At 70.0% G+C, this 42,548-nt stretch carries 42 protein-coding genes (1 of these 42 cut by a window edge); 22 read left to right on the forward strand and 20 right to left on the reverse strand.

Annotated features, from left to right (window positions below):
* On the reverse strand, positions 1–701 hold the 5' portion of the coding sequence (locus tag ASF57_RS03595) for an ABC transporter substrate-binding protein (RefSeq protein WP_056180233.1). The gene continues 313 nt to the left of window position 1, outside the view; only the first 701 of its 1,014 coding nucleotides appear in the window; it begins with the start codon at positions 699–701; its stop codon lies off the left edge, out of view.
* Between the two features lie 104 nt (positions 702–805).
* Between ASF57_RS03595 and nikR the strand changes: the two genes are divergently transcribed.
* A complete protein-coding gene (gene nikR / locus ASF57_RS03600; protein ID WP_056479961.1) occupies positions 806–1,303 on the forward strand; it encodes a nickel-responsive transcriptional regulator NikR in 498 nt (165 codons plus the stop codon).
* A 7-nt stretch (positions 1,304–1,310) separates the two neighbouring features.
* Here nikR and ASF57_RS03605 read toward each other — a convergent pair whose 3' ends face one another.
* Together ASF57_RS03605 and sseA are read right to left on the reverse strand one after the other, a co-directional pair.
* Positions 1,311–2,165, reverse strand: a complete 855-nt coding sequence (locus tag ASF57_RS03605) for an urease accessory protein UreD (protein ID WP_156375929.1) — start codon at positions 2,163–2,165, stop codon at positions 1,311–1,313.
* Between the two features lie 10 nt (positions 2,166–2,175).
* The gene (gene sseA, locus ASF57_RS03610) at positions 2,176–3,024 is read right to left on the reverse strand and encodes a 3-mercaptopyruvate sulfurtransferase (protein ID WP_056479964.1); all 849 of its coding nucleotides are present in this window, start codon (positions 3,022–3,024) and stop codon (positions 2,176–2,178) included.
* 205 nt (positions 3,025–3,229) lie between these two features.
* Between sseA and ASF57_RS03615 the strand changes: the two genes are divergently transcribed.
* From ASF57_RS03615 to ASF57_RS03630, 4 genes are all read left to right on the forward strand, one after another.
* Positions 3,230–3,562, forward strand: coding sequence for a hypothetical protein (locus tag ASF57_RS03615; protein ID WP_056479967.1), 333 nt, complete (start codon positions 3,230–3,232; stop codon positions 3,560–3,562).
* Positions 3,563–3,697: 135 nt separating this feature from the next.
* The gene (locus tag ASF57_RS03620) at positions 3,698–3,952 is read left to right on the forward strand and encodes a hypothetical protein (RefSeq protein WP_056479970.1); all 255 of its coding nucleotides are present in this window, start codon (positions 3,698–3,700) and stop codon (positions 3,950–3,952) included.
* A gap of 16 nt (positions 3,953–3,968) precedes the next feature.
* Entirely contained in the window at positions 3,969–4,352 is a 384-nt protein-coding gene (locus tag ASF57_RS03625; RefSeq protein ID WP_056479973.1) for a hypothetical protein, read from the forward strand.
* 201 nt (positions 4,353–4,553) lie between these two features.
* Entirely contained in the window at positions 4,554–5,420 is an 867-nt protein-coding gene (locus ASF57_RS03630; protein WP_082503648.1) for a prephenate dehydrogenase/arogenate dehydrogenase family protein, read from the forward strand.
* Positions 5,421–5,428: 8 nt separating this feature from the next.
* Here ASF57_RS03630 and ASF57_RS03635 read toward each other — a convergent pair whose 3' ends face one another.
* Together ASF57_RS03635 and ASF57_RS03640 are read right to left on the reverse strand one after the other, a co-directional pair.
* Entirely contained in the window at positions 5,429–6,619 is a 1,191-nt protein-coding gene (locus ASF57_RS03635) for a GNAT family N-acetyltransferase (RefSeq protein ID WP_156375931.1), read from the reverse strand.
* Positions 6,616–8,046, reverse strand: a complete 1,431-nt coding sequence (locus ASF57_RS03640; RefSeq protein WP_056479980.1) for an oligosaccharide flippase family protein — start codon at positions 8,044–8,046, stop codon at positions 6,616–6,618. The genes ASF57_RS03635 and ASF57_RS03640 overlap by 4 nt, the downstream gene beginning before the upstream one ends.
* Before the next feature lie 444 nt (positions 8,047–8,490).
* Here ASF57_RS03640 and ASF57_RS03645 point away from each other — a divergent pair, with 444 nt between their 5' ends.
* The 5 genes from ASF57_RS03645 (at position 8,491) to ASF57_RS03660 (ending at position 11,669) form a co-directional block, all read left to right on the forward strand.
* Positions 8,491–9,990 carry a DEAD/DEAH box helicase gene (locus ASF57_RS03645; protein WP_056479986.1) on the forward strand — a complete coding sequence of 500 codons (1,500 nt, stop codon included), beginning with the start codon at positions 8,491–8,493 and terminating at the stop codon, positions 9,988–9,990.
* Positions 9,991–10,165: 175 nt separating this feature from the next.
* On the forward strand, positions 10,166–10,351 hold the full coding sequence (locus ASF57_RS03650; protein ID WP_056180205.1) for a DUF1508 domain-containing protein: 186 nt from the start codon (positions 10,166–10,168) through the stop codon (positions 10,349–10,351).
* A 163-nt stretch (positions 10,352–10,514) separates the two neighbouring features.
* Positions 10,515–10,811, forward strand: a complete 297-nt coding sequence (locus ASF57_RS03655) for a hypothetical protein (protein ID WP_056180201.1) — start codon at positions 10,515–10,517, stop codon at positions 10,809–10,811.
* 185 nt (positions 10,812–10,996) lie between these two features.
* Positions 10,997–11,128 (forward strand): hypothetical protein, encoded by a 132-nt coding sequence (locus ASF57_RS27200; protein WP_280138730.1) that lies wholly within the window; start codon positions 10,997–10,999, stop codon positions 11,126–11,128.
* A 145-nt stretch (positions 11,129–11,273) separates the two neighbouring features.
* Positions 11,274–11,669 carry an acyl-CoA thioesterase gene (locus ASF57_RS03660; RefSeq protein ID WP_056180198.1) on the forward strand — a complete coding sequence of 132 codons (396 nt, stop codon included), beginning with the start codon at positions 11,274–11,276 and terminating at the stop codon, positions 11,667–11,669.
* A gap of 28 nt (positions 11,670–11,697) precedes the next feature.
* Here ASF57_RS03660 and ASF57_RS03665 read toward each other — a convergent pair whose 3' ends face one another.
* On the reverse strand, positions 11,698–12,846 hold the full coding sequence (locus ASF57_RS03665) for a putative zinc-binding peptidase (RefSeq protein ID WP_056180195.1): 1,149 nt from the start codon (positions 12,844–12,846) through the stop codon (positions 11,698–11,700).
* 472 nt (positions 12,847–13,318) lie between these two features.
* Between ASF57_RS03665 and ASF57_RS03670 the strand changes: the two genes are divergently transcribed.
* Genes ASF57_RS03670 through ASF57_RS03680 form a run of 3 tightly spaced genes read left to right on the forward strand, consistent with a single transcriptional unit; the run spans position 13,319 to position 20,033 of the window.
* Positions 13,319–16,603 (forward strand): transglutaminase family protein, encoded by a 3,285-nt coding sequence (locus ASF57_RS03670; protein ID WP_082503649.1) that lies wholly within the window; start codon positions 13,319–13,321, stop codon positions 16,601–16,603.
* Positions 16,600–19,119: a circularly permuted type 2 ATP-grasp protein gene (locus ASF57_RS03675; protein WP_056479992.1), complete on the forward strand. Its 2,520-nt coding sequence runs from the start codon at positions 16,600–16,602 to the stop codon at positions 19,117–19,119. The genes ASF57_RS03670 and ASF57_RS03675 overlap by 4 nt, the downstream gene beginning before the upstream one ends.
* Positions 19,116–20,033: a transglutaminase family protein gene (locus ASF57_RS03680; RefSeq protein ID WP_056479995.1), complete on the forward strand. Its 918-nt coding sequence runs from the start codon at positions 19,116–19,118 to the stop codon at positions 20,031–20,033. The genes ASF57_RS03675 and ASF57_RS03680 overlap by 4 nt, the downstream gene beginning before the upstream one ends.
* A gap of 40 nt (positions 20,034–20,073) precedes the next feature.
* Here ASF57_RS03680 and mntR read toward each other — a convergent pair whose 3' ends face one another.
* Both mntR and ASF57_RS03690 read right to left on the reverse strand, forming a co-directional pair.
* The gene (gene mntR, locus ASF57_RS03685) at positions 20,074–20,526 is read right to left on the reverse strand and encodes a manganese-binding transcriptional regulator MntR (protein ID WP_056180515.1); all 453 of its coding nucleotides are present in this window, start codon (positions 20,524–20,526) and stop codon (positions 20,074–20,076) included.
* A gap of 106 nt (positions 20,527–20,632) precedes the next feature.
* Positions 20,633–21,520: a LysR family transcriptional regulator gene (locus ASF57_RS03690; RefSeq protein ID WP_244476787.1), complete on the reverse strand. Its 888-nt coding sequence runs from the start codon at positions 21,518–21,520 to the stop codon at positions 20,633–20,635.
* A gap of 210 nt (positions 21,521–21,730) precedes the next feature.
* Here ASF57_RS03690 and ASF57_RS03695 point away from each other — a divergent pair, with 210 nt between their 5' ends.
* The 6 genes from ASF57_RS03695 (at position 21,731) to lpdA (ending at position 28,198) form a co-directional block, all read left to right on the forward strand.
* Positions 21,731–22,042 carry a septum formation initiator family protein gene (locus ASF57_RS03695; protein WP_055953008.1) on the forward strand — a complete coding sequence of 104 codons (312 nt, stop codon included), beginning with the start codon at positions 21,731–21,733 and terminating at the stop codon, positions 22,040–22,042.
* Between the two features lie 146 nt (positions 22,043–22,188).
* The gene (gene pdhA / locus ASF57_RS03700) at positions 22,189–23,295 is read left to right on the forward strand and encodes a pyruvate dehydrogenase (acetyl-transferring) E1 component subunit alpha (RefSeq protein ID WP_056479999.1); all 1,107 of its coding nucleotides are present in this window, start codon (positions 22,189–22,191) and stop codon (positions 23,293–23,295) included.
* 100 nt (positions 23,296–23,395) lie between these two features.
* On the forward strand, positions 23,396–24,838 hold the full coding sequence (locus ASF57_RS03705; protein WP_056480256.1) for a pyruvate dehydrogenase complex E1 component subunit beta: 1,443 nt from the start codon (positions 23,396–23,398) through the stop codon (positions 24,836–24,838).
* 59 nt (positions 24,839–24,897) lie between these two features.
* On the forward strand, positions 24,898–25,179 hold the full coding sequence (locus tag ASF57_RS03710; RefSeq protein WP_056180508.1) for a DUF5076 domain-containing protein: 282 nt from the start codon (positions 24,898–24,900) through the stop codon (positions 25,177–25,179).
* 56 nt (positions 25,180–25,235) lie between these two features.
* On the forward strand, positions 25,236–26,672 hold the full coding sequence (locus tag ASF57_RS03715) for a pyruvate dehydrogenase complex dihydrolipoamide acetyltransferase (RefSeq protein WP_056480002.1): 1,437 nt from the start codon (positions 25,236–25,238) through the stop codon (positions 26,670–26,672).
* An 86-nt stretch (positions 26,673–26,758) separates the two neighbouring features.
* Positions 26,759–28,198, forward strand: a complete 1,440-nt coding sequence (lpdA, locus tag ASF57_RS03720) for a dihydrolipoyl dehydrogenase (RefSeq protein ID WP_056480005.1) — start codon at positions 26,759–26,761, stop codon at positions 28,196–28,198.
* Positions 28,199–28,287: 89 nt separating this feature from the next.
* On the opposite strand, the gene ASF57_RS25355 is transcribed toward lpdA, so the two are convergent.
* From ASF57_RS25355 to paoA, 4 genes are all read right to left on the reverse strand, one after another.
* Complete coding sequence (locus tag ASF57_RS25355; protein WP_156375932.1) at positions 28,288–28,521, reverse strand: hypothetical protein; 234 nt, start codon at positions 28,519–28,521, stop codon at positions 28,288–28,290.
* A 211-nt stretch (positions 28,522–28,732) separates the two neighbouring features.
* Positions 28,733–30,952 (reverse strand): aldehyde oxidoreductase molybdenum-binding subunit PaoC, encoded by a 2,220-nt coding sequence (gene paoC, locus ASF57_RS03725; RefSeq protein ID WP_056480008.1) that lies wholly within the window; start codon positions 30,950–30,952, stop codon positions 28,733–28,735.
* A 4-nt stretch (positions 30,953–30,956) separates the two neighbouring features.
* Entirely contained in the window at positions 30,957–31,907 is a 951-nt protein-coding gene (locus tag ASF57_RS03730) for a xanthine dehydrogenase family protein subunit M (RefSeq protein WP_056480011.1), read from the reverse strand.
* Positions 31,904–32,530, reverse strand: a complete 627-nt coding sequence (gene paoA, locus ASF57_RS03735; RefSeq protein ID WP_056480014.1) for an aldehyde dehydrogenase iron-sulfur subunit PaoA — start codon at positions 32,528–32,530, stop codon at positions 31,904–31,906. The genes ASF57_RS03730 and paoA overlap by 4 nt, the downstream gene beginning before the upstream one ends.
* A gap of 548 nt (positions 32,531–33,078) precedes the next feature.
* On the opposite strand from paoA, the gene ASF57_RS03740 reads away from it, so the two are divergent.
* Positions 33,079–33,543: a hypothetical protein gene (locus tag ASF57_RS03740; protein WP_056480017.1), complete on the forward strand. Its 465-nt coding sequence runs from the start codon at positions 33,079–33,081 to the stop codon at positions 33,541–33,543.
* A 15-nt stretch (positions 33,544–33,558) separates the two neighbouring features.
* Here ASF57_RS03740 and ASF57_RS26700 read toward each other — a convergent pair whose 3' ends face one another.
* The 4 genes from ASF57_RS26700 to ASF57_RS03760 form a co-directional block, all read right to left on the reverse strand.
* On the reverse strand, positions 33,559–33,855 hold the full coding sequence (locus ASF57_RS26700; protein ID WP_056480020.1) for a hypothetical protein: 297 nt from the start codon (positions 33,853–33,855) through the stop codon (positions 33,559–33,561).
* A gap of 54 nt (positions 33,856–33,909) precedes the next feature.
* The gene (locus ASF57_RS03750) at positions 33,910–34,920 is read right to left on the reverse strand and encodes an inorganic phosphate transporter (RefSeq protein ID WP_056180155.1); all 1,011 of its coding nucleotides are present in this window, start codon (positions 34,918–34,920) and stop codon (positions 33,910–33,912) included.
* A gap of 8 nt (positions 34,921–34,928) precedes the next feature.
* Entirely contained in the window at positions 34,929–35,585 is a 657-nt protein-coding gene (locus ASF57_RS03755; protein ID WP_056480259.1) for a DUF47 domain-containing protein, read from the reverse strand.
* 98 nt (positions 35,586–35,683) lie between these two features.
* On the reverse strand, positions 35,684–36,124 hold the full coding sequence (locus tag ASF57_RS03760; RefSeq protein WP_056180150.1) for an Lrp/AsnC family transcriptional regulator: 441 nt from the start codon (positions 36,122–36,124) through the stop codon (positions 35,684–35,686).
* A 225-nt stretch (positions 36,125–36,349) separates the two neighbouring features.
* On the opposite strand from ASF57_RS03760, the gene ASF57_RS03765 reads away from it, so the two are divergent.
* Positions 36,350–37,606 carry a D-amino acid dehydrogenase gene (locus tag ASF57_RS03765; protein ID WP_056480024.1) on the forward strand — a complete coding sequence of 419 codons (1,257 nt, stop codon included), beginning with the start codon at positions 36,350–36,352 and terminating at the stop codon, positions 37,604–37,606.
* Between the two features lie 7 nt (positions 37,607–37,613).
* Here ASF57_RS03765 and ASF57_RS03770 read toward each other — a convergent pair whose 3' ends face one another.
* The 3 genes from ASF57_RS03770 to ASF57_RS03780 form a co-directional block, all read right to left on the reverse strand.
* On the reverse strand, positions 37,614–38,543 hold the full coding sequence (locus ASF57_RS03770; protein WP_156375933.1) for an AEC family transporter: 930 nt from the start codon (positions 38,541–38,543) through the stop codon (positions 37,614–37,616).
* A gap of 156 nt (positions 38,544–38,699) precedes the next feature.
* Entirely contained in the window at positions 38,700–39,533 is an 834-nt protein-coding gene (fghA, locus tag ASF57_RS03775; protein ID WP_056480027.1) for an S-formylglutathione hydrolase, read from the reverse strand.
* A 119-nt stretch (positions 39,534–39,652) separates the two neighbouring features.
* Positions 39,653–40,789, reverse strand: a complete 1,137-nt coding sequence (locus tag ASF57_RS03780; RefSeq protein WP_056180501.1) for an S-(hydroxymethyl)glutathione dehydrogenase/class III alcohol dehydrogenase — start codon at positions 40,787–40,789, stop codon at positions 39,653–39,655.
* Positions 40,790–41,001: 212 nt separating this feature from the next.
* Here ASF57_RS03780 and ASF57_RS03785 point away from each other — a divergent pair, with 212 nt between their 5' ends.
* On the forward strand, positions 41,002–41,619 hold the full coding sequence (locus tag ASF57_RS03785) for a DUF938 domain-containing protein (protein ID WP_056480265.1): 618 nt from the start codon (positions 41,002–41,004) through the stop codon (positions 41,617–41,619).
* 487 nt (positions 41,620–42,106) lie between these two features.
* On the opposite strand, the gene ASF57_RS03790 is transcribed toward ASF57_RS03785, so the two are convergent.
* Positions 42,107–42,373 (reverse strand): hypothetical protein, encoded by a 267-nt coding sequence (locus tag ASF57_RS03790; protein WP_056180498.1) that lies wholly within the window; start codon positions 42,371–42,373, stop codon positions 42,107–42,109.
* Positions 42,374–42,548 lie beyond the last annotated feature (175 nt).

Below are 42,548 nucleotides of genomic sequence, written 5' to 3' on the forward strand. Positions count from 1 at the left end.
GCGCGGCGGGCGGCGAGGCTCGCGGGCGTCACCGTGACCACGTCGTAGATCAGGCCGGGCTCGTCGGCGGAGGTGTAGAGCGGCCGGGCCCCGGCGGCGCCCTTCATCGCCTGTCCGGCGATGGGCTGCCAGGCGCCGATGGCCGACACGTCCCCGGAGGCGAGGACCTGGGGCGTCTCGTTGGTCTTGACGTTGACGAAGGTGACGTCGGTCTCCTTCAGGCCGATCTTGTTCAGCCCGTTGATGAGGAGCAGCTGCTCGACCAGGCCGACTTCGAGACCGACCTTCTTGCCCTTCAGCTCGGCCAGCCCCTTCACGCCCGGCTTGCCGACGATCATGTCGTTGCCGTTCGAGTAGTCGGTCAGCATGATCATGACGTTTCGGGCGCCATTGCCGCCCATCACGAGGGCATCGCCGTTGGTGCAGGTCACGGCGTCGAGCTTGCCCGCCGAGAAGGCATCCATGGAGGCGGAGTAGTCGAACCACTCGAACGTGACGTCGAGGCCGGCCTGCTTGAGCCAACCCTTTTCGATGGCGACCTGCCAGGCGACCCAGCCGGGCCAGTCGCTGTAGCCGATGCGCAGGGGCTCGGCGGCGTAGGCGGGTGTGACCGGGCCGGGCAGCACTGCGAGCAGGCCCAGGGCCATGAGGCCGCCGGCGACGTTCCTGCGGGTGGCGGCGAGAACCGAGGACAGGCGCATCTGTGATCTCCAAGACGCGTAATACGATCATTGGAAATCGTAATACCGACGGGATTTCACGCATACAAAAGCCGTGCCAGAATGGGCGAGTGGGAGGAAATCAGATGTCCGACAACGCGACCGCGACGACCGGCCCGGAGGAGGCCGAGGGGACGCGCAAGCGGCCGGTGAGCCGGATCAGCCTGTCGCTGTCCGAGGACCTGCTCTGCGAACTCGACACCATGGTGGGCGAGCGCGGCTTCGCCAGCCGCTCCCAGGCGGTGGCGACGATCCTGCACCGCTCCCTGGTGGAGCACCGGCACGAGGTCGGCGACCGCGTCATGGTGGGCACCATCACGCTCTGCTACGACAACCTCGCCCATGGGCTGCAGCAGCGGCTGGCCGAATTGCAGCGCCGCTTCATCGCCGAGGTGATCTCCTCGCTGCACGTGCACCTGATGCACAACCAGACCCTGGAGGTCGTGCTGGTGCAGGGTCCGGCCGACACGCTCCAGACCATCGCGGACGCGATGATCACCGAGCGCGGCGTCATCTCGGGGCGGCTCGAACTCGTGGCGGCTTTGATCCCGCCGATCCACCCGTTCCCCGGGGCGCCGGCGTGACGGCCCCTTAACTCTGCCAGACCCGGGGCAGGGGTCGTTCGCGATAGGCGGTGAGGACGCGCTGGGCGACGCTCCGCAGGGCGTCCGGATCGCGGCCGAGGAGGCGCAGGACGAGGTGGCCGTTCCAGGCGCTGGCCGCTGCCGCGACCCCCTCCGCCCCCGCCGCGTCGAGAAGAGCGCGGGCCTCGTCCAGCCGGCCCTCCGCCGCGGGCGAGACGTCGAGCATCGTCGCCATGGCGCGGGCACCGTTGCCAATGGCCGCCCGGGCGAGCTGGTCCGACACCGCGCCGTCGAGGCGCAGGGAATCGGCATAGACGAGGCGCCCGTCGCGGCGGATGCGCCAGGTGTCGGAGAGGTGGCCGCGCGTGATCGACTCGTTGCGGGCGGTGCGTCCGAAGGTGACGGCCTCGAAGGCGAGGAGATGCGCATCCGGCGCCAGATCGGCCTCGAAGCGGCGCGCCAGGGCGGACCGGTCGAACAGGATCGTCTCCTGCGGGAGGTGCGCGAGACGGGCGCCGGCCCCGAGCGTGACCCGCGTCTCGAACCGGCTCACCGGGCCGTCGGAGCGGTAGACCTTCTCGGCGGCGGTCGTGGTCAGGGTCAGGTCGGCGCCCGCCTCGGCCTCGATGGTGACCCGAAACGCATCACCGCAGGCGATGCCGCCGGCGGTGTTGAGCAGCACCGCCTCGCACGGCCCCTTCGGCCGGCGCGGCAGGCGCAGACGCAAGGGGCCGCCCTCGCCGATGTCGAGGATGCGGGTGTCGTGCCCGTCCACGCAGGCGACGCGCAGGTGAATCCGCCCCTGCGAGCGTTGCCGCTCCGGCGCGGCGACCGGGCACGCCGGAGGGTCCGGGTTCAGCAAGGCGGAGGCTTCAGGCCGGGCCGGTGGCGACGGGACGCTCGGGGTCCGAGCCCCATTCCGACCAGGAGCCGTCGTAGAGGGCACGGGGGGGACGCCCCAGGGTCTCCAGGGCCAGTCCGACGATGGCGGCGGTGACGCCCGAGCCGCAGGTGGTGACCACGGGCTTGCCCACGTCGACGCCGTTCTCGGCGAAGACCGCGCGCAGAGCCGCCTCGTCCTTCAGGCGCCCCCCGCTCTGGAGCGCGGAATAATGGACGTTGCGGGCGCCCGGCATGTGGCCGGGGCGGACGCCGGGGCGCGGCTCCGCCTCCTCACCGCGGAAGCGCGGGCCGGAGCGGGCATCGACGACCTGGGCATTGCCGGTGTCGAGGGCGCGGGCGATGTCCCCGGCCTCCGCCACGGCGCCGTTGTCGAACCGTGCGGTGAAGTGACGGCGGGTGCGCAGCCGGCCCTCGCCTTCCTCGACCGGATAGCCCGCCGCGACCCAGGCCGGGAATCCGCCGTCGAGGATCTCGACGTCGCGGACGCCGTAGGTCTTCAGCATCCAGCGCACCCGCGGCGCCGAGAACAGGCCCATCCCGTCATAGACCACGAGGTGGGCGCCGTCGCCGATGCCCAGAGCCCGCATGCGCGAGGCGAAGACCTCCGGGCGCGGCAGCATGTGGGGCAGGGGAGAGGTCTCGTCGCTCATCGTGTCGATGTCGAAGCGGATCGCGCCGGGGATGTGCGCGGCGAGATACTCGGCCCGGGCGTCGCGGCCCTGGGCCGGCAGGTACCACGAGCCGTCGAGGATCACGATGTCGGGCGCGCCGAGCCGGGTGTGGAGCCAGTCTGCCGTGACAAAGGGCGTCGTCGCCATGGGGTTCTCTGTTCGATGCGGCGGAGGGCTCCGCCGGGAAACGGCTTCCCGCCGGACTGCGCCTCGGGTCAAGCGGGAGGTACCACCAAATCACATCCGGCGGCGTGTTGCACGCCTTGCGGACCGGGCGGCGATCTGAACCGGCCCATCCCGCGCCGCGTTGACGGGGTACGATCGATCCCATCCGGTTCAGGAGACCTCGCCAATGCGTCACCTCCCACTCGCCCTCGCCCTCGCCACCGCCGCCGCGCTCACCCTCGGGGGCGCCGCCCAGGCCCAGTCGACCGCACCGGGTGCCGGTTCGGGCAGCGTCGGAAATTCCGGCAGCGTCGGAAATTCTGGCACCGTCGGCAACTCCGGCACAGCCGGCAGCTCGATCGGCAGTCCCGCCGCAGGCGGCATCGGCGGATCGCCCGCGACCACCGGGACGGCGCCCGGCGCCGGGGCCGTCCGCAACCCGAGCGCCGCCCCCATCCCGAGCGCCGGCCGGGGCATCGGGCCGGGTTCGGCGCCCACCACCGGCACCCCGGCGCGCTGAGCCGACGCGCCGGACCGCGTGCGGGCCGGGCCGACAGGCCCGGCCTTTTTCGTCGCAGCCGGGCCGGCGCCGGTGCCAAGGACCGGCGCCTGTGCGTATGGATGGTGGAGACCGAGCCAGCCGGATGGAGCCGTCGTGAACCCGCGCGAGACCTACCACATCGAAGTCCTCGCCTCCGAGGACGAGGCCGGGGCGCGCGGCGAGGACCTGGTGCGCCAGCGCATCTCGGTGCGCACCGGCACCGTCGAGGCGGCCAAGGAACGGGCGCTGACGCTGTTCGCCAGGGCCCGTGCCCCGCAGCGCTCCGGCGCTCCGGCCGAAGCGGTGCGGGTCATCGACGGGGCCGGCACGGAGGTGTTCCGCTGGAGCCGGTACGACGAACCGGCCTGACGGGGAGCGATCGGCCATGCCCACCTCCCGCCTTCGCACCCTCGTCCATCCGGGCCTCCTGATGCCCGGCCTCGTCCTGCTGTTCGCCGCCCTGTTCCTGCGCAGCTACACGGTGCCGCCGGCACCCGACCGGCGCGGCGGCACCGCGGTCTCGCTGGCCTGGCCGAACCGGCCGTTCTTCGGAAGCCCCCGGGCGGACTGCCTTAGCTTCCCGGCGGACGAGCCCGTCATCGCCTGCCTGATCGGCTCGGTGGCACGGGCGCGGGCCGATGGCCTCCCTCTGATGCAGTTCGGGTTCTGCGGGACCTGCTACGCCCTCTCGCAGCGAATCGCCGGCCTCGGACGCGACGAGGCCGCTATCCGGGCGCGCCTCGACGCGATCGCCCGCTTCGGCTGGTGAGGCGCGCCGGATCGGATTGACCGCGCCGGCGATCCCGCCCTAGAAGCTCGCACCATGACACCGTCGTTCCGCCCCGCCTCCTATTCGGCGCCGCACCCTTAGCGGCGCGGGGCTTGTCATGTCTCAACCGCTGCATCGTCGGCGGTTGATCTCTTCCTCAGGACCATCGTCGACGGCCCGGCTCCAACCGAGGTTCCGTCCGTGTCGTCCGCATTCCCCGCACACCTCCGTCCTCCCCTCGGCCTGATCGGCTTTGGGGCCTTCGGCCGCCTCATCGCCCTCCATCTGGCGCCGCATTTCGCGATCCAGGCCTACGATCCGGCCATGTCCGCGGCATCGGTCGACGACGTCACGCGGGCGACCTTGCGCGAGGCCGCCGGCTGTCCCGTCGTCATCCTGGCGGTTCCGGTCGCGGCGATCGCGGCGGTCGTGGCCGAGATCGGCCCGCACCTGCCTCCGGGCGCCCTCGTGCTCGACGTCGGCTCGGTGAAAGTGGCCGCCGCGAACGCGATGCGTGCCGGCCTGCCGGGTCACGTCGCGATCGTCGCCACCCACCCGCTCTTCGGTCCGCAGAGCGCGCGGGGCGGCATCCGCGGGCTGAAGATCGCGCTCTGCCCGGTGCGCGGTGGACGGCCCCGGCGGGTCGCCGCCTTCCTGCGCCGCCGGCTCGGGCTCGACGTCATCGTGACGACGCCCGAGGCACATGACCGCGACGCCGCCGCCGCCCAGGGCCTGACCCACCTGATCGCGAAGGTGACGGTGCAGATGGAGCCGCTGCCGACCCGGATGACCACGCGCAGCTTCGACCTGCTGATGCAGGCGGTGGCGATGGTGCGCCACGACGCACCCGAAATCTTCGAGGCGATCGAGCGCGCCAATCCCTATGCGGGCGCGGTCCGCCGCCGCTTCGTCGCCCACGCGGCACGCCTCGCCACCGACCTGTCGGAGATGCAGGATCAGGAGGGGCAGAATCGGGAAGTCCAGGATGCGGATATCCAGGATCAGACCATCCAGGATCAAAACGTCCAGGATCAAAACATCCAGGATCGCGCGGTGCGCGCCGCCTGACCCCGCTCTCAGCCGCCCGGCAGGAACCGGCGCAGGCGGTCGCGCCACGCCCTGAGGCATCGATTGGCCTCGGCGCGCCCGCGCTCGAGGCGGACCGCGAGGGCGAACAGCGGATCGCCGCTGCGGCTCTCCACGAGGATGTGAGCGAGGGGCAGCCGCCCGGTCCAGAAGGTCTCGGGCAGCGGATAATGCGGCGGCGCGCAGGAATCCGCCGTGGTGAGCGCCGGGTCGGCGGCGATGGCCTGTGTCAGGCGCTGGAAGGCGAGGGCGCCGGGCGAGTGCTTGGCCGCCGCGGCCGCATAGGAGATCTTGAGGGTCCAGACCTGCTCGCGCGTGACGAAGCTGACCAACGCCGCGAGGGTCCGGCCGTTCTGGCGAAGGCGATCGATGCGGGCACCGCCGCGCGCGCCGAAGCGCAGGACGAGGTCGCGCATCATCCGGGTCTGGGCCGCATCGCCCGCGATGGCGGTGCCGCGCGCGCCCTTCCAGCCCGCGCCCTCGAGCGCGATGTAATCGTCGAGGGCGGCAGGCAGCACGGCGGGATCGCGGATCGTCTCGAAGGTGATCGGTCCGTCCGTGCTCAGGCGATCCCAGGCCTGGCGCAGCTTGCGCTGCTTGCGGGATGAGAGATGCGCGAGATAAGCGGCGCGGGCTGCCGCGTCGCGGCCCGCGAGGTCGAGGAAGGCGCGCTCATGCGGCCAGAACCGGGCATGGCGCAGCCGGCCTGCGGCGAGGCGCCCCCAGAGGAGATCCGCGAAGGGGCCGGCGGTCGGCACGTGCGTCAGCATCAGGCGCGGCCCGAGGAGTCGGCTCAGGCCGAGGAACAGCGCATCGAGGGCGCGGCCCGGCTCGGCGCCGTCGAGGAGCGGTGCACCGAAGATGCCGAAATCATGCATCCAGCCCGTGACCAGGCTCACCGGCAGACCCCAGCGCCAGCGCCGTATCCGCACGGGCCAGACGGCCACGAGGCGCAGACCCGGCTCTTCGGGCGCACGGTCTCCCACCAGCGCCAGCTGCACGCCCTGCCCGAAGACCGCGGAGGCGGGACGCGCGTAATCGGGATCGTAGAACAGATTGTCGACCAGCGCCCGGTGGCCGAGGTCGCGCCAGGCCGCGATCCAGGGCGCGTCGTCGGTGATCGGGCGCAGGCAGACCACGAGCCCGTCCGGCGTGACCACGCTCGGCGCGGGTCGGCTCACGGGGTAGCCCTGCGGGAGCGCTCCCCCCGGAGACGCGTCAGCAGATCGGCGACGCCGAGGATGTTGAACCCCCAGGCCGTCCCGGCCGAGACCAGGGCGAGGCAGCCGAGCCGGAGGCCGAGGGCGAGACCCGGATCGAGGGGGAGCCGCTCGAGGCCGGCGATCACCCCCGCACAGGCGAGCGCCAGCCCGCCGATGACGGCGAGGTCGCGCAGGGGCACCGGCATGCGGAAGCGTTCGCGGGAGCCGAGGATGAAGACGAGGCAGGCGAGGCCCTGGCCAATCGCCATGGCGATGGCCGCTCCCTCGACGCCGAGGCGCGGAATCAGCACCGCCGACAGGCCGCCGATGGCGATCAGCAGGGTCACCGACGCGATCGCGTCGAGGTGGCTCTTCTGGGTGAAATAGATCACCTGCCCGAAATAATACGACCGGAACATCTGCAGGATGCTGGCGGCGACCAGCAGGGGCGCCACCCGCAGGGCGGTGTCGCGGTAATCCGGCCCGAGCAACAGGGTCACGAGGATGTCGTCGAAGGCCAGGAAGAACACGGCACCGAAGGCGGCGATCACCGTCAGCAGCCGGATGGCATCCTCCAGCACCGGGCGGGCGGTGGCGATGCCGCCGTCGCGGGCATCGCGCTTGGCGATCGAGATCAGCGCCAGGGCGACGCTGTCGCCGAACACGACGAAGCTCTGGCGCAGGAAGTCGGCGAAGGCGCCGTAGGCGCCGAGTTCCGAGACGCCGATGCTGGCGCCGATGACGAGGCGGTCGGCCGTCTGGGCCAGGGCGGCGGCGCCGAACGAGAGCACCAGCGGCCAGCCATAGGCGAGAAGGCGGCGCGCCTCGGCCCAGCTGCCGCCGCCGCGCAACAGGACGCGAAGGACGTAGAGCGTGGGCAGGGCCGCCAGCATGTTGGCGCCGGCGGTGGCGAGCAGGAGGGCGATGGCCCCGCCGCCGAGGAGGAGGGCGGTGCTGCCCAGTGCCAGGACCAGGACCGCGCGCATCACCACCGAAAGGGCGACGGCGCCGACCTCCAGGCGGGTGCGCGCGATCTCGGCGGCGCCCTCGAAGGCCATCATGCCGAACACCGCCGTAAAGATCGCGAGCGCCGACCGCGGCTCCAGCAGCCCCAGCCCGGCCGCGCCGGCCGCCACCAGGGCCGCGAGGGTGACCATGCCGCCGAGCAGGCGCACCACGGTGCCGACCTGAACGGCGGCCCGGTCCTCGGCATAGAGGGCGAAGAACGAGAATTTCGGCCATTGGCAGGTGGCGCTGTAGAGCACCAGCGCCCAGGACAGCACCAGCAGGTAGAGCCCGAACACGTCGGTGGGCGCGAGCCGGGTGAACACCGCGAGAGCGCCCATGTTCAGGGCTGCGGCGACGCCCCGTGAGCCGACATAGGTGAGGGTGTGGCGCGCGATCATCCGGACCCGTGACCTGCCGGGCGGCCCGGCTCGGGATCAGAGGTAACACCCCACGGGTGCGGCGGCGTCAAATCATTCCGCATCCGGCTACTCCGTATCGGCTTCCTCCGATGGCGCCAGCGCCGCCGCATGCGTGGGCGGAGGACCCGCCCTGCGTGGGCCGCCGGCCAAGGTCGGCCACACGGATTGACTTCGCAGGCGCGAAGGCTCATATCGCAGGTGCAGCGTCAGCGGCCGTCATGGTTCCGCTTGAGAGGGCTGCGTGACGGATTGCCGGATCGCATCTGCGGCCCCCGAGCGACCTGAGCCCCTCTCTTCAACGTGCATGCACCCGGACTGCCCCAGCACGCGGGCGGCTCCAGCTCAACGGACCGACCACACTCTTCGACGTTTCCCCTTGCCACGAGGGCGTCCGGCACGGTCCCGCTGCCTGAAAGTACCTCCTTGACCCAATTCACCGATTTCGGCCTCGCCCAGCCCGTGCTGCGCGCCCTGGAAGAGGCCGGCTACAAGAGCCCGACCCCGATCCAGGCCCAGGCCATCGCCCCCGCCATGCAGGGCCGCGACCTCTGCGGCATCGCCCAGACGGGCACCGGCAAGACGGCGGCCTTCGCGCTGCCGATCCTGCACCGCCTCGCCGAGACCCCGCGCAAGGCGATCCGTCGCGGCTGCCGCGTGCTGGTGCTCTCGCCCACCCGCGAGCTGGCCAACCAGATCGCCGAGAACTTCTCCGATTACGGAAAATACCTGTCGTTCACCAACACCGTGGTGTTCGGCGGCGTCACCATCTCCCGCCAGGAGAAGGCGCTGGCCAACGGCGTCGACATCCTGGTCGCGACCCCCGGCCGCCTGATGGATCTCATCGAGCGCCGCTCGCTGACCCTCGAGGCCGTCGAGATCCTCGTCCTCGACGAGGCCGACCAGATGCTCGACCTCGGCTTCATCCACGCTCTCAAGCGTATCGTGAAGATGCTGCCGAAGGAGCGTCAGAGCCTGTTCTTCTCGGCCACCATGCCGAAGAACATCGCCAGCCTCGCCGACCAGTATCTGCGTGATCCGGTCCAGGTCGCGGTGACCCCGGTCGCCACCACCGCCGAGCGCGTCACCCAGGAGGTCATCTTCGCCCATACCGGCGCGAAGCAGGCCCTGCTCAATCACATTCTGCGCGATCCGGTGATCGAGCGCGTGCTCGTCTTCACCCGGACGAAGCACGGCGCCGACCGCGTCGTCCGCGGCCTGGAGAAGGTCGGGATCAACGCCTCGGCCATCCACGGCAACAAGTCCCAGCCGCAGCGTGAACGGGCGCTCGCCGCCTTCAAGGACGGGTCCTGCCGGGTGCTGGTCGCCACCGACATCGCCGCCCGCGGCATCGACGTCGAAGCGGTGAGCCACGTCATCAACTACGACCTGCCGAACGTGCCGGAGAGCTACGTCCACCGCATCGGCCGCACCGCGCGCGCCGGGGCGAACGGGCTCGCCATCTCGTTCTGCAACGACGAGGAGAAGGCCTACCTGCGGGATATCGAGCGCACCACGCGCCAGAAGATCCCCGTCGGCGCCTTCCCCGAGGGCTTCACCCCGCCGTCCCGCCAGGAAGCGGCCGACAACGCCCAGGCCGAGGAGCGCCGTCCGGCGCCGCACGGCCAGCGTCCCGGCCAGCGCCAGGGCCAGCGTCCGAGCAGCCGCCCGGGTGGCCGTCCCGGCCAGGGTCGTGGCTTCGACGGGCGTGGCGGCGAGGGTCGCGGCGGCGAGAACCGCGGCGGCGGACGCCCGAGCCGTCCCGAGGGTGCCGCCCGTCCCCAGGAGCCGCGCGGCGATCGTCGCCCGGCCAGCGCCGGCGAGGCCCGCACCGAGCCCCGTGGCGAGCGTCCCCGCACCCCGCGTCCGCAGGGCGGCGGCGAAGGCCGCGCCATCGGCTGGCTCGACCGCGGCCCGCGTTCCTGAACCCAGTCTCCTGACATCGTGATGCAGCGCCGCCCCGGTCCGCCGGGGCGGCGCTGTCATGTCCGGGACCCGCGTTGCAGCGAAGACATCGCTCAGCGGAGACATTGCCAATGCGGTGCGTCTCGCCATTTCAGGGTGAGCCGGACGGTGCGTCCGGCCGCGTGGAGGCGGGACGATGCGGTTTGAACTCTACAGGGATTCTGCTGGGGGCTGGCGCTGGCGCCTTCGGTCTCAGAACGGAAACGTCATCGCGGATTCGGCGGAAGCTTACGTCCGCCGGGAGGATTGCGAACACGGGATCGCGCTGGTCAAAGGCAGCGCCGAGGCCGCTGTCGTCGACATGACGCTCAAGATTGCCTGAGGGCGTCGGCGCCCAATGCTTCGCAAGCCTTCATTGACCATTACGGTCACGCTTGGGTGAGCCGAGGGAAACGCTTTCGGCGTTTGTGCGTTTTCTGCGTCCGGGCCTCGCGGACAAGCGGGCACGGAATGTCGAGTCTCGACAGATCCAGGGAGTTGAAAACGTGCTGAGGAAACTCGTGCTGGCCGCGCTGCTGGCCCTAGGCTTCGCTGCCACGGCGCCGCAGGGCGCTTCGGCCGCCCCCATCGGCCCCGCCCTCGCCCTCCAGAGCGAGGCTGCCCCGGCCGCCGTACAGACCGTGCAGTATTACGGTTACCGCCGCCGCTTCTATGGCCCGCGTCGCTTCTACGGCCCGCGCCCCTTCTACGGCCGCCGCTACTATGGCCCGCGCCGCTTCTACGGCCCGCGTCGTTTCTATGGTCCGCGCCGCTTTTACGGCCCGCGCCGCTTCTACTACTAAGCGTCCCGAACCGGTCCCCTTCGGGGACGTCTGATCTCTCGCGGCCCGGCCTTCGTGAATCGAAGGTCGGGTGTCGTCGTTTAGAGCACTAAAATTCGTATCTTCGGATGGGAAGTGGCGTCATCCTGCGCTAAACTGCCGAGCTGGAGACGACCCGCATCAGACGGCATCGCTCCCGAGGGAACATGATGAACGCCATCGCCGCCCGGCGCGCCTCCGCGCGCCCGATCTGGGAGTCGATCCCCCTCGAACTCCTCGTCTCGATCAGCGCCGTGATCCTTGCGGGCGCGCTCAAACTGGCCGACCTGATACCCTGAGGCGGTGAAGCGCGGTCCGGCGTCTCTCCCGAGGAACGCTGTGCGGGGCGGGATCGGCCGCCACGCGGGCTGGCCCCCGGAATGCAGGCGAAACGGCGCGCGATTGGGCGTGGACGTAGGCGTGGACGTAGGAATGAGTGGGATCATGGCGGAAACCGAGGCGGTGCGGCTCCCGAGCGGCGACCTGACGGTGCGCACCATCGCGATGCCGGCGGACACCAACGCCAACGGAGACATCTTCGGCGGCTGGGTAATGTCGCAGATGGATCAGGCCGGGGGCATCGCGGCCGTCGAGCGCTCGCAGGGGCGGGCGGTCACCGTCGCGGTCGATGCCATGACCTTCATCCGCCCGGTGCGGGTGGGCGACGTGCTCTGCGTCTACACCCGGATCGCGCGCGTCGGGCGCAGCTCGATGAAGATCGAGGTTCAGGCCTGGGCCCGGCGCTTTCGCACGCAGTTGCGCGAACAGGTCACCGAGGCGACCTTCACCTTCGTGGCGATCGACGACGAGGGCCGGCCGCGTCCGCTCGAAACCGCCTGACCGAGCGCGGCGACGGTCGGACCGCGCCTCACGCGTTCGGGGCCGCCACTTTCTGGCGCAGGCCGGAAATCACCGCTTTGAGGATGTCGGCATCGGAATCGTTGCTGCCCATGCAGCGGACGGATTCGATGCGCTCATGCACGAAGGACAGCTTGGCGATCACCGCCGGCGTCAGCTTGAACGGGAACAGGGCCGGCTGGCCCATGCTGCGGCTGAGGGAATTCACCGCGTAGGTCAGGGGCAGCCAGGCCTCGACGATGCGGCTGAAATCCGTGGTCCGGTACGGGTCGAAATCGATCACCACCGGCTCGGCCGGGCCGTGGCGCAGGCGTGGGCGCACGCGCATCTCGAAGGTGCTGGCGGTCTCCAGGGTGTCGACGATGTGGAGGTACTGCGCCCAGGTCTCGGCGAAATCCTCCCACGGATGGGCCGTGGCGTAGGCGCTGACGTAGCCTTCCTCCCAGTCCGCCGGCGCTCCGTGCGCATAATGACGCTGCAGCGCCCCCGAGTAGTTCAGCCGCTCGTCGCCGAACAGCGACCGGAAGGTCCACAGGCTCTGGTCGAAGCGAACCAGCACATTCCAGAAATAATGCCCGATCTCATGGCGGAAATGCCCGAGGAGCGTGCGGTAATACTCACCGAACAGCATCCGCCGGCGCTCCCGCTCGACATCGTCGGCCTCCGCGATGTTGAGGGTGATGAGGCCGCTGCGATGCCCGGTGAGGACGGGCGGTCCGATCTGGTAGCTCTCCGAGGGATCGACCAGGAAGTCGAAGGCGAGGCCGGTGGTGGGGTTCTCGTCGCGGGTCATCAGCGGCAGGTCGAGCCGCAGGAGCGAGTAGAACAGCCGGTGCTTGGCCGCCTCGATCTGGCGCCAGCGGGTCAGGTTCCAGGCGATCGAGAGATCCGGCACGACATGGTTGTGCCGGCAGGTGATGCAGTAGCGGTTCGGCGAATCCTCCGGCACCAGCCAGTTGCAGGCGTCGTGATCGGCGTTGGCGCAGAAGCGGTAGCGGCGTCCGGGATTGGCATAGGCGTGCCACAGGCCGCCCACAGGCTCCAGGGCCGACATCTCGTGGATCTCGCAGGCATAGCCCAGCCGGCGCTCGCAGCTCTCGCAATGGGTGCTCTCGAAGCTGATCGGCTGGTCACAGGCCTGGCACTGGAAGATTTTCATGGATTCGTCGCGAAACGCCTTTCCTGTCTGTCGATCACGCGTCGCATGCCGCCCGTGAAGGAACCCTCATAGCCTATTCGCGTGCGGCAGGGGGGCAAAGCATGGGCCGAGGCCGAAGTTCCTGTCCCCCGCACCGCATCGGGACTGCCGGCCGACCCTTCGGGGCAGGATGCCGGCAGCATACGGGAACACACACGAAGCGCCTGCGGTGCACGAAACTTGCTAGTCGATGGCGCCCGTACACGTCCTGGCTGCTTCCGGCCCGCCGGCGGCGGGCGCGGCGGGCGGGTCGCCCCGAAGGCTTGCAGCCCGGCGGGCCATCGCTCCGAAGGCCATCGCGTGCGGGTCGCCGTTCGCGTATGTCTCTGGTGAAGCTTCTTCCGGGTCACCGCAGGGTGGTGCCCCGTTTCTCCGCCGCCGGTGCGTGCCCCGCACATGTCCGGCGCCCTGTCCAGATACAGCGGGAGCCCCCGTGTCGATCAAAGCCGCCCTGCACCACGTCACCCACTACACCTACGATCGGCCGATCGCGCTCGGACCGCAGGTGATCCGCCTGCGCCCGGCGCCGCACACGCGCACCGCCGTGCCGGCCTATTCGCTCAAGGTCCTGCCCGAGAACCACTTCATCAACTGGCAGCAGGACCCGAACGGCAACTGGCTCGCCCGGCTGATCTTCCCGGAGAAGACGACCGAGCTGAAGATCGAGGTCGACCTCACCGCCGACATGTCGGTGATCAACCCGTTCGACTTCTTCGTCGAGGATTACGCCCAGGCCCGCGGCTTCACCTATGCGGACGACCTCACCGCCGAGCTGAAACCCTACCTCGTCCTCGACGACGCCATGGCGCCGGAAGTCGACGCCTTCCTGGAGCGCCTGCCGGCCGAGCCCAACACGGTGCTGTTCCTGGTGGCGCTCAACGCCCAGGTGGCGGGCGAGATCACCTACGGCGTTCGCATGGAACCCGGCGTGCAGAGTGCCGCCGAGACCCTGACGCTCAAGAGCGGCTCCTGCCGCGACTCGGCCTGGCTGATGGTGCAGATCCTGCGCCGCATCGGCCTCGCCGCCCGCTTCGTCTCGGGCTACCTGATCCAGCTCGTGCCAGACACCACGGCGGTCGACGGCCCGGCCGGCACCACCACCGACTTCACCGACCTGCACGCCTGGGCCGAGGTCTACCTGCCCGGCGCCGGCTGGATCGGGCTCGACGCCACTTCGGGCCTCCTCTGCGGCGAGGGGCACATCCCCCTGGCGGCCACCCCGCACTACGCCTCGGCGGCCCCGATTTCGGGCCTCGCCGAGCCGGCGAAGGTCGAGTTCGGCTTCGAGATGACGGTGACCCGCGTGGCCGAGGCGCCGCGCATCACCAAGCCGTTCTCCGAGGAGGTCTGGTCCGCCATGGACGCGCTCGGCGAGCGCATCGACGCCGATCTCGCCGCGCAGGACGTCCGCCTGACCATGGGCGGCGAGCCGACCTTCGTCTCCATCGACGACTTCGAATCGGCCGAATGGAACGCGGCCGCGGTCGGCCCGACCAAGCGCGGCCTCGCCGACAAGCTGATCCGGCGCCTGCGCACCCGCTTCGCCCCCGGCGGCATGCTGCATTACGGCCAGGGCAAGTGGTATCCGGGCGAGAGCCTGCCGCGCTGGGCCTTCGCCCTGTACTGGCGCCGGGACAGCGTGCCGGTCTGGACCGATGCCGACCTGATCGCCGCCGAGGACGGCCCGCGCGACGCGACCATCCACAAGGCCAAGGACCTGATCGACGGAGTCGCCAAGCGCCTCGGTCTCGGCGCCTACGTGTTCCCGGCCTTCGAGGACCCGGTCTACTGGACCGAGAAGCGCGACGAGCTGCCCGTCAACGTCACCACCGCCGAGCCGCATTACCCCAACCCCGAGACCAATGCCCGCATGGCCCGGGTGTTCGAGCGGGGACTGGGCGAGGCCGCCGGCTACGCCCTGCCGCTGGCCAGCCTGCCCACCGGCAAGGATGGGGATTCCGACCGGCTGTGGATCTCCGAGCCCTGGGAGTTCCGCCGCGGCCACGCCTTCCTGACGCCGGGGGACTCGCCCGTGGGCTATCGCCTGCCGCTCTCCGCGCTGCCCCACGTGCCGCAGGAGCACTATCCCTACTACCAGCCGCAGGACACGCTCGAGGAGCGCGATGCGCTGCCCGAAAGCCATCCCGGCCCCGAGACCGTCAACGGCTCCGGCGTCACCGGCGTGGCCGTGCGGACCGCCTTCGCGGTGGAGCCGCGCGACGGCATCCTGCACGTCTTCATGCCGCCGCTGCAGCGGGTCGACGAGTACCTGGAACTGCTCGGCCACCTGGAGGGTGCCGCCGCCGAGTTGAAGCAGACCCTGCACATCGAGGGCTACGAGCCGCCCTTCGACCCGCGCCTGAACGTCATCAAGGTCACGCCCGACCCCGGCGTGATCGAGGTCAACGTGCATCCCGCCCCGACCTGGCGCGACGCGGTGCGGATCACCACCGACCTCTACGAGGATGCCCGCCAGATCCGTCTCGGCGCCCAGAAGTTCATGACCGACGGGCGCCATACCGGCACCGGCGGCGGCAACCACGTGGTGCTGGGCGGCGCGACCCCCAACGATTCGCCGTTCCTGCGCCGGCCCGACCTGCTGAAGAGCTTGGTGCTGTACTGGCAGCGCCACCCGGCCATGTCCTACCTGTTCTCCGGCCTCTACATCGGTCCGACGAGCCAGGCGCCGCGCATGGACGAGGCGCGCCATGACGGGCTCTACGAGCTCGAGATCGCGATGGCGCAGGTACCCAAGCCCGACGAGCCCAACATCCCGCGCTGGCTCGTCGACCGCATCTTCCGCAACATCCTGGTGGACGTGACCGGCAACACCCACCGGTCCGAGATCTGCATCGACAAGCTCTACTCGCCGGACGGCCCCACCGGCCGCCTGGGCCTGCTCGAGTTCCGCTCCTTCGAGATGCCGCCGGACCCGCGCATGAGCCTGGCGCAGCAGCTCCTCCTGCGCGCCATCGTGGCCTGGCTCTGGCGCGAGCCGCAGGCCGGCGGCTGTGTCCGCTGGGGCACGGGCCTGCATGATCGCTTCATGCTGCCCCACTTCTTGTGGGCCGACTTCCTCGGCGTGCTGGAAGACTTGCGGGCAGCCGGCTACGACTTCGACCCGGCGGCTTTTGTTGCGCAGCGCGAGTTCCGCTTCCCGGTGTTCGGGACGGTGGAGCAGGGCGGCGTCAAGCTGGAGCTGCGCCAGGCCCTCGAACCCTGGCACGTGCTGGGCGAGGAGGGCGCGATCGGGGGCACCGTGCGGTACGTGGATTCGTCGGTGGAGCGGCTGCAGGTGAAGGTCGAGGGCTATGTCCCCGGCCGGCACATCATCGCCTGCAACGGCCGGCGCCTGCCGATGACCGGCACCGGGACCTCGGGCGAGGCGGTGGCGGGCCTGCGCTTCAAGGCGTGGCAGCCGGCCTCCTCGCTGCATCCGACGATCCCCGCGCACTCGCCGCTCACCATCGACATCCTCGATGCCTGGAGCGGCCGGTCGCTCGGGGGCTGCCGTTACCATGTCAGCCATCCGGGCGGGCGCAACTACGAGACCTTCCCGGTCAACACCTACGAGGCGGAGGGGCGTCGCCTCGCCCGCTTCCAGGCCCACGGCCACACCCCGGGCAAGATCGCGATGCCGCCGGAGGAGACCAACCGCGAGTTCCCGATGACGCTCGACCTGCGCATGCCGGCCCCGCCGGGCGTCACGCCCCGATGAGCGAGGCGGCTACGGCGGAGAGACAGGGACGGGCCGAGCGCCTCGCGCGCTGGACCTCCGCCTATCGGCCGCAGCCGGGCGTGCCGGACGAGTTCATGGACCGCGATGGCCGGCCGAAGGGGGCTTGGCTACGCTTCCTCGACCGGCTCGGCGACCTCGACGAACTGGAGATCGGCGCACGCTTCGTCTCGGCGGTGCGCCGTATCCGCGACACCGGCATCTCGTACCGGATCTACGGCGACAAGCGCGAGCACGCCTGGCCGCTCGGATCGCTGCCGCTGGTCATCGAGCAGGGGGACTGGGAGGCCCTGAGCGCCGGCATCGTCGAGCGCGCCGGTCTGATGGAATCGATCCTTTCGGACCTCTACGGCGCGGGCCGGCTCGTCGCCGGCGGCCTGCTGCCGGCCGCCGTGGTGGCGGGCAGCCCCGAATTCATGCGGCCTCTCGTCGGCGTCACGCCGCCGGGCGGGCGCTACCTCAAGCTCTACGCCGCCGACGTCACCCGCGGGCCGGACGGGCGCTGGCGCATCCTGGCCGACCGGACGCAATCGCCCTCCGGCCCCGGCTACGCGCTGGAGAACCGCCTCGTCCTGACGCGGGCCTTCCCGGACCTCCACGCCGATCTCCGGGTCGAGCGTCTCGCGGCCTTCTTCCAGGCGTTTCGCGATGGCCTCGCGGTGGGGGCCGAGCGCAGCGACCCGCGCATCTGTCTCCTCACCTCCGGGGTGTTCAGCTCGACCTATGTCGAGCAGGCCGCGCTCGCGCGCTATCTCGGCCTGCTGCTGGTGGAGGGCGACGACCTCGTGATGCAGGACGGCGCCCTGCATGTCCGCACCGTCTCGGGCCTCAAGCGCGCCGACGTGCTGTGGCGCCGGATCGATTCGGACTACATCGACCCCCTCGAACTGAACCCGGGCTCCCGCCTCGGCGTGCCCGGCCTCGTGGAGGCCCTGCGCAACGGCAGTCTCGTGGTCGGCAACATGCCGGGCTCCGGCATCCTCGAATCCGGCGCGCTGGCCGCCTACCTGCCCGGCATTGCCCGACACTTCCTCGGCCGCGACCTGCAGATCGCCGGGCCGCGAACCTGGTGGTGCGGCGACCCGGATGCCCTGGCGCAGGTGCGCGACAACCTCGACGGGCTGAGCCTGCGCCCGGTGGCCACCCCGCCGAAGGGCGCGGTGCGCGACGCGATCCTGGCCCCGCACGCCCTCGATGCCGAGCGCGACCGGCTGCTCGCGGCCCTGCGCGACCGGCCCTTCGACTACGTGGCCCAGGAGACCATGCCGCTCGCCACCATGCCGGGCTGGGACCGGAGCGGCGGCGGTCTCAGGCTGGTGCCGCGCCCCTTCGTGCTGCGCGTCTTCGCGGCGGCGACTCCGGACGGCTGGCGCGTGATGCCGGGCGGCTTCTGCCGCATCTCGGAGCGGCCGGAGGTCGAGCCCCTGGAGATGCGCGCCGGCATCAAGTCGGCCGATGTCTGGGTGCTGTCGCGCGATCCGGTCGATACGGCGACGCTGATCCAGCCGGGCTCCGCCCGGGTGCGCCGCATCGCCGGCCACCTGCCGTCGCGGGCCGCCGACAACCTGTTCTGGTTCGGGCGCTACGTCGAGCGGGCCGAGGCGGTGATCCGCCTCGTCGTCGCCCATCTGGGCAGCGTCGGCTCCGCCGTCATCGCCGACATGGCGGGCGACGCCAAGGCCCCGACGGCCCTGCGCATCCGGGCGCTGCTCGACGAGTGGGGCGCCATCGAGGCCCCGAACCTGCCCACCGCCGCCCTGGCCCAGCAGGCGCTGAGCGGCGCGGACGCCTACGGCTCGGCCCTGCGCCACAGCCTGTCGGCCCGGGCCAACGCCGCAACCTTGCGCGAACGCCTGTCGGGCGAGGCCTGGCGGGCCCTCGCCGATCTCAAGGACCTGCTGGAGATCGACGCGGGCCACGTCCTGTCGGAAGCGGAACTGCTCAGCCTCGCCGAGCGAGCGCTCAGCCACATCGCGGCCCTGTCGGGTCTGGCGCAGGAGAATATGAACCGCACCGCCGGCTGGCACTTCGTCGATCTCGGCCGCCGCATCGAACGGGCGATCAACACCTGCGCCTTCGCGACGCGCTTTGCGGGCGACGAGGCCACGGCGGAGGATCTCGGCGTGATGCTGTCCCTGTGCGATTCACACGTCTCGTTCGGCGCCCGGTACCTTCAGGGCGTAGCCCTGGACCCGGTGCGCGACATGGTGCTGCTCGATCCGTTCAATCCGCGCTCGGTGGCCTTCCAGGTCGAGGCGATCGTCCGGCATCTCGGGGAGTTGCCGGTCCTACGGGTCGACGGGCTGCCCGAGCCGCAGCAGCGCCTCGCCGCTAGGCTCGCGGCCGAGTTCGCCACCGGCGAGGCGGCGGAGTTCGACGGCGCGGCCTTGACCCGACTCGAGAACGCGGTCGAGGGCCTCGCCGACGCCATCGCCACCCGCTACTTCCCCAACGGGCCGCACGCCCTGCGCCCCGAGAAGCTGGTGGGGCTCGCGTGATCTATACGCTGCGCCACCTCACCACCTACCGCTATGCCCGCCCGGTCCGCTTCGCCCGCTGCGCCCTGCGCCTGCGCCCGCGCGACGGCGAGGGCCAGACGGTGCTGGAGAGCAGCCTGACGATCGCGCCCGACCCGCGCACGCGGGTGGTGCGGCGCGACTATTTCGGCCTCGACGTGACCGTGGTGACGATCGACGCGCCCCATACCGAACTGCGGGTCGAGGCGCTGTCGCGGGTGCGCGTCGAGCGCGCGCCGCTGCCCGCCCCCGAATCCGGCCGCGCCTGGGAGCAGGTGCGCGACGAGTCCGTCACCGGACGCCGCCTCGGTCCCGACGAGCCGGTGCATTTCCAGTTCCCGAGCGTCCGCGTGCCCCTGGTGCCGGCTGTGACGGACTATGCCCGCGTCAGCTTCCCGCCCGGCCGCAGCGCCTACGGGGGCGCCGTCGATCTCATGCAGCGCATCCGGGCGGATTTCCGGTTCGACGCGAAGGCGACCACGGTCCACACGCCCCTCGCCGAGGCCTTCGCCCTCAGGGCCGGCGTCTGCCAGGACTTCACCCACATCATGATCGCGGGCCTGCGCGGGCTCGGCCTGCCGGCCGCCTATGTCAGCGGCTACCTGCGGACGATCCCGCCGGTCGGGCGCCCGCGCCTGCGCGGCGCCGATGCGAGCCACGCCTGGGTCTCGGTCTGGTGCGGCGACAGCTGGATCGGCCTCGATCCCACCAACGGCATCGGCATGTGCGACGATCACATCGTGGTGGCGCGCGGGCGCGACTACACCGATGTCTCACCCATCGACGGCATCGTCTCCTCGTCCGGTCCGCAGAAGCTCAAGGTCGAGGTCGACGTGGTGCCGGACGGCGAGCCGATGCCCGAGGCCGCCGCCGCCCCCCAGACCGTCCCGGCCTGAGCCGGTCCCCGGCGCACGCCCCGCAAGAATTTCGCACCGGTCAGGCCGACTTCGCCGTGAACAGCCGAAACGCCTCCAGGGTCTCGGCGCTGACATGGTGCTCGATGCCCTCGGCGTCGCGGCGCGCGATCTCGGGGCTGACCCCGAGAGCGCACAGGAACTGCTCGACGATGCGGTGGCGCTCGCGGCTCTGCACGGCCAGGGCCTGACCCGCCTCCGTCAGGAACACACCGCGATAGGGGCGCTGCTGCACCAGGCCGTCCTCGGCCAAACGCTTGAGCATCTTGGCCACGGTGGGCTGGGCCACTCCGAGGCGGGCGGCGATGTCGACCTGACGCGCCTCGCCGCCATCGCCGATCAGGTCGGCGATCAGCTCGACGTAATCCTCCACCAGTTCGAGCCGGCGCGCCTCGCGGGCCTGCCGGAAGCTCTCCACGTGGACGTCGGGATCGACGAGGGCCGTATCGGGGGCGGGGGCGGTCGAATCCTGCATCTGGCCGGCGAACTCCCCCGAATTCAGGCGCCCGGGATAGGCGCCCGAGCCGGGTTGTACCGAAGCGATGTCCCTGATGGGAGCCCCCAGGCGTCCGAAAGCCGCCTTAACCGCGCAGGTCGGCCACAAAATCCCGCGTGAACCGCGGCAGGTCGGCCAGCGAGCGCACGCAGATGGTGAGGTCGCGCAGGGCCCAGGCATCCTCGAGCGGAACGATGGCCAGCGGCATCGTGCGGGCGGCCCGCGCCGCCGTGGTCTCCGGCACGATGCCGAGCCCGACGCCGCAGGCGACGAGCCGGCAGATCGCGTCGAAGCTGCGCAACTGCACCCGCAGCCGCATGGGCGGGCGCCCCGTGCGCGCCGCCTTGTCGGCGAGGAACCGGGTCAGCGCGCTGGTGCGGTCGAGCCCCACCAGGGGATGCTCCATCACCTCCGCGAAGGCGACCGCGTCCCGCGCCGCCAGGGAATGGTCGGCAGCCGCCACCATGACGAAGCGGTCCTGGCGGAACGGGTAGGTCTCCAGCGCGCCAGTATCCACCGTGCCGGCGACGATGCCGAGATCGGCCGAGCCCTCGGCCACCAGCCCGACGATCTCGTCCGAGGTCCGCTCCTCGATATCGACGCTGACCCCCGTCCGGCGGGCCAGGAACGCGCTCAGAACCTCGGGCAGGAATTCGGTCAGCGCATTGGTGTTCGAGACCAGCCGGATCTGCCCCACCGTGCCGCCGGAGAACGCCGCCAGGTCCTCCTGCATCCGGTCGATCCGCTCCAGGAGCCCGCGCGCATGGGCGAGCAGGCTGCGCCCCGCCGGGGTCGGGACGACGCCCTGGCGCCCGCGCGTCAGGAGGGCCGCCCCCAGGGTCTCCTCCATGGCGCGAATCCGCACCGAGGCGGCGGCCAGCGCGAGATTGGCCCGGGCCGCGCCGTGGGTGATCGATCCCGCCTCGACCACGTGGCGGAACAGGCCGAGATCGACGAGGTCGAACCGCATCATCGCATCCGCATACCCGTGCGCAGAGCCCTGTGCCGCATGGCCCTGTACCGCATGGTCTCGTTCGCCCTGGTCCTGGTCCCCATGCTGGTCCTGATCTCCATGCCGGTTCTGATCTCCATGCTGGTTCTGATCATCATGGCCTCGAACATTATGGCCCAGCCTCATCGTCGCGTCAGGACTTCCTTAACCGTACGCGCGCATCGTGCCCGCATGGTGGTCCGTCGTCGTGTCCGTGCTGTTCTGATGCCCCTCGGCCTCTACGCCGTGTCGGGCCTCGTCGTGGGCTTCTTCGTGCATCAGGCCGAGAGCGGGAATCGCGGCCTCGAGGCCAAGCGCGCCCTCAAGGTCCAGGCCCGGGCCCTGAACCAGGAACTGAACGCCGCGAAGGCCGACCGGGCGATCTGGGAGCATCGGGTGGCCCTGCTGCGCAGCGATCAGATCGACCGCGACCTCCTGGAGGAGCGCGCCCGGGTCATGCTCGGCCGTGTCCATGCCAACGACGTGGTCATCATCGATCCCTGACCCCCGCGGCGACACGGGACAGCGCGGCGAAACCATCCCGGCCCCGCCTGACAACTTCCCGGTTCTGTCGGGATGCCGGCCTCGCTTTCCCGAAGGGCGTGTCCTAGAACGCCGATGAGAACAGATGTTCCCCGGGGAGTCCGCCGATGGTTGCCGCGAAGGATGCAGGCCGAGCCGCCTCCGACACACGTCCGCCGGAGAGCAGCGAACCTGCGAAGACGGGCCAGTCCGGCGGGGCCGCGAGCCCGGCCGAGATCCATGCCCCGGCTGCGAATTCCCCCCAGTTCACCCGCGAGGAAGACCTCCACGCCTATCACGAGATGCTGCTGATCCGGCGCTTCGAGGAGAAGGCCGGCCAGCTCTACGGCATGGGCCTGATCGGCGGGTTCTGCCACCTCTATATCGGCCAGGAAGCGGTCGTGATCGGCATGCAGATGGCCTCGGTCGACGGCGACCAGGTCATCACCGGCTATCGCGACCACGGCCACATGCTGGCCTGCGGCATGGACCCGAAGGGGGTCATGGCCGAGCTGACCGGCCGGCGCGGCGGCTACAGCCGCGGCAAGGGCGGCTCGATGCACATGTTCTCCCGCGAGAAGCAGTTCTTCGGCGGCCACGGCATCGTCGGCGCCCAGGTCTCCCTCGGGACCGGTCTCGCCTTCGCCGACGCCTACAAGAAGAACGGCAATGTCAGCCTGACCTACATGGGCGACGGCGCGGCCAACCAGGGCCAGGTCTACGAGAGCTTCAACATGGCGCAGCTGTGGAAGCTGCCCGTGGTCTACGTGATCGAGAACAACCGCTACGCCATGGGCACGTCGGTGGCCCGGGCCTCGGCACAGACCGACTTCTCGCGGCGCGGCATTTCCTTCGGCATTCCCGGCGAGCAGGTCGACGGCATGGACGTCCGCACCGTGCGCGAGGCCGCCACCCGGGCGATCGAGCACGCCCGTTCGGGCGAGGGTCCCTACATTCTCGAGATGCAGACCTACCGCTATCGCGGCCACTCGATGTCCGATCCGGCCAAGTACCGGACCAAGGACGAGGTCTCGAAGATGCGCGAGGAGCACGACCCCATCGAGATGGTGCGCAAGCGCCTGATCGAGATGCACGGGGTGCCGGAAGCCGACCTCAAGACCACGGACGCCAAGGTGCGCGAGACCGTCAACGAATCCGCCGAGTTCGCCACGCACGATCCCGAGCCGGACCCCTCCGAGCTGTGGACCGACATCCTGCTGGAAGCCCGCGCCTGAGACCCATCACGTGTCGGAGACGGGGGCCGCGTCCCGCATGCGCGGCCGCGCCCCTGCCTCCGAAGGGCTGACCGCCTCATCCTCGATCGACGAGCATTCCATGGCGACCGACATCCTGATGCCTGCCCTGTCTCCCACGATGGAGGAGGGCAAGCTGTCCAAGTGGCTCAAGAACGAGGGCGACGCGGTCAAATCCGGCGACGTGCTCGCCGAGATCGAGACCGACAAGGCGACGATGGAGGTCGAGGCCATCGACGAAGGCATTCTGGCCAAGATCCTGATCGCGGAAGGCACCGAGGGCGTGAAGGTCAACACGCCGATCGCCGTCATCGCCGCCGAGGGCGAGGACGTCTCGGCCGCCGCGGCGGGTGGCGGCGCCCCGAAGGCCGATGCCCCGGCACAGGCGGCGCCTGCACCCGACATGCAGGCGGAGGGCCAGGCCGAGAGGCCGGCGCCGAGCGCCAAGACCGCGGACGATGCGCCCAAGGCCCCGGCCGCCCCCGCCACCATCACCAACAAGGCGCCCGCGCCCGTGATGGCGGAATTCCCCGAGGGCACCGAGATGGTGACCACGACCGTCCGCGAGGCCCTGCGCGACGCCATGGCGGAGGAGATGCGCCGCGACGACGCCGTCTTCGTGATGGGCGAGGAGGTCGCCGAGTACCAGGGCGCCTACAAGATCACGCAGGGGCTGCTGCAGGAGTTCGGCGCCCGCCGCGTGGTCGACACCCCGATCACCGAGCACGGCTTCGCCGGCATCGGCGTCGGCGCCGCATTCACGGGCCTGCGGCCGATCGTCGAATTCATGACCTTCAATTTCGCCATGCAGGCGATCGACCACATCATCAACTCGGCGGCCAAGACCCTCTACATGTCCGGCGGTCAGCTCGGCTGCCCCATCGTGTTCCGCGGCCCGAATGGCGCGGCGGCCCGCGTCGGCGCCCAGCACAGCCACGACTACTCGGCCTGGTACTCCAACGTCCCCGGCCTCAAGGTGATCGCGCCCTACACCGCGTCCGACGCCAAGGGGCTGCTCAAGGCCGCGATCCGCGACCCGAACCCGATCATCTTCCTGGAAAACGAGATCCTGTACGGCCAGAGCTTCCCGGTGCCGAAGCTCGACGATTTCGTCCTGCCGATCGGCAAGGCCCGGGTCCACCGCACCGGCAAGGACGTGACCATCGTGTCGTTCTCGATCGGCATGACCTACGCCCTGAAGGCGGCGCAGGCGCTGGCCGAGGAGGGCATCGAGGCGGAGGTGATCGACCTTCGGACGCTTCGCCCGATGGACACCGAGACGGTGGTGGAATCGGTCAAGAAGACCGGCCGCTGCGTCACCGTGGAGGAGGGTTTCCCGCAATCGGGCATCGGCGCCGAAATCTCGGCCCGCCTGATGGTCGATGCCTTCGACTACCTCGATGCCCCGGTCCTGCGCGTCACCGGCAAGGACGTGCCGATGCCCTACGCCGCCAATCTCGAGAAGCTTGCGCTGCCCAACGTCGCCGAGGTGATCGAGGCGGTGAAGGCCGTCTGCTACCGCTGAGGGCGTTGCGCGTTCCCCTCCAACTCTTCCCGGTCCGGGGAGAGACCGGAGACGAGATGATGACCCAGAAATTCGAAGAACTCTCCGCCCCGCCGGATGCCATCGAGAACGGTGGCATCGAAGTGTTGCGGGCCAGCGTCGTCGACGGCGCGGTGAGCATCGCGCTGCGGCGCTCGTTCGACGATCCGGCGACCTGGGGCCGCCTGCTGGCCGACCTCGCCCGGCAGGCGGCGCGGGTCTACGCGCTGGAGACCGAGATGTCCGAGGACGAGGCTTTCGCCCGCATCGGCGCCGGCTTCGAAGCCGAAAGCCTCGACCCCGACGCACCGATTCTGAACTGACCGCCGCCCTTTGACGCCGCCCGCCACCGACCGCTGACGCTCAGGATCTTCACCCCATGCCCATCAACGTCCTGATGCCCGCCCTGTCGCCCACGATGGAGAAGGGCACCCTCGCCAAGTGGCTCAAGAAGGAGGGCGACGCGATCAAGTCCGGCGACGTGCTCGCCGAGATCGAGACCGACAAGGCGACGATGGAGGTCGAGGCCATCGACGAGGGCATCCTGGCCAAGATCCTGGTGGCGGAGGGCACCGCCGACGTGCCGGTGAACGACCTGATCGCCATCATCGCGACGGATGGCGAGGACCCCGCCGGCGTGCAGGCCTCCGGCGGCGGCGGGGCGGCTGAAGCTCCGAAGGCCGAATCCGCGAAAACGGATGCCGCCGCGAACGCGACGCCCGGCGGCGGCACGATGGCGTATGCCCGCGTCAACGAGGCGCCGGACGGCGCCCAGCCTCGCGACGCCAAGCCCGAGGGTGGCAACACGGGGGGCAACACGGGGGGCGCGACGTCCGAGAGCGGGCGCGTCTTCGCCTCGCCGCTGGCCCGCCGAATCGCCAAGCAGGAGGGCGTCGATCTCGGCGCGGTGACGGGCTCCGGTCCGCGCGGGCGGGTGATCGAGCGCGACGTCCGCGCAGCGCTCGCCGCAGGCACCGGCAAACCAGCCGAGGCTGCCCCGAAGGCGGTCGACACGCCGAAGGCCGCCGCCGCGCCGGCCGCCCCGGCGCCCGCCAAGGCGGCGGCACCGGTCGGCCTCACCGTCGATCAGGTCCGCGGCTTCTACCCGAAGGGCACCTTCGAGGAGGTGCCGCTGGACGGGATGCGCAAGACCATCGCCAAGCGCCTGACCGAGGCGATGCAGGTGGCGCCGCACTTCTACCTCACGGTGGATTGCGAACTCGACGCCCTGATGGCCCTGCGCGAGCAGCTGAACAGCAGCGCGGGCAAGACCAAGGACGGCAAGCCGCTGTTCAAGCTCTCGGTCAACGACTTCGTCATCAAGGCGATGGGCCTCGCCCTCATGCGGGTGCCGGCCGCCAACGCGGTCTGGGCCGAGGACCGCATCCTGCGGTTCGACAATGCCGAGGTCGGCGTCGCGGTGGCGATCGACGGCGGGTTGTTCACGCCGGTGATCCGCCGGGCCGACCAGAAGACGCTCTCCTCCATCTCCAACGAGATGAAGGATTTCGCCGCCCGGGCGCGGGCCAAGAAGCTGAAGCCCGAGGAATACCAGGGCGGCGTCACCTCCGTGTCCAACCTCGGCATGTTCGGCATCAAGCACTTCACCGCGGTGATCAATCCGCCGCAATCCTCGATCCTCGCGGTGGGGGCCGGCGAGAAGCGCATCGTGGTGCGCGACGGCGCCCCGGCCGTGGCGCAGGTGATGACCGCGACCCTCTCCTGCGACCACCGCGTCCTCGACGGTGCGCTGGGTGCCGAGCTGATCTCGGCGTTCAAGGCCCTGATCGAGAACCCGATGGGGATGCTGGTCTAGGCGGAACGCAGAGACCGCTAGGCGAATACGGCTGAACCACCCTCACCCCGGTCCCTCCCAGAGCGTGGAGGACGTAGGAGCGCCCGATGGCCGACACCTATGACATCCTCATCATCGGCGCCGGCCCCGGCGGCTACGTGGCGGCGATCCGGGCGGCGCAGCTCGGGTTCAAGACGGCGGTAATCGACCGCGAGCATCTCGGCGGCATCTGCCTGAACTGGGGCTGCATCCCGACGAAGGCCCTGCTGCGCTCGGCCGAGATCTACCACTACATGCAGCACGCCGCCGATTACGGGCTGTCGGCCGAGAAGGTCGGGTTCGACACGGCCGCGATCGTCAAGCGCTCGCGCGGAGTTTCGAGCCGCCTCAACGGCGGCGTCGGCATGCTGCTGAAGAAGAACAAGGTCGACGTGATCTGGGGCGAGGCCACCGTGACGGCCTCCGCCAAGGGCAACCAGCCCGGCCAGGTCACCGTCAAGGAGACCACCCGCGCCCCGGCCCCGAAGGGCGCGCTGGCGGCCGGCTCGTATTCCGCCAAGCACATCATCGTCGCCACCGGCGCGCGGCCCCGCGCGATCCCCGGCATCGAGCCGGACAAGAAGCAGATCTGGACCTACTACGAGGCCATGGTGCCCGAGACCATGCCGAAGAGCCTGCTGGTGATGGGCTCCGGCGCCATCGGCATCGAATTCGCCTCGTTCTACCGCACCATGGGCGCCGAGGTGACGGTGATCGAGCTGCTGCCGCAGATCCTCCCCGTCGAGGATACGGAGATTTCAGGCCTCGCCCGCAAGCGCTTCGAGAAGCAGGGCATCAAGATCCTCACCGGCGCCAAGGTGACGAAGGTGGAGAAATCCGCCGACGCCGTGACGGCGACGATCGAGACGGGGGACGGCAAGTCCCAGCAACTGACGGCGGAGAAGCTGATTTCGGCGGTGGGCGTCGTCGGCAACATCGAGGGCATCGGCCTCGAAGCGCTCGGCGTTACCATCGAGCGCGGCATCGTGGTGACCGACGGGCTCGGCCGCACCAACGTGCCGGGCCTCTACGCCATCGGCGACGTCGCCGGCCCGCCGATGCTTGCTCACAAGGCCGAGCACGAGGGCGTGCTGTGCGTCGAAACGATCAAGGGCCTGCTTACCCACGCCATGGACAAGGCCAAGATCCCCGGCTGCACCTATTGCCAGCCTCAGATCGCCTCCGTGGGCCTCACCGAGGCCAAGGCGAAGGAGCAGGGTTTCGCCGTCAAGGTCGGCCGCTTCCCGTTCGCGGGCAACGGCAAAGCCATCGCGCTCGGCGAACCGGACGGCCTGGTGAAGACCATCTTCGACGCCAAGACCGGCCAGCTCCTCGGCGCCCACATGGTCGGCGCCGAAGTCACCGAGCTGATCCAGGGCTACGTCGTCGCCATGAACCTGGAGACCACCGAGGAAGACCTGATGCACACGGTCTTCCCGCACCCGACGCTCAGCGAGATGATGCACGAGAGCGTGCTCGATGCGTACGGGAAGGTGATCCACAGCTAGGGCGACGGACCGGATCGCCCAAACAGAACCCCGCCGGAACGCTCTGTTCCGACGGGGGAATCACCCTCTGGTTGTGGTGCGATCGGCGATCAGACGTGGGCCGACGCCCGCCACGTCGAGAGGAAGTGGGCATTCACTCGTGCGGGGCGGCGTGGTCCCGCGTCTAACGCTCCGCGCGCCAGTGTGACGGCTGCGGCGCCGAGAACGGCGAGGCTTCCGCCGAGCGGAGCCGCGATGACGGCTTCGAGAAGGCCGTGCGACCACATCAGCGCAGAGCCGCCCAGAGCACCCAGAAGCGCGACAGGAATGAATCCAACGATCATGATCTTGCCTCCGTGGTTCGTATCGGGCCAACGCCCGGACACGGAGCTTGTTGCACGTGGGCGTTGCGTTTTCGGCGGACCTGACGACGCAGATCCGGGCCGGCCTCGGCGCACGGCTTGGGCAGCGCACCCGCCCGCGACCTGCCACGATTGAAAATCCATGGCGGCCGCCGCAGCGAATGCCGCGACCGCCCGCGCGCCAAGGCTCGGGTCAGGCGGCGTCCGGCATCTGCCCGAGCAGCTTATCGAGGGTGATCGGGTAGCTCCGCACCCGCACGCCGGTGGCGTTGTAGACCGCGTTGGCCACCGCCGCGCCGACGCCGCAGATGCCGAGTTCGCCGACGCCCTTGGCCTTCATCGGCGAGGATTGCGGATCGACCTCGTCGAGGAAGATCACCTCCTGATGCGGGATGTCGGCATGCACCGGCACTTCGTATCCGGCCAGATCGTGATTGACGAAGAAGCCCCGCTTGGTGTCGACCGCGAGTTCCTCCATCAGGGCAGCGCCGACCCCCATGGTCATGCCGCCGATGACCTGGCTGCGCGCCGATTTCGGATTGAGGATGCGGCCGGCCGCGCACACCGCCAGCATGCGCCGGACCCGGATCTCCGCCGTGTCGACGTCGACGCCGACCTCGACGAAGTGGCCCGCGAAGGTCGATTGCTGCTGCTTCTTGGCGAGATCGCCGTACTCGATCGAATCCTCGGCCACGAGTTCGCCGTCGCCGGCTGCCTTCGCCAGCGCTTCGGTCCGGTTGCCCGAGCGGACCTCGCCGTCGGCGAAGGCGGCATCGGCCGAGTTGAAGCCGAGGCGCTGGGCCACCGCCTCGCGCAGCTTCACGCAGGCCGCGTAGACGCCCGCCGTCGAATTGTTGGCGCCGAACTGACCGCCGGAGCCAGCCGAGACCGGGAAATCCGAGTCGCCGAGGCGCACCACCACCTTGTCGAGGGCAACGCCCATCATCTCCGCCGCCGTCTGGGCGATGATGGTGTAGCTGCCGGTGCCGATATCGGTCATGTCCGTCTCGACCGTGACCACGCCATCGCGGCCGAGCCGGACGCGCGCGCCCGATTTCATCAGCAGGTTGTTGCGGAAGCCGGCGGCCATGCCGATGCCCACGAGCCAGCGCCCGTCCCGAACCTGTCCCGGCTTCGGGTTCCGCTTCGACCAGCCGAAAGCCTCCGCCCCGCGCTCGAGGCAGCCAACGAGATTCCGGTGCGAGAACGGACGCTCCGGGTGGCCCGGATCGACCTGGGTGTCGTTGCGGATGCGGAAGGCCACCGGGTCCATGCCCAGCTTCTCCGCCATCTCGTCCATGGCGACCTCCAGGGCCATCAAGCCAGGCCCCTCGCCGGGCGCCCGCATCGAATTGCCTTCCGGCAGATCGAGATGCGCGAGCTTCATGCCCGTCAGGCGGTTGGCGCCCGCATACAGGAGCTTGGTCTGGTCGACCGCCGTCTCGGGCTTGCCCTGCGGGAGGTTGCCCGAGGTGCTCTCGTGCGCGATGGCGGTGATCGTGCCGTCCGGAGTCGCGCCGATGCGGATGCGCTGGATGGTCGCCGGACGGTGCGTGGTGTTGTTGGCCACCAGCGGACGCGTCAGCGCGACCTTGACCGGGCGACCGGCAGCCTTGGCGGCCAGGGCCGCCACCACCGCGTCGGAGCGTACGAACAGCTTGCCGCCGAACCCGCCGCCGATATAGGGCGAGTCGATCCGCACGGATTCCGCCGGGATGTTCAGGATCTTGGCGATGCTGCCCTTGGTCCAGGCGATCATCTGGTTGGAGGTCCACAGGGTGAGCTTGTCGCCCTCCCAGGCCGCGATGGTGGCGTGCGGCTCCATCATGGCGTGGCTCTCGTCGGGCGTCGTGTAGGTCTCGTCGAACGTGACGGGGGCCTTCGCGAAAGCGCCCTCGAAATCACCCGCCCGGTCCTCGCCGCCGCTGCTGCTCCCCTCACCGCTGTCGCCCGGGACCGGCTTGGCCGAGGGCGCCACCGCAGCGAGGTCGAACTGGCCGGCCTCTCGGGCATAATCGACCTTGACCAGGAAGGCGGCGGCCCGTGCCTGCTCGAAGGTCTCGGCCACCACCACGGCGATCGCCTGATGGTAGTGCTGAATCTCCGCGCCGCCGAAGAGGTTCGCGGCGTTCATCTTGCCGAGGCCGAGCTTCGGCATGTCGAGGGTGGTCACGATGGCGACGACGCCGGGCGCGCGCTTGGCGGCCGCGGTGTCGATGGCGCGCACCCGCCCCTTGGCGATGCCGGCGCCGAGCACGTAGCCATAGGCCTGGTTCGCCGCGACGTCGTGGCGCTCATAGGCATAGGCTGCCGTACCGGTGGTCTTGTACTTGCCGTCGATGCGGTCGGTGGCCTTGCCGACGAGCTTGAGCTGGTCGATCGGGTTCTGCCCCGCGGGGGTGTCGAACTTCATGGCTCTAGGCCCTCGCTTCGGTCAGCGCCGCCGAGAGGGTGCGCTCGGCCAAGGTCAGCTTGTAGGCATTGTCGTGAGTGGGTTTGGCCCCGTCGAAGGCCCGGGCGGTCACCGCCTTGGCACCGCGCGCCATCTCGCCCTCGGCGGCTTCCACCCGCCACGGCTTGTGCGCCACGCCGCCGAAGGCCGCCCGGCCGGAGCCGTCCGGCTGCACCACCGCCGCCACCGACACCAGCGCGTAAGCATAGGAGGCCCGGTCGCGGACCTTGCGGTAGATATGGGCGCCGCCGAGGGGCTTGGGCAGCGTCACCGCGGTGATCAGCTCGCCCGGTGCCAGCGTGGTGTCGACCTCCGGCCGGTCGCCCGGCAGGCGGTGGAACTCGGCCATCGGAATGGTGCGCGTCGCGCCCTTGGCGTTCACGGTCTCGACGGTGGCGTCGAGCACCCGCATGGCCACCGCCATGTCGCCCGGATGGGTGGCGATGCAGGCCTCGCTCGCGCCGATCACGGCGAGCTGGCGCGAGACACCGTCCAGGGCCGAGCAGCCCGAGCCCGGCTGGCGCTTGTTGCAGGCCTGGGCCGTGTCGTAAAAATACGGACAGCGGGTGCGCTGCAGGAGGTTGCCGGCCGTGGTCGCCTTGTTGCGGAGCTGGCCCGACGCGCCAGCCAGCAGCGCCCGGCTTAGCACGGCGTAGTCCTTGCGCACCCGGGCATCGGAGGCGAGATCGGTGTTGCGCACCAGGGCGCCGACGCGAAGACCGCCCTCGGGAGTGGGCTCGATCTGATCCATGCCGAGGCCATTGACGTCCACGAGATGGGTCGGGGTCTCGATCTGCAGCTTCATCAGATCGAGAAGGTTGGTGCCGCCGGCAATGAACTTGGCGTTCGGGTTGCGGGCAACGGCGGCGGCCGCCTCGGCGGCGGAGGCCGGGCGCTCGTACGTGAAGGACTTCATGCCTGCTTCCCCGCGACTTCGGTCATCGCTTCGACGATGTTGGAATAGGCGCCGCAGCGGCAGATGTTGCCGCTCATGCGCTCGCGGATCTCGGCGTCGGTGACCTGCATCGGTGCGTTCAGATCGACGGTGACGTGGCTCGGGATACCGGCCTTGATCTCGGCGAGCACCGCGACGCCGGAGCAGATCTGGCCCGGCGTGCAGTAGCCGCACTGGTAGCCGTCATGTTTGATGAAGGCGGCCTGCATCGGGTGCAGGGCGTCTGGCTGGCCCAGACCCTCGATGGTGGTGATCTCCGAGCCCTGATGCATGACCGCGAGGGTCAGGCAGGAATTGATGCGTCGGCCATCGACGATCATGGTGCAGGCGCCGCACTGGCCGTGGTCGCAGCCTTTCTTCGAACCGGTCAGGTGCAGGTGCTCGCGCGCGGCGTCGAGCAGGCTGGTGCGGGTGTCGAGGTCCAGATCCCGGCGCTGGCCGTTCACCGTCAGCGAGACCTTCGCCATCACCGGCTTGTCCGGGCCGGACAAGGGACCAGCCTTGGGACCGGCCTCGGGGCGGGATTCGGCACCGGCCCGGGACGGCACCGCCGCCAGAGCTGCACAGGCCGTCGCACCGGCCATCACGTCGCGTCGACTCACGTCATTCTCTCCAGCACTGGCCTTCTCCCGGAAACTGGCCTTCTCTCCGGGACTGGCCTTCTCTTGGAGACTAGACTTTTCTCCACGACTCGACATGGCGATCTCTGCATCTGTTGGAGAATGGAGCTGACGGCGGGGCGCCCGAAACGAGGATGTCGCAAGAACAACGCAGCCTGACAGTGGGACCGGATGCCGGCCTCGGACGATCCCATCCCGGGGGCGGAGCCGCATCCCGAAATGGCATGTCGGATGTGAACGCAGAACTCGTCGTCTTGGTCCCTGGAATTTCTCCAGACTGCCCGCCCCGGCGGAACGATGTGCTCGCTCGCACACGCCTGTGCCTCACCCGGATGCGGCCGATTCTCGCGCTAACCATCCGCTACCGCGACCGAGGGGTCTCCGGGAACCATCGAGGCCCCGCAGCGCTTCGGCCTTCCGAAGAGCGCGAGCCGGGGCTCCCTTGAGCCATCTCGTCGCGGACGGACACGTGCCCTAGCTCTCCGCCAGGGACCTCACAGCGAAGGTGCGCGATGCAAAAGGGATTTCGGTGGATCGGCCGGGTGGCGGTGCCGATGGCGGCCCTGATCGTCGGGGCCGGCACGGCCAGCGCCGACTGCATCCGGCACGTCTACAACCGCTCGCCCCTGGTGTTGGTCGGCAGCCAGGCGGGCGGCCCGTCCTTCACGATCCGTCCTGGAACGTCCCGGGCGATCCGGCTGTCCGGCCCCGGGGGCCTGGACCTCGCCGGTTACTGCGCCCCATACGGACGCGGCGACGGCGATCCGGCGGCTTTCGGCCCTCCGGCGGTCCAGACGGCCCTACGCTACACCGCCGTTCTCGACCGCTGCTACATGGAGATCGGGCACGATTTCTTCGATCGCGAACTCGGCCGCGGCTTCCTGCCCCGCCGGGATACAGCTCCGTTCACCGTCAACAACCCAAAGCAGGGCGACGTAGTGCTCTACACCGACACGGCTGTGTGCGGCCCGCGCTGACGGGGCCTCGGCCTTTCAGATCGGGTGCGGCACCTCGGGCTTGAGCTTGAGCGGCCGCGCCAGCTTCTTCGAGAGGCGTCCGGCGGCCTCGATCGCAGCGCCTTCCGGGTTGGCCGCCGCCACGATGCCCAGGGCCTCGTCCTGGGAGGCGGCCCGAACCGCATAGACGCGCAGAGGCTCGCGCCGCTGCTTCACCGCCACGAGGAAGACCTGGCTCTTTCCGCTCCGGCGGGAGCGGGACTTGTCGGTCCCGGGCGGTTCGGTCCCGGGCGGTTGCTGGCGCTGCAGGTCGGAAACGACCGTCTGGGGCATCGTGCATCCTGGCTCATGTCGCATCCGGCCCCCGCAAGGGGGCTTCGTCCCTCGTCATCGCACCAGGGCGGTCAGGCCGTAGCAGGCGGCCCCGATCCCGGCGGCGGCCGGCAGGGTCAGGACCCAGGCGACGACGATATTGCTGGCAACGCCCCAGCGCACCGCAGAGGTCCGGCGCGCGGCGCCGACGCCGATGATCGCGCCCGTGATGGTGTGGGTGGTCGAGACCGGCACTCCGAGCCAGGTCGCGGTGAACAGCGTGATCGCCCCGCCGGTCTCGGCGCAGAAGCCCTGCATCGGGTTCAGCCGGGTGATCTTCGAGCCCATCGTGTGGACGATGCGCCAACCGCCGAACAGCGTGCCGAGCGCCATGGCGGACTGGCACGCGATCACCACCCAGAGCGGCACGTGGAACGCGCCGCCGAGATGCCCCTGCGAGTAGAGCAGCACCGCGATGATCCCCATGGTCTTCTGCGCGTCGTTGCCGCCGTGCCCGAGGGAGTAGAGCGAGGCCGAGACGAACTGCAGGGCGCGGAAGCGCCGGTCGACCACGAACGGCGTCGACCGCACGCACAGCCACGACACCGCGAGCACCAGCACGAGGGCCAGCAGGAAACCGATAAGGGGCGACAGCACGATGGCGGCGGCCGTCTTGGTGAGACCGCTCCAGACCACTGCGTCGAACCCCGCCTTGGCCATGCCCGCCCCGATGAGGCCACCGACCAGGGCATGCGAGGAACTGGACGGGATGCCGAAGATCCAGGTGACGACGTTCCACGCGATAGCGCCCACCAGCGCACTGAAGATCACCTGCGGGTCGATGATGCCGGCATCGACAATGCCGGTCCCGAGGGTCTGGGCCACGTGCAGACCGAAGAACAGGAACGCGATGAAGTTGAAGAACGCCGCCCACAGCACCGCATATTGCGGGCGCAGCACGCGGGTCGACACGATGGTGGCGATGGAATTGGCCGCGTCGTGCAGGCCGTTGAGGAAATCGAAGACCAGCGCCACGGCGATCAGGCCGACGAGAGCGGGCAGGGCGAGCGCGGTGGCCTCTGTCATCGGATGCCCTAAATGTTCTCGATCACGATGCCGCTGATTTCATTGGCGACGTCCTCGAACCGGTCGACCACGTCCTCGAGGTGGCCGTAGATCTCGGCGCCGATGAGGTAGGCCATGGTGTCGCCGTCACCGCCATCCTTGCGATGCGCCTGGTAGAGGGCCTTCAACCCGCGCTCCTGCATCTCGTCCGAACGGCCTTCGACCCGGGTGATCGCCTCGGTCAGCGTGTTGATCCGCGCCGCATGGGTGCCGATGGCGCTGAGAAGCGGGATCGCCTCGGCGGTCAGGCGGGCCGCCTCGATCACGGTCCCGCCCATCTCGCGCATCAGCGGATCGAAGGTCCGCACTTCGTAGAGCGCGATCGTCTTCACGGTCTTGTTCATCTGGTCGATGGCATCGTCCATCGACTGGATCAGGTCCTTGATGTCCCCCCGGTCGAACGGCGTGATGAAGCTGCGGCGGACCGCGAGCAGGACCTCGGCGGTGATCGCGTCCGCCTCGTCCTCGTGGGCAACGACCTGCTGGCAGTAACCCGGAACCGCCTCGCCGCCCCGAAGGACATTCTCGAGCGCCTCGGCCCCGGCCACCAATGTCCGCGAGTGCCGCTCGAACAGATCGAAGAACCGATCCTCGCGCGGCATCAACGCCTTGAACCACCCCAGCATCCCGGACTCCGCCACCGAACGAGTTGGTTAGCCAACTAGTGTTCTGCGGATCGCCGGACCAGGGCGGCTGGGGCGATTTCGCGCTCGTCCGCGGGCCTCTACCGGCCGACCACGGTGCGGATGGTGAAGCTTGATTGGATGCGGGCGACCCCGGGCAGCTTCGACAGCACCGCACGGTGCAGCTGCTCGTACTCCGCCATGTCGGCGACCCGGATCTTCAGCAGGTAATCCGAATCGCCGGTCATCAGGTGGCAGTCCTGGATGTCGGGGCATCGGCGAACGGCGGCCTCGAAGCGGTTGAGGCACTCCTCCGTCTGCCGCTCCAGCGCGATCCGGGTCATGACCACCAGGCCCGCCGAGCCGGGCCCGTCGAGGAGCACGGTGTAGCCCCGGATCGTCCCGTCGCGCTCCAGGAGGCGCAGGCGTCGCAGGCAGGCGGAGGCCGAGAGCCCGACGCGTTTGGCGAGAGCCGCGTTCGGAATGCGCGCCTCCTCACGCAGGATTCGCAGGATCGCGGCATCGATCTCGTCCGCCGGCATGTCCGTTTCCAAGCTCCCACAACGATCGGCCGAAGAAGTGCAGGATCGTGCGCTGACAGAGCACATGATCGCATGATCTGCGAAAGGTTGGCAGCAACGCTCGCACGATTCGGTATTTCTGTGGCGCGTGATCCCGTCGGCTCGAGCGGCCCGGTTCACCCTGGCCCTGCGCGTGCATCGCCCACGCGATCCCCGGGGCGGGATTTCCGGAGGGGAGACGGTCGGATGCGGGTCCTGGTTCTCGGAAGCGGCGTCGTCGGCGTCACCACGGCCTATTACCTCGCCAAGGCGGGCCACGCCGTCACGGTGGTGGACCGTCAGCCCGCCGCCGGGATGGAGACCAGCTTCGCCAATGCGGGCCAGGTCTCGCCGGGCTACTCGGCGCCCTGGGCGGCGCCCGGCATCCCCATCAAGGCGATGAGATGGCTGATGATGCGCCACCGGCCCCTGGTGCTGTGGCCCTCCGTCGAACCGCGCTTCTACGGTTGGCTGGCGCGCATGCTCGCGAACTGCACCGAGGAGGCCTACACCCGCAACAAGGGCCGCATGGTCCGCCTCGCGGAGTATAGCCGCGACGTCCTGCGCGACCTGCGCACCGAGACCGGCATCGCCTACGACCATCGCACCGGCGGCACGCTGCAGCTCTTCCGCACCCGGAAGCAGCTCGACCATATCGGCGACGACACCCGCGTGCTCGACACCTACGGCGTCGCCTACACGGTGCTGGACCCGGCCGGCTGCATCGCCGCCGAGCCGGCGCTCGCCGGGGTTCAGGCCAAGTTCGTCGGCGGCCTCCGCCTTGCGGGCGACGAGACCGGCGATGCGCACCTGTTCACGCAGCGCCTCGCGGCCCTGTGCGAAGGTCTCGGCGTGCGCTTCCGCTACGGGACCCGCATCGACGGGCTTCGGACCGAGGGCGATCGGGTCACGGGTGTCGTCTGCGGCGCCGACACCCTCCAGGCCGACGCCTACGTGGCCGCCATGGGCTCCTTCACCGCGGCGCTGCTGCATCCCCTCGGCCTGCGCCTGCCGATCTACCCGGTGAAGGGCTACTCGCTGACCTTACCGGTGACGAACCCGGAGGGCGCACCGGTCTCCACCGTGATGGACGAGACCTTCAAGGTGGCGGTGACCCGCCTGGGCGACCGCATCCGGGTGGGCGGCACCGCCGAACTGGCGGGTTTCAGCGATGCCCTGCGGCCGCCGCGGCGGGCCACCCTCGAGCATTGCGTGCGCGACCTGTTCCCGAACGGCGGCGACCTCGGGGCAGCGCGGTTCTGGACCGGTCTGCGCCCGATGACGCCGGACGGGACACCGATCGTCGGCGCAACGCGCTACGCCAACCTCTACACCAACACCGGGCACGGCACCCTCGGCTGGACCATGGCCTGCGGCTCGGGCCGGGTTCTCGCCGATCTCCTGTCCGAACGCGCGCCCGAGATCGACCATGCCGACCTCGCTTTGGCCCGCTACGCCGCCTGATGCCCGATCAGGCGGTGAACCGCTCCAGGATCAGCAGCACCAGCGGGATGGCGAGGCCGGCCAGTACCGTCTGCAGGGCGAGGATGCCGGCCATCAGGGGCGCATCACCGCCGAGCTGGCGCGCCATGATGTAGGACGAGGAGGCGGTCGGCAGCGACTGGAACAGCAGCGCGGTCGCGGCGGCCGGCCCGTGCAGGCCGGCGACGCGGCAGGCCAGGATGGTCACGGCCGGCATCAGGATGAACTTGGCCGCCGAGGCGATCAGGACCGGCCGCAGCCAGGTCCGCACCGTGGCGGGATCGAGGGCCGCGCCGACGCAGAGCAGCCCGAGGGGGAGGGAGGCCTGGCCGAGGGCCTTCAGCATCGGCTCCAGGCCGGGCGGCAGGCCGAGGCCGCCGGCCTGCAGGAGGATGCCGATCAGGCAGGCGACGACCAGCGGATTCAGCGCGAGCTGCCGGGCCACCGACCCCGGGGCGAGCCGGCCGGCCGAGCCGTACCGGGCGAAGACCAGGACGCACAGGATGTTGACGGTCGGCACGATGGCGGCGTTGGCCACCGCCGCGAGGGCGATGCCCTGCGCGCCGAAGACCCCCGCCGCCGCCGAGACGCCGACGTAGTTGTTGAAGCGCACGCCGCCCTGGAACACCGAGGTGAAGGCGGCCCCGTCGAGGCCGAGCCTCGGCCGCAAGGCCAGCAGGAGGCCGGCCACCATCAGGGTCGAGGCCACGAGGACGCCGGCCAGTGCGAAGACCGGGACCCCGTCGAGGCGGGCGGTGGCGAGGCCGTGGACGAACAGCGACGGCAGCAGCACGTAGTAGCCGAGGCGTTCGGCCTGACCCCAGAAGGTCTCCGCCACCAGCCCGCTCCGGCGCAGCACCATCCCGAGGGCGATCAGCAGGGCGATCGGCACCAGGGCGAGAATGACGGTGACGGTCACGCGTCGCCCCGGTCGGGCATCGACGCGGCGGCGGGTAGGAAACCCATGGGACGGGGACTCAGGGCAGAAGTTTTAGGACGGGAACTCAGGGAGCCATCGAGGCCTCGGGGGGAGGGCGCCGATGCGCGGACCGGAGCCCGCGCATCGGCCGGCGGCCTATTTGAGGCGCGCCGCCGCCCAGGCGATGTGGTCGGCCATGAAGGTCGAGATGAAGTAGTACGAGTGGTCGTAGCCCTCGCGCATGTTGAGGGTCAGGGCGATGCCGGCCTTCTTGCAGGCCTCTTCCAGCAGCCACGGACGCAGACCGTCGTCGAGGAAGCTGTCGGCGGTGCCCTGGTCGACCAGGAACTCCGGGAAGCGCCTGCCGTCCTCGATCAGCGCCGTGGCATCGTGGGCACGCCACGCCGCGGTGTCGGTGCCGAGGTACTTCTCGAAAGCGGGCTTCGACCATCCGGCCGTGGAGGGCTGGGCGATCGGCGCGAAGGCCGAGCACGACTTGAAGCGCTCGGGGTAGGTGAGGGCGATGGTCAGCGCGCCGTGGCCACCCATGGAATGGCCGAAGATGCCCTGGCGCGTCATGTCGGCCGGGAATTCCTTGGCGATGAGGGCGGGCAGCTCCTCCGTCACGTAGCTCCACATCCGGTAGTTGGTGGCGTAGGGCGCCTGGGTGGCGTCGAGGTAGAAGCCGGCGCCGGAGCCGAACTGCCAGTTGCCCTCCTCGTCGGGAATGCCGGGGCCGCGCGGGCTGGTATCGGGCGCCACGATGATGACGCCGTGCTCGGCCGCCGCCTTGCGGTACTCGCCCTTGTCCATGACGTTGGCGTGGGTGCAGGTGAGGCCCGACAGGTACCACAGCACCGGAACCGGACCGGCCTCGGCCTGCGGCGGCACGAACACCGCGAAGGTCATCGGGCAGCCCGTCGTCTGCGCATCGTGCTTGTAGACGCCCTGCGTGCCGCCGTGGGCGCGGGCCTTCGAGATGGTTTCCATGGACCGTGATCTCCTGTCCGAGGGCTGGCCCCGCTCCGGGGCATGGGGTGGGTCACCGAGAGAACGTGCAGGGGCGTGCCCCTCCCCCGCGGAGGGGAGGGGATGGACCGAGCCCGATCCTAGTAAACCACCACCGACCGGATCGACTTGCCCTCGTGCATGAGGTCGAAGCCGTGGTTGATGTCCTCGAGCGGCATGGTGTGGGTGATCAGGTCGTCGATGTTGATCTTGCCGTCCATGTACCAGTCGACGATCTTCGGCACGTCGGTGCGGCCGCGGGCGCCGCCGAAGGCCGAGCCCTTCCAGACGCGGCCGGTGACGAGCTGGAACGGACGGGTCGAGATCTCCTTGCCGGCCTCGGCCACGCCGATGACGATCGACTCGCCCCAACCGCGATGGCAGCACTCGAGGGCCTGGCGCATCACGTTGACGTTGCCGGTGCAGTCGAACGAGAAATCGGCGCCGCCGCCGGTCGCATCGAGGATCGCCGCGACGACGTGATCGTTGCCGACCTCCTTCGGGTTGATGAAGTGGGTCATGCCGAACTTACGCGCCATCTCCTGCTTGTCCGGATTGATGTCGACGCCGATGATCTTGTCGGCGCCCACCATCCGGGCGGCCTGCAGCACGTTGAGGCCGATGCCGCCGAGACCGAACACCACCACGTTGGCACCGGGCCAGACCTTGGCGGTGTAGATCACCGCGCCGATGCCGGTGGTGACGCCGCAGCCGATGTAGCAGATCTTGTCGAAGGGAGCGTCTTCGCGGATCTTCGCCAGGGCGATCGCCGGCAGGACCGTGAAGTTCGAGAAGGTCGAGCAGCCCATGTAGTGATACACGGTGTTCGACCCGCCCGGGCTGCCGCCGGTGGAGACGCAGGAGAAGCGGCTGGTGCCGTCGGGCATCACGCCCTGGCCCTGCGTCGCGCGGATCGCGGTGCACAGGTTGGTGCGCTGTGACAGGCAGGACTTACAATTGCGGCATTCCGGGGTGTAGAGCGGGATGACGTGGTCGCCCGGCTTCAGCGCCGTGACGCCGGCGCCGACCTCGCGGACGATGCCCGCGCCCTCGTGGCCGAGGATCGCCGGGAACTTGCCCTCGGAATCGAGGCCCGACAGGGTGTAGGCATCGGTGTGGCAGATGCCGGTGGCCATCAGCTCGACGAGAACCTCGCCGGCCTTGGGTCCTTCGATGTCGATCGTCTCGATGGTAAGAGGCTTCTTGGCCTCCCACGCGACCGCGGCGCGCGTCTTCATAGCGTTGTCCTTGTTGCTGTGATGATCACGGACGGCGGCGATGAATGCCGGCGCTTCACCTCGCGACACCTGGACGGTGACAAGGCGAACGGCCCGAAAATCTGGGTCGTGTGTGATGCCTCCGGCGCCGAGATGCAACAGCCGTACGGGATCGTTTGCGCGAGGGTTGCGAATTTGGAATGACGCGCGACACGCGGACAGGAGCGGGTACGATGACGGATTGGGATCGAAACGGGGACGCGCTGGTCGCGCCGGCGGTCGCTCGCAACCGGGCGGCGATCCTCGACGTGCTGCGCGGCGTCCTGCCCGGCGCCGGCACGGTGCTGGAGATCGCCAGCGGATCGGGCGAGCACGTGGTGCATTTCGCGGCCGCGCTGCCCGGCCTCGCCTGGCAGCCGAGCGACCCGGACCCCACCCATCGCCGCAGCATCGACGCGCATGCGAGGGCCGCCGGCCTGACCAACCTGCGGCCGTCCGTCGATCTCGACGCGTCCGCCGCGACCTGGCCGATCGCCCGCGCCGACGCGATCCTGTGCATCAACATGATCCACATCGCGCCCTGGCCCGCCACCGAGGGTCTGATGGGGGGCAGCGCCCGGCTCCTGGCGCCGGGCGGCGTGCTGTTCCTCTACGGCGCCTTCCGGGAGAACGGCCGGCACACGACGGAGAGCAACGCCGCCTTCGACGCAGACCTGAGGAGGCGGGACGCCCGCTGGGGCGTCCGCGATCTCGAGACCGTGGCGGACCTCGCCGCACGGCACGGCCTGCGCCTGGAGACCCGTCTCGATCTGCCGGCTAACAACCTCGCCCTGGTGTTGGCCCGGAGCTGATGGGTCGCCGGGGCCGACGCGAACAAGAACCCCGCCGCGGCGCGAGCCGGGCGGGGTGTCGAGGTGCGGGTCGGGTCGGATTTGGTCTGAAACTATTCGTGAGCCCACGACGTTATNCGGGTCAATGATGCGCCGACGGGTCAATGATGCGCCGATCGTACGGCTGCGCCAGCGCTTCTTCGAGCCCAGTCGCGGTTCTAGATTCCGGGCTCGCTTGCGGCGCCCCGGAATGACGGGTTTGGTTCGCGGAGCTGGTGTTGGCCCGGAGCTGATGGGTCGCCGGGGCCGACGCGAACAAGAACCCCGCCGCGGCGCGAGCCGGGCGGGGTGTCGAGGTGCGGGTCGGGTCGGATTTGGTCGGGTCGGCTACAGGTTCAGGAGGGCCTGGGTCGAGCCGATCACCGTGAAGGCGAGGCCGCCGGCGAAGGCGGCGATCATGGCGTAGGAGAAGCCTCTCAGCAGCATCGGGTGATCCCGCTCCTGCCGATCAGCAGCGGTTTCCGCCCGAGGTCTGGCCGTATTGCTGGGTCGGGAAGTTCTGCTGGTTGGCGTTGCCTTCGGCGGCCGAGCTCATCGGGCAATGGGAGGGGTGACGCAGGGGCGAGAGGCCGCGTCCGTCGAGGGACCCGGTGGTCTCGACGTCATAGGGCGAGAAGGCGGTGTAACGCGACGGGGTATCATAGGCCATGGCCGACGAGATCGGAGCAACGCCAAGGACAAGGGCGGTGGCGAGGGCGGCGATACGGGTCTTGATCATGGGTTCTGGTTTCCTTCTGCAGTACGAACCGTCCTGGCGGCCCGTTTCTCTGCGTCTGAAACCAATATAGGGATCGTCTTTCCGCCATGACGTGCGACCAGGCACGTGGAGAGCCGGATTAAATCGCAGCCCAAGCCCAGCAARATCTCRAGCCCAGCAAGATCTCGAGCCA

Origin of the sequence: Methylobacterium sp. Leaf117 (assembly GCF_001422985.1) — a bacterium.
Lineage (GTDB): Bacteria > Pseudomonadota > Alphaproteobacteria > Rhizobiales > Beijerinckiaceae > Methylobacterium.

What these genes read in the sequence shown, in the direction of transcription:
- nikR (WP_056479961.1), top strand. Translation starts at nt 806, where the DNA reads ATGTCCGACAACGCGACCGCGACGACCGGCCCGGAGGAGGCCGAGGGG.
- sseA (WP_056479964.1), bottom strand. Translation starts at nt 3,024, where the DNA reads ATGGCGACGACGCCCTTTGTCACGGCAGACTGGCTCCACACCCGGCTC.
- ASF57_RS03615 (WP_056479967.1), top strand. Translation starts at nt 3,230, where the DNA reads ATGCGTCACCTCCCACTCGCCCTCGCCCTCGCCACCGCCGCCGCGCTC.
- ASF57_RS03625 (WP_056479973.1), top strand. Translation starts at nt 3,969, where the DNA reads ATGCCCACCTCCCGCCTTCGCACCCTCGTCCATCCGGGCCTCCTGATG.
- ASF57_RS03640 (WP_056479980.1), bottom strand. Translation starts at nt 8,046, where the DNA reads ATGATCGCGCGCCACACCCTCACCTATGTCGGCTCACGGGGCGTCGCC.
- ASF57_RS03650 (WP_056180205.1), top strand. Translation starts at nt 10,166, where the DNA reads ATGCGGTTTGAACTCTACAGGGATTCTGCTGGGGGCTGGCGCTGGCGC.
- ASF57_RS27200 (WP_280138730.1), top strand. Translation starts at nt 10,997, where the DNA reads ATGATGAACGCCATCGCCGCCCGGCGCGCCTCCGCGCGCCCGATCTGG.
- ASF57_RS03660 (WP_056180198.1), top strand. Translation starts at nt 11,274, where the DNA reads ATGGCGGAAACCGAGGCGGTGCGGCTCCCGAGCGGCGACCTGACGGTG.
- ASF57_RS03665 (WP_056180195.1), bottom strand. Translation starts at nt 12,846, where the DNA reads ATGAAAATCTTCCAGTGCCAGGCCTGTGACCAGCCGATCAGCTTCGAG.
- ASF57_RS03675 (WP_056479992.1), top strand. Translation starts at nt 16,600, where the DNA reads ATGAGCGAGGCGGCTACGGCGGAGAGACAGGGACGGGCCGAGCGCCTC.
- mntR (WP_056180515.1), bottom strand. Translation starts at nt 20,526, where the DNA reads ATGCAGGATTCGACCGCCCCCGCCCCCGATACGGCCCTCGTCGATCCC.
- ASF57_RS03690 (WP_244476787.1), bottom strand. Translation starts at nt 21,520, where the DNA reads ATGATGCGGTTCGACCTCGTCGATCTCGGCCTGTTCCGCCACGTGGTC.
- ASF57_RS03695 (WP_055953008.1), top strand. Translation starts at nt 21,731, where the DNA reads ATGGTGGTCCGTCGTCGTGTCCGTGCTGTTCTGATGCCCCTCGGCCTC.
- pdhA (WP_056479999.1), top strand. Translation starts at nt 22,189, where the DNA reads ATGGTTGCCGCGAAGGATGCAGGCCGAGCCGCCTCCGACACACGTCCG.
- ASF57_RS03705 (WP_056480256.1), top strand. Translation starts at nt 23,396, where the DNA reads ATGGCGACCGACATCCTGATGCCTGCCCTGTCTCCCACGATGGAGGAG.
- ASF57_RS03710 (WP_056180508.1), top strand. Translation starts at nt 24,898, where the DNA reads ATGACCCAGAAATTCGAAGAACTCTCCGCCCCGCCGGATGCCATCGAG.
- ASF57_RS03715 (WP_056480002.1), top strand. Translation starts at nt 25,236, where the DNA reads ATGCCCATCAACGTCCTGATGCCCGCCCTGTCGCCCACGATGGAGAAG.
- lpdA (WP_056480005.1), top strand. Translation starts at nt 26,759, where the DNA reads ATGGCCGACACCTATGACATCCTCATCATCGGCGCCGGCCCCGGCGGC.
- ASF57_RS25355 (WP_156375932.1), bottom strand. Translation starts at nt 28,521, where the DNA reads ATGATCGTTGGATTCATTCCTGTCGCGCTTCTGGGTGCTCTGGGCGGC.
- paoC (WP_056480008.1), bottom strand. Translation starts at nt 30,952, where the DNA reads ATGAAGTTCGACACCCCCGCGGGGCAGAACCCGATCGACCAGCTCAAG.
- ASF57_RS03730 (WP_056480011.1), bottom strand. Translation starts at nt 31,907, where the DNA reads ATGAAGTCCTTCACGTACGAGCGCCCGGCCTCCGCCGCCGAGGCGGCC.
- paoA (WP_056480014.1), bottom strand. Translation starts at nt 32,530, where the DNA reads ATGGCCGGTGCGACGGCCTGTGCAGCTCTGGCGGCGGTGCCGTCCCGG.
- ASF57_RS03740 (WP_056480017.1), top strand. Translation starts at nt 33,079, where the DNA reads ATGCAAAAGGGATTTCGGTGGATCGGCCGGGTGGCGGTGCCGATGGCG.
- ASF57_RS26700 (WP_056480020.1), bottom strand. Translation starts at nt 33,855, where the DNA reads ATGCCCCAGACGGTCGTTTCCGACCTGCAGCGCCAGCAACCGCCCGGG.
- ASF57_RS03750 (WP_056180155.1), bottom strand. Translation starts at nt 34,920, where the DNA reads ATGACAGAGGCCACCGCGCTCGCCCTGCCCGCTCTCGTCGGCCTGATC.
- ASF57_RS03755 (WP_056480259.1), bottom strand. Translation starts at nt 35,585, where the DNA reads ATGCTGGGGTGGTTCAAGGCGTTGATGCCGCGCGAGGATCGGTTCTTC.
- ASF57_RS03760 (WP_056180150.1), bottom strand. Translation starts at nt 36,124, where the DNA reads ATGCCGGCGGACGAGATCGATGCCGCGATCCTGCGAATCCTGCGTGAG.
- ASF57_RS03765 (WP_056480024.1), top strand. Translation starts at nt 36,350, where the DNA reads ATGCGGGTCCTGGTTCTCGGAAGCGGCGTCGTCGGCGTCACCACGGCC.
- fghA (WP_056480027.1), bottom strand. Translation starts at nt 39,533, where the DNA reads ATGGAAACCATCTCGAAGGCCCGCGCCCACGGCGGCACGCAGGGCGTC.
- ASF57_RS03780 (WP_056180501.1), bottom strand. Translation starts at nt 40,789, where the DNA reads ATGAAGACGCGCGCCGCGGTCGCGTGGGAGGCCAAGAAGCCTCTTACC.
- ASF57_RS03785 (WP_056480265.1), top strand. Translation starts at nt 41,002, where the DNA reads ATGACGGATTGGGATCGAAACGGGGACGCGCTGGTCGCGCCGGCGGTC.